This is a genomic window from Pseudescherichia sp., from assembly GCF_031998825.1.
Classification (GTDB): domain Bacteria; phylum Pseudomonadota; class Gammaproteobacteria; order Enterobacterales; family Enterobacteriaceae; genus Pseudescherichia.
The window spans coordinates 1-52,084 of sequence record NZ_DAMACX010000033.1 but is presented as its reverse complement, the minus strand read 5'-3'; the positions used below and the strand labels follow the sequence as shown (position 1 = coordinate 52,084).

The 52,084-nt window shown below is 58.4% G+C and carries 52 protein-coding genes; 37 read left to right on the top strand and 15 right to left on the bottom strand.

The genetic code is table 11. The annotated features are described in order from the left end of the window. Nucleotides 1-32 precede the first annotated feature (32 nt). A complete protein-coding gene (gene hemD, locus RTP97_RS15100; protein WP_312415081.1) occupies nt 33-773 on the bottom strand; it encodes a uroporphyrinogen-III synthase in 741 nt (246 codons plus the stop codon). Next, on the bottom strand, nt 770-1,711 hold the full coding sequence (gene hemC, locus RTP97_RS15095) for a hydroxymethylbilane synthase (protein ID WP_312415078.1): 942 nt from the start codon (nt 1,709-1,711) through the stop codon (nt 770-772). Before hemC ends, hemD begins: the two co-directional genes overlap by 4 nt. A 344-nt stretch (nt 1,712-2,055) precedes the next feature. Between hemC and cyaA the strand changes: the two genes are divergently transcribed. Then, on the top strand, nt 2,056-4,602 hold the full coding sequence (gene cyaA / locus RTP97_RS15090) for a class I adenylate cyclase (RefSeq protein WP_312415075.1): 2,547 nt from the start codon (nt 2,056-2,058) through the stop codon (nt 4,600-4,602). A gap of 69 nt (nt 4,603-4,671) precedes the next feature. Here the strand turns inward: cyaA and cyaY are convergent, their stop codons facing one another. Further along, a complete protein-coding gene (gene cyaY, locus RTP97_RS15085) occupies nt 4,672-4,992 on the bottom strand; it encodes an iron donor protein CyaY (RefSeq protein ID WP_312415074.1) in 321 nt (106 codons plus the stop codon). Between the two features lie 135 nt (nt 4,993-5,127). Between cyaY and lptM the strand changes: the two genes are divergently transcribed. The 8 genes from lptM (at nt 5,128) to corA (ending at nt 12,039) form a co-directional block, all read left to right on the top strand. After that, complete coding sequence (lptM, locus tag RTP97_RS15080) at nt 5,128-5,331, top strand: LPS translocon maturation chaperone LptM (RefSeq protein ID WP_312213837.1); 204 nt, start codon at nt 5,128-5,130, stop codon at nt 5,329-5,331. 35 nt (nt 5,332-5,366) lie between these two features. Beyond that, on the top strand, nt 5,367-6,191 hold the full coding sequence (gene dapF, locus RTP97_RS15075) for a diaminopimelate epimerase (protein ID WP_312415072.1): 825 nt from the start codon (nt 5,367-5,369) through the stop codon (nt 6,189-6,191). Continuing rightward, nucleotides 6,188-6,895, top strand: coding sequence for a DUF484 domain-containing protein (locus RTP97_RS15070; protein ID WP_312213833.1), 708 nt, complete (start codon nt 6,188-6,190; stop codon nt 6,893-6,895). The genes dapF and RTP97_RS15070 overlap by 4 nt, the downstream gene beginning before the upstream one ends. Further along, nucleotides 6,892-7,794: a tyrosine recombinase XerC gene (xerC, locus tag RTP97_RS15065; RefSeq protein ID WP_312415069.1), complete on the top strand. Its 903-nt coding sequence runs from the start codon at nt 6,892-6,894 to the stop codon at nt 7,792-7,794. The genes RTP97_RS15070 and xerC overlap by 4 nt, the downstream gene beginning before the upstream one ends. Then, entirely contained in the window at nt 7,794-8,510 is a 717-nt protein-coding gene (yigB, locus tag RTP97_RS15060) for a 5-amino-6-(5-phospho-D-ribitylamino)uracil phosphatase YigB (protein ID WP_312415067.1), read from the top strand. The genes xerC and yigB overlap by 1 nt, the downstream gene beginning before the upstream one ends. A 62-nt stretch (nt 8,511-8,572) precedes the next feature. After that, complete coding sequence (uvrD, locus tag RTP97_RS15055; protein WP_312415065.1) at nt 8,573-10,735, top strand: DNA helicase II; 2,163 nt, start codon at nt 8,573-8,575, stop codon at nt 10,733-10,735. Nucleotides 10,736-10,883: 148 nt separating this feature from the next. Next, nucleotides 10,884-10,940, top strand: a complete 57-nt coding sequence (ysgD, locus tag RTP97_RS21450) for a YsgD/CorL family protein (protein ID WP_353621329.1) — start codon at nt 10,884-10,886, stop codon at nt 10,938-10,940. A gap of 148 nt (nt 10,941-11,088) precedes the next feature. Beyond that, entirely contained in the window at nt 11,089-12,039 is a 951-nt protein-coding gene (gene corA, locus RTP97_RS15050) for a magnesium/cobalt transporter CorA (RefSeq protein ID WP_222889085.1), read from the top strand. Nucleotides 12,040-12,076: 37 nt separating this feature from the next. Here the strand turns inward: corA and RTP97_RS15045 are convergent, their stop codons facing one another. The 4 genes from RTP97_RS15045 to yigI are packed head-to-tail and all read right to left on the bottom strand — an operon-like array spanning nt 12,077 to nt 14,425. Beyond that, complete coding sequence (locus RTP97_RS15045) at nt 12,077-12,457, bottom strand: DUF2628 domain-containing protein (RefSeq protein WP_312415063.1); 381 nt, start codon at nt 12,455-12,457, stop codon at nt 12,077-12,079. A 4-nt stretch (nt 12,458-12,461) separates the two neighbouring features. Then, a complete protein-coding gene (locus tag RTP97_RS15040; protein ID WP_312415060.1) occupies nt 12,462-12,974 on the bottom strand; it encodes a hypothetical protein in 513 nt (170 codons plus the stop codon). 32 nt (nt 12,975-13,006) lie between these two features. Beyond that, nucleotides 13,007-13,900, bottom strand: a complete 894-nt coding sequence (rarD, locus tag RTP97_RS15035; RefSeq protein WP_312415058.1) for an EamA family transporter RarD — start codon at nt 13,898-13,900, stop codon at nt 13,007-13,009. A gap of 57 nt (nt 13,901-13,957) precedes the next feature. After that, nucleotides 13,958-14,425 carry an acyl-CoA thioesterase YigI gene (gene yigI / locus RTP97_RS15030; RefSeq protein WP_312229875.1) on the bottom strand — a complete coding sequence of 156 codons (468 nt, stop codon included), beginning with the start codon at nt 14,423-14,425 and terminating at the stop codon, nt 13,958-13,960. 160 nt (nt 14,426-14,585) lie between these two features. Between yigI and pldA the strand changes: the two genes are divergently transcribed. From pldA to rhtC, 3 genes are read left to right on the top strand one after another with little or no spacing between them, the layout of a single operon-like run. Then, complete coding sequence (pldA, locus tag RTP97_RS15025) at nt 14,586-15,455, top strand: phospholipase A (protein WP_312415056.1); 870 nt, start codon at nt 14,586-14,588, stop codon at nt 15,453-15,455. Between the two features lie 35 nt (nt 15,456-15,490). After that, a complete protein-coding gene (gene recQ, locus RTP97_RS15020) occupies nt 15,491-17,317 on the top strand; it encodes an ATP-dependent DNA helicase RecQ (RefSeq protein ID WP_312415085.1) in 1,827 nt (608 codons plus the stop codon). A gap of 60 nt (nt 17,318-17,377) precedes the next feature. Further along, the gene (gene rhtC, locus RTP97_RS15015) at nt 17,378-17,998 is read left to right on the top strand and encodes a threonine export protein RhtC (protein ID WP_312415053.1); all 621 of its coding nucleotides are present in this window, start codon (nt 17,378-17,380) and stop codon (nt 17,996-17,998) included. A gap of 38 nt (nt 17,999-18,036) precedes the next feature. Here rhtC and RTP97_RS15010 read toward each other — a convergent pair whose 3' ends face one another. Next, nucleotides 18,037-18,945 (bottom strand): Rpn family recombination-promoting nuclease/putative transposase, encoded by a 909-nt coding sequence (locus RTP97_RS15010; protein ID WP_312415050.1) that lies wholly within the window; start codon nt 18,943-18,945, stop codon nt 18,037-18,039. A 164-nt stretch (nt 18,946-19,109) separates the two neighbouring features. After that, on the bottom strand, nt 19,110-19,730 hold the full coding sequence (gene rhtB / locus RTP97_RS15005; RefSeq protein ID WP_312415048.1) for a homoserine/homoserine lactone efflux protein: 621 nt from the start codon (nt 19,728-19,730) through the stop codon (nt 19,110-19,112). 108 nt (nt 19,731-19,838) lie between these two features. Between rhtB and pldB the strand changes: the two genes are divergently transcribed. The 3 genes from pldB to RTP97_RS14990 all read left to right on the top strand — a co-directional run bounded on the left by pldB (nt 19,839) and on the right by RTP97_RS14990 (nt 22,642). Beyond that, a complete protein-coding gene (gene pldB / locus RTP97_RS15000) occupies nt 19,839-20,831 on the top strand; it encodes a lysophospholipase L2 (RefSeq protein WP_312415047.1) in 993 nt (330 codons plus the stop codon). A gap of 39 nt (nt 20,832-20,870) precedes the next feature. Continuing rightward, nucleotides 20,871-21,671 (top strand): sugar/pyridoxal phosphate phosphatase YigL, encoded by an 801-nt coding sequence (yigL, locus tag RTP97_RS14995; RefSeq protein ID WP_312415044.1) that lies wholly within the window; start codon nt 20,871-20,873, stop codon nt 21,669-21,671. A 71-nt stretch (nt 21,672-21,742) separates the two neighbouring features. Then, nucleotides 21,743-22,642 (top strand): carboxylate/amino acid/amine transporter, encoded by a 900-nt coding sequence (locus RTP97_RS14990; RefSeq protein ID WP_312415041.1) that lies wholly within the window; start codon nt 21,743-21,745, stop codon nt 22,640-22,642. On the opposite strand, the gene metR is transcribed toward RTP97_RS14990, so the two are convergent. Next, nucleotides 22,527-23,483 (bottom strand): HTH-type transcriptional regulator MetR, encoded by a 957-nt coding sequence (gene metR, locus RTP97_RS14985; protein ID WP_312415040.1) that lies wholly within the window; start codon nt 23,481-23,483, stop codon nt 22,527-22,529. The genes RTP97_RS14990 and metR overlap by 116 nt on opposite strands. A 116-nt stretch (nt 23,484-23,599) precedes the next feature. On the opposite strand from metR, the gene metE reads away from it, so the two are divergent. Further along, nucleotides 23,600-25,861 carry a 5-methyltetrahydropteroyltriglutamate--homocysteine S-methyltransferase gene (gene metE / locus RTP97_RS14980; protein ID WP_312415039.1) on the top strand — a complete coding sequence of 754 codons (2,262 nt, stop codon included), beginning with the start codon at nt 23,600-23,602 and terminating at the stop codon, nt 25,859-25,861. Nucleotides 25,862-25,907: 46 nt separating this feature from the next. Here the strand turns inward: metE and RTP97_RS14975 are convergent, their stop codons facing one another. Further along, a complete protein-coding gene (locus tag RTP97_RS14975) occupies nt 25,908-26,675 on the bottom strand; it encodes a DeoR/GlpR family DNA-binding transcription regulator (RefSeq protein ID WP_312415037.1) in 768 nt (255 codons plus the stop codon). Nucleotides 26,676-26,806: 131 nt separating this feature from the next. On the opposite strand from RTP97_RS14975, the gene RTP97_RS14970 reads away from it, so the two are divergent. From RTP97_RS14970 to RTP97_RS14945, 6 genes are read left to right on the top strand one after another with little or no spacing between them, the layout of a single operon-like run. Then, entirely contained in the window at nt 26,807-27,784 is a 978-nt protein-coding gene (locus tag RTP97_RS14970) for an ABC transporter substrate-binding protein (RefSeq protein ID WP_312415035.1), read from the top strand. Between the two features lie 12 nt (nt 27,785-27,796). Continuing rightward, on the top strand, nt 27,797-29,500 hold the full coding sequence (locus tag RTP97_RS14965) for an iron ABC transporter permease (RefSeq protein WP_312415032.1): 1,704 nt from the start codon (nt 27,797-27,799) through the stop codon (nt 29,498-29,500). Next, nucleotides 29,488-30,513, top strand: coding sequence for an ABC transporter ATP-binding protein (locus RTP97_RS14960; protein WP_312415030.1), 1,026 nt, complete (start codon nt 29,488-29,490; stop codon nt 30,511-30,513). Before RTP97_RS14965 ends, RTP97_RS14960 begins: the two co-directional genes overlap by 13 nt. Next, complete coding sequence (locus tag RTP97_RS14955) at nt 30,510-31,580, top strand: MBL fold metallo-hydrolase (RefSeq protein ID WP_312415028.1); 1,071 nt, start codon at nt 30,510-30,512, stop codon at nt 31,578-31,580. The genes RTP97_RS14960 and RTP97_RS14955 overlap by 4 nt, the downstream gene beginning before the upstream one ends. Next, entirely contained in the window at nt 31,564-32,121 is a 558-nt protein-coding gene (locus RTP97_RS14950) for a histidine phosphatase family protein (RefSeq protein ID WP_312415026.1), read from the top strand. The genes RTP97_RS14955 and RTP97_RS14950 overlap by 17 nt, the downstream gene beginning before the upstream one ends. Beyond that, nucleotides 32,111-32,566 carry a hypothetical protein gene (locus RTP97_RS14945; RefSeq protein WP_312213796.1) on the top strand — a complete coding sequence of 152 codons (456 nt, stop codon included), beginning with the start codon at nt 32,111-32,113 and terminating at the stop codon, nt 32,564-32,566. The genes RTP97_RS14950 and RTP97_RS14945 overlap by 11 nt, the downstream gene beginning before the upstream one ends. Nucleotides 32,567-32,584: 18 nt before the next feature. Here the strand turns inward: RTP97_RS14945 and RTP97_RS14940 are convergent, their stop codons facing one another. Next, a complete protein-coding gene (locus RTP97_RS14940) occupies nt 32,585-33,397 on the bottom strand; it encodes a dienelactone hydrolase family protein (protein ID WP_312415024.1) in 813 nt (270 codons plus the stop codon). 253 nt (nt 33,398-33,650) lie between these two features. On the opposite strand from RTP97_RS14940, the gene udp reads away from it, so the two are divergent. The 9 genes from udp (at nt 33,651) to tatD (ending at nt 41,462) form a co-directional block, all read left to right on the top strand. After that, nucleotides 33,651-34,412 carry a uridine phosphorylase gene (udp, locus tag RTP97_RS14935; RefSeq protein ID WP_042395937.1) on the top strand — a complete coding sequence of 254 codons (762 nt, stop codon included), beginning with the start codon at nt 33,651-33,653 and terminating at the stop codon, nt 34,410-34,412. A 134-nt stretch (nt 34,413-34,546) separates the two neighbouring features. Then, nucleotides 34,547-35,923, top strand: coding sequence for a DNA recombination protein RmuC (gene rmuC, locus RTP97_RS14930; protein WP_409455952.1), 1,377 nt, complete (start codon nt 34,547-34,549; stop codon nt 35,921-35,923). Nucleotides 35,924-35,989: 66 nt separating this feature from the next. Continuing rightward, nucleotides 35,990-36,745, top strand: coding sequence for a bifunctional demethylmenaquinone methyltransferase/2-methoxy-6-polyprenyl-1,4-benzoquinol methylase UbiE (gene ubiE / locus RTP97_RS14925; RefSeq protein WP_042395932.1), 756 nt, complete (start codon nt 35,990-35,992; stop codon nt 36,743-36,745). A gap of 13 nt (nt 36,746-36,758) precedes the next feature. Beyond that, nucleotides 36,759-37,364, top strand: a complete 606-nt coding sequence (gene ubiJ / locus RTP97_RS14920; RefSeq protein WP_312213792.1) for a ubiquinone biosynthesis protein UbiJ — start codon at nt 36,759-36,761, stop codon at nt 37,362-37,364. Continuing rightward, nucleotides 37,361-39,007 carry a ubiquinone biosynthesis regulatory protein kinase UbiB gene (ubiB, locus tag RTP97_RS14915; protein ID WP_312213790.1) on the top strand — a complete coding sequence of 549 codons (1,647 nt, stop codon included), beginning with the start codon at nt 37,361-37,363 and terminating at the stop codon, nt 39,005-39,007. The genes ubiJ and ubiB overlap by 4 nt, the downstream gene beginning before the upstream one ends. A gap of 71 nt (nt 39,008-39,078) precedes the next feature. Further along, nucleotides 39,079-39,333 (top strand): Sec-independent protein translocase subunit TatA, encoded by a 255-nt coding sequence (gene tatA, locus RTP97_RS14910; protein ID WP_312415021.1) that lies wholly within the window; start codon nt 39,079-39,081, stop codon nt 39,331-39,333. Nucleotides 39,334-39,336: 3 nt separating this feature from the next. Next, entirely contained in the window at nt 39,337-39,843 is a 507-nt protein-coding gene (gene tatB / locus RTP97_RS14905) for a Sec-independent protein translocase protein TatB (RefSeq protein ID WP_312415019.1), read from the top strand. Nucleotides 39,844-39,845: 2 nt separating this feature from the next. Continuing rightward, nucleotides 39,846-40,625, top strand: coding sequence for a Sec-independent protein translocase subunit TatC (tatC, locus tag RTP97_RS14900; RefSeq protein ID WP_312415017.1), 780 nt, complete (start codon nt 39,846-39,848; stop codon nt 40,623-40,625). 54 nt (nt 40,626-40,679) lie between these two features. Beyond that, entirely contained in the window at nt 40,680-41,462 is a 783-nt protein-coding gene (gene tatD, locus RTP97_RS14895) for a 3'-5' ssDNA/RNA exonuclease TatD (protein WP_312415015.1), read from the top strand. On the opposite strand, the gene rfaH is transcribed toward tatD, so the two are convergent. Then, a complete protein-coding gene (gene rfaH / locus RTP97_RS14890; RefSeq protein ID WP_312415013.1) occupies nt 41,459-41,947 on the bottom strand; it encodes a transcription/translation regulatory transformer protein RfaH in 489 nt (162 codons plus the stop codon). The genes tatD and rfaH overlap by 4 nt on opposite strands. A gap of 170 nt (nt 41,948-42,117) precedes the next feature. Here rfaH and ubiD point away from each other — a divergent pair, with 170 nt between their 5' ends. Both ubiD and fre read left to right on the top strand, forming a co-directional pair. Then, nucleotides 42,118-43,614 carry a 4-hydroxy-3-polyprenylbenzoate decarboxylase gene (gene ubiD, locus RTP97_RS14885; protein ID WP_312213780.1) on the top strand — a complete coding sequence of 499 codons (1,497 nt, stop codon included), beginning with the start codon at nt 42,118-42,120 and terminating at the stop codon, nt 43,612-43,614. Between the two features lie 55 nt (nt 43,615-43,669). Next, the gene (fre, locus tag RTP97_RS14880; protein ID WP_312415011.1) at nt 43,670-44,371 is read left to right on the top strand and encodes an NAD(P)H-flavin reductase; all 702 of its coding nucleotides are present in this window, start codon (nt 43,670-43,672) and stop codon (nt 44,369-44,371) included. Nucleotides 44,372-44,425: 54 nt separating this feature from the next. Here fre and fadA read toward each other — a convergent pair whose 3' ends face one another. Both fadA and fadB read right to left on the bottom strand, forming a co-directional pair. Then, nucleotides 44,426-45,589 (bottom strand): acetyl-CoA C-acyltransferase FadA, encoded by a 1,164-nt coding sequence (gene fadA / locus RTP97_RS14875; protein ID WP_312415008.1) that lies wholly within the window; start codon nt 45,587-45,589, stop codon nt 44,426-44,428. Nucleotides 45,590-45,598: 9 nt separating this feature from the next. Further along, complete coding sequence (gene fadB / locus RTP97_RS14870) at nt 45,599-47,788, bottom strand: fatty acid oxidation complex subunit alpha FadB (protein WP_312415005.1); 2,190 nt, start codon at nt 47,786-47,788, stop codon at nt 45,599-45,601. A 187-nt stretch (nt 47,789-47,975) separates the two neighbouring features. Here fadB and pepQ point away from each other — a divergent pair, with 187 nt between their 5' ends. From pepQ to hemG, 4 genes are read left to right on the top strand one after another with little or no spacing between them, the layout of a single operon-like run. Continuing rightward, nucleotides 47,976-49,307 (top strand): Xaa-Pro dipeptidase, encoded by a 1,332-nt coding sequence (gene pepQ, locus RTP97_RS14865; protein WP_312415083.1) that lies wholly within the window; start codon nt 47,976-47,978, stop codon nt 49,305-49,307. Then, nucleotides 49,307-49,921, top strand: coding sequence for an IMPACT family protein (locus RTP97_RS14860; protein WP_312415002.1), 615 nt, complete (start codon nt 49,307-49,309; stop codon nt 49,919-49,921). Before pepQ ends, RTP97_RS14860 begins: the two co-directional genes overlap by 1 nt. A gap of 41 nt (nt 49,922-49,962) precedes the next feature. Further along, nucleotides 49,963-51,414, top strand: a complete 1,452-nt coding sequence (gene trkH, locus RTP97_RS14855) for a Trk system potassium transporter TrkH (protein ID WP_042395889.1) — start codon at nt 49,963-49,965, stop codon at nt 51,412-51,414. Between the two features lie 11 nt (nt 51,415-51,425). After that, complete coding sequence (gene hemG / locus RTP97_RS14850) at nt 51,426-51,977, top strand: menaquinone-dependent protoporphyrinogen IX dehydrogenase (RefSeq protein ID WP_312414996.1); 552 nt, start codon at nt 51,426-51,428, stop codon at nt 51,975-51,977. The last annotated feature ends 107 nt before the right edge of the window (nt 51,978-52,084 follow it).

Sequence of the window (52,084 nt, the reverse complement as noted above, 5' to 3'; positions counted from 1 at the left end):
TGTTCCGTCATTATGGCTTCCCATTATGAGAGTTATTGTAATGCGCGCAGCAGCGCATCGTTGTCAGCGTTATCAGCGACCTGAATATCCTGCCAGCCCAAATCCCGGGCGAGGTGCGCCAGACGTTCACTTACCACCAGTAGACGGCAGCGAAGTAACCAGTTTTCACGATACCAGGCCGGAATCAGTGCGAAAAGCTGCTGGATCATCTCGCCGCTGGTCACCACGATCGTCGTGACCCCACGAGTCTGCCAGCGCATTGCCTCTTCCGCGCCGTCATAAAACTTCGCACTACGTTGATAACATTCACAAAATGTGACATCAGCACCGCGTGCTGCCAGCGTATCGCCTAGCAGCTCGCGCCCACCGTTGCCACGTAACAGCATTGCACGCTTACCTGCAATATTTTGTAATTCAGGTAATTGTAGCAACACTTCGCTAATTTCCCGATCCACCGGATAGCGTACATTGAGACCGCTTACGGTATGAAGCGCCAGCGCAGTCGTGCGTCCGATAGCAAAATAGCGGGGAGCAACCGGCCAGTGCAGGCCGTGATGCTGTAGGTGCGCCTGGGCAAATGCCACCGCATGCTGTGACAGCACAAAGATAAGGTCGTTAGCCGTCAGGGCGGCAAGTTGGTCAGGCAGCGTAGCCAGCTCCCGGCCAGGGGTAAATTCGATCAGCGGAAAGCTCCAGGCCACCTTTCCCAGTGCGCGCAGACGGCTCACTAATTCCTCCCCGGCGGGGGAGGGGCGGGTGACCAGGATACTCATGCAGGCGCTTCTCCGTTATAGACCTCGGCCAAAATCTCACGCGCGCCGTTAGCCAGCAGCTCCTCAGCAAGGGAGACGCCCAGTTGCTCGGCCTCTTCCGGTTTTCCGCGCCGTTCGCCGCGCACCATTACCGAGCCATCCGGTGCGCCCACCAGTGCCCGCAGCCAGATCTCTCCGGCGACCAGTTCAGCATAGCTACCAATAGGCACCTGACAGCCGCCCTCCAGCCGCGTGTTCATGGCCCGTTCGGCCTTGACGCGCAGAGCGGTATCATCATGGTTGAGCGGTGCCAGCAGCGCACGGGTGCGCTCATCGTCCAGACGGCACTCAATGCCGACTGCACCCTGACCCACGGCGGGCAGAGAGAGCTCTGGCGGCAGCGCCACGCGAATACGCGATTCGAGGTCGAGGCGCTTCAGCCCGGCAACGGCAAGGATAATGGCATCGTAGTCGCCGTTATCGAGCTTGCTCAGCCGCGTGCCGACGTTGCCGCGCAGGGAGCGGATCTGCAGATCCGGGCGGCGTTCGGCCAGCTGGCACTGGCGGCGTAAACTTGACGTGCCAACCACGCTGCCCTCCGGCAGATCGTCCAGGCTCGCATAGTGGTTAGAGACGAAGGCATCGCGGGGATCTTCCCGCTCGCAGATGGTCACCAGACCCAGCCCCTGCGGGAACTCAACCGGCACGTCTTTCATCGAGTGGACGGCCAGGTCGGCGCGGTTTTCAATCAGGGCCAGCTCCAGCTCTTTAACGAACAGCCCTTTGCCGCCGACTTTGGCGAGGGGGGTATCGAGGATCACATCGCCACGCGTAACCATCGGCACCAGCTCAACGTTAAGCCCCGGATGGCAGGCCATCAGGCGCTGCTGAACATAGTGTGCCTGCCAGAGCGCAAGGGGGCTTTGGCGTGTGGCGATTCTTAAAATAGTGTCTGGCATGCTTGTTACCGTCATTGTCGTCCATCGACCATCCTAACACTGTTGTCTTAGGGTGTCAGTTTTCACGGGTGATTGCGCAAAAGGGCGAAGAGGCCGTATTCTGGGATTTACACGTAACGAACGATGCTACACTTGTATGTAGCGCATCTTTCTTTACGGTCAATCGGCAAGGTGTTAAATTGATCACGTTTTAGACCATTTTTTCGTCTGTCCTCACATAATCATAAGGACGAAAAAGGGTGACGGGTATCTTTGTAATACTAAAAATCTGAACCGGGCCGCGATTGCCGACGTTACTGTCAGCATGGCGCTACGGAAAGGTTTAAAACATCAGGCGATACGTCTTGTACCTCTATATTGAGACTCTGAAACAGAGACTGGATGCCATAAACCAACTGCGTGTCGATCGCGCGCTGGCCGCTATGGGGCCTGCTTTCCAGCAGGTATACAGTCTGCTGCCTACATTATTGCATTATCATCATCCGCTGATGCCGGGTTACCTTGACGGTAGCGTTCCCTGCGGCATCTGTCTCTACACGCCCGATGAAAACCAGCTCCACTACCTTAACGAGCTGGAGCTGAGTCGTGGCCTGCCGGTGCAGGAGTCGCCTAAGGGCGAGCTGCCTATCACTGGCCTCTATACCATGGGCAGCACCTCATCGGTCGGGCAGAGCAGCTCTTCCGATCTCGACATCTGGGTGTGCCATCAGTCGTGGCTCGACAACGATGAGCGCCAGCTGTTACAGCGTAAATGCAGCCTGCTGGAGAGCTGGGCCGCTTCGCTCGGCGTAGAGGTGAGCTTCTTCCTGATCGACGAAAATCGCTTCCGCCATAACGAAAGCGGCAGCCTCGGCGGGGAAGACTGCGGCTCTACCCAGCACATTTTACTGCTCGATGAGTTCTACCGTACCGCCGTGCGACTGGCCGGGAAGCGTATCCTGTGGAACATGGTTCCAGGCGATGAAGAGGCTAACTACGACGACTACGTCATGTCGCTGTACGCCCAGGGCGTGCTGACGCCAAACGAGTGGCTGGATCTCGGCGGGCTCAGTTCGCTGTCGGCGGAGGAGTACTTCGGGGCTAGCCTGTGGCAGCTCTATAAAAGCATCGACTCCCCCTATAAAGCGGTGCTGAAAACGCTGCTGCTTGAAGCCTACTCGTGGGAGTACCCGAACACGCGCCTGCTGGCAAAAGATATTAAACAGCGGCTGCACGACGGGGAGATCGTCTCCTTTGGTCTCGATCACTACTGCATGATGCTGGAGCGGGTCACCCACTACCTGACGGCGATCGAGGATTTCACGCGCCTCGACCTGGTGCGTCGATGTTTCTACTTAAAAGTATGTGAAAAGCTGAGCCGCGAGCGCGCCTGTGTTGGCTGGCGACGTGAAGTTGTCAGCTCCCTGGTGAAGGAGTGGGGCTGGGACGAAGCGCGTCTCGCCATGCTCGATAACCGCGCCAACTGGAAAATCGGCCAGGTGCGCGAAGCGCATAACGAACTGCTCGATGCCATGATGCAGAGCTACCGTAACCTGATCCGCTTTGCGCGACGCAACAACCTTAGCGTCTCCGCCAGCCCGCAGGATATTGGCGTACTGACCCGTAAGCTGTATGCCGCCTTTGAAGCGCTGCCGGGGAAAGTGACGCTGGTCAATCCGCAGATTTCGCCGGATCTCTCTGAGCCGAATCTGACCTTTATTCATGTACCGCCGGGCCGTGCCAACCGCTCCGGCTGGTATCTCTACAACCGCGCCCCGAGCATGGATTCGATTATCAGCCAGCAGCCGCTGGAGTATAACCGCTATCTCAACAAGCTGGTGGCGTGGGCGTGGTTTAACGGCCTGCTGACGTCGCGTACGCATCTGTTTATTAAGGGCAACGGCATTGTCGATCTGGCGAAGCTGCAGGAGATGGTGGCCGACGTGTCGCACCACTTCCCGCTGCGCCTGCCCGCGCCGACGCCGAAGGCGCTCTACAGCCCGTGTGAAATTCGTCATCTGGCGATTATCGTTAATCTGGAGTACGACCCGACGGCGGCGTTCCGCAATCAGGTGGTCCATTTTGACTTCCGCAAGCTGGACGTGTTCAGCTTCGGCGAGCAGCAAAACTGCCTGGTGGGCAGCGTCGATCTGCTCTATCGCAACTCGTGGAACGAGGTGCGTACCCTGCACTTTAACGGCGAGCAGGCGATGATCGAGGCGCTGAAGACCATTCTCGGCAAGATGCACCAGGACGCCGCGCCGCCGGACAGCGTGGAGGTGTTCTGCTATAGCCAGCACCTGCGCGGTTTGATTCGTACCCGCGTGCAGCAGCTGGTGTCAGAGTGTATTGAACTGCGCCTCTCCAGCACCCGCCAGGAGACCGGACGCTTTAAAGCGCTGCGCGTTGCCGGGCAGACCTGGGGGCTCTTCTTTGAACGTCTCAACGTCTCGGTGCAGAAGCTGGAGAATGCCATTGAGTTCTACGGGGCGATCTCCCACAACAAGCTGCACGGCCTGTCGGTGCAGGTAGAGACCAACCAGGTCAAACTGCCGCCGGTGGTTGATGGGTTTGCCAGCGAAGGGATTATCCAGTTCTTCTTTGAAGAGGCGGGCGACGAGACGGGCTTTAACATCTACATTCTGGACGAGAGCAACCGGGCAGAGGTGTATCACCACTGCGAGGGCAGCAAAGAGGAGCTGGTGCGCGACGTAAGCCGCTTCTACTCCTCATCCCACGATCGCTTTACCTACGGCTCCAGTTTTATCAACTTCAATCTGCCGCAGTTCTACCAGATTGTGAAAGTGGATGGGCGTGCGCAGGTGATCCCGTTCCGTAACCAGGCGATTGGCGTGCCGCCGCCGGCCAGTCCAAACAACGACGCGCCGCTGCTGCAGCACTATTTTTCCTGAGGACGGTTTCCCTGAGGTAACGCCCGGTGGCGCTGCGCTTACCGGGCCTACAAGGGCGCAAAACCGTAATTAACGGAAGCGCACCGGCTCCCCGGCCTGCTGCGTTGCCGCCTGCTCCAGCAGATCCCAGAAATTGTCGCCGGTGCGATCGCAGATCCAGGCGTCGCCTTTCAGATCGAAGTGGTAGCCGCCCTGTTTGGTGGCCAGCCAGACCTGGTGCAGCGGCTCCTGACGGTTGATGATAATTTTGCTGCCGTTTTCAAAGGTCAGGGTCAGCACGCCGCCGTTAATTTCGCAGTCGATATCGCTGTCGCCGTCCCAGCTATCCAGGCGCTCTTCAATGTTCTGCCACAGGCCATCGGCAAGACGGTGAAACTCAGAGTCGTTCATTTTTTTTCCTTCTGATCGTGATGGCGGCAGTATAACGCGAAATAATTCCCATTGCAGGCGGCGTGCAAACTCTTGCTTTTGCGCCCTCTCCTGCGATGATAGAAAACATAAAGCATGAACTTACAGGCAACCATAATGAAAAACGTTTTTCGTTCGCTGGCGGTACTTCTAACCCTGTTTAGCCTGACGGGCTGCGGTTTGAAGGGACCTCTCTATTTTCCGCCCGCTGACAAATCTGCGCCACCGCCAACGAAGAAAGTGGATAACCCGGCCCAGACGAGCACGCCGACGCGTAACGATCGCGGTACCACTGACGGCCCGACCCAGGTGATTTACTAACGGTAACATTCTGTTTCTGTGCAATGGAGTCAATGATGCAGTTCTCTAAAATGCATGGCCTTGGCAACGACTTTATGGTCGTCGACGCGGTAACGCAGAATGTCTTTTTCTCACCAGAGCTGATCCGCCGGCTGGCAGATCGTCATCAGGGCGTCGGCTTCGATCAGCTGCTGATCGTCGAGCCGCCTTACGATCCCGATCTCGACTTTCACTACCGGATCTACAACGCTGACGGCAGCGAAGTGTCTCAGTGCGGCAACGGTGCACGCTGCTTCGCCCGCTTTGTGCGGCTGAAGGGGTTGACTAACAAGCGCGATATCCGCGTTAGCACCGCCAATGGGCGGATGGTGCTGAGCGTCACGGAAGATGAGCTGGTGCGGGTTAATATGGGTGAGCCGAACTTTGATCCGGCCGCCGTTCCGTTTCGGGCGAACAAAGCGGAAAAAACCTATATCATGCGCGCTGCTGAACAGACCATTCTGTGCGGCGTCGTTTCGATGGGGAATCCGCACTGCGTGATCCAGGTGGAGAGTGTCGACACCGCCCCGGTCGAAACGCTTGGCCCGGTGCTGGAGAGCCATGAACGCTTCCCGGAGCGCGCCAATATCGGCTTTATGCAGGTTGTTAAGCGCGAACATATTCGCCTGCGCGTCTTTGAACGCGGTGCGGGCGAGACCCAGGCCTGCGGCAGCGGCGCATGTGCGGCGGTGGCCGTGGGGATCCAGCAAGGTTTACTGGCAGAAGAGGTACGCGTGGAGCTTCCAGGCGGCCGTCTTGATATCGCCTGGAAGGGACCGGGCCAGCCGCTGTTTATGACCGGCCCGGCAACACACGTCTACGACGGATTTATTCATCTATGAAGCACATTGAGGAAGAGCAGCAGGCGGCCCTGGCCGAACTTACCGATCGCGAGGTCGTCGATTACCTGCTGCGTAATCCTGAGTTTTTTATCCGCAACGCCCAGGCGGTGCAGATGATTGAGGTCCCGCACCCGGTGCGTGGCGCGGTATCGCTGGTTGAGTGGCAGATGGTGCGCGCGCGCAACCATATCAACGTGCTGGAAGAGAACATGACCCTGCTGATGGAGCAGGCGAGCAGTAATGAAGATCTCTTCTCCTGCCTGCTGCGCCTGCAGGGACAGATGGCCGCGGCCAGCAGCCTGGAAGATCTGCTGGTGCGTTTCCAGCGCTGGGCAAAAGAGATGGGTCTGGCCGGTGCCAGCATCCGTCTGTTCTCCGACCGCTGGCGCATCGGCGCACCCTCTGACTTTACCCATTTGGCCCTGAGCCGCCAGGCCTTTGAGCCGCTGCGTATTCAGCGTCTGGGCCAGGAGAATCACTATCTGGGGCCGCTTAACGGACCTGAACTGCTGCTCCTGCTCCCTGAAGCCCGTGCGATCGGCTCCGTGGCACTCTCCATGATGGGCCACGATGGCGATCTGGGGGTGATTATTTTCAGCAGCCGGGATGTAACCCACTATCATCCAGATCAGGGCACCCAGCTGTTGCAGGAGGTCGCGGCAATGCTGCCTGAGCTGCTGGCGCGCTGGATTGAACGCATATGATCGACTCGCCGCTGCAGCCGCTGGTAACCCGTTTTCTGCGCTACCTGAGCGTCGAGCGGCAGCTGAGTCCAATCACCCTGCTGAACTACGAGCGCCAGCTCGCGGCCATCATCATGCTGGCGGACGAGAGCGGCGTGAAAAGCTGGCCGCAGTGCGATGCCGCCGTGGTACGCAGCTTTGCGGTCAAGAGCCGACGTCAGGGGCTGGGGCCAGCAAGCCTGGCGCTGCGGCTTTCGGCCCTGCGCAGCTTTTTTGACTGGCTGGTAAGCCAGGGCGAGCTGGTGGCCAATCCGGCGAAGGGGATATCTGCCCCGAAAGCGCCGCGCCACCTGCCGAAAAACATCGACGTCGACGACGTTAACCGCCTGCTGGATATCGATCTTAACGATCCGCTGGCCGTGCGCGACCGGGCAATGCTGGAGGTGATGTACGGCGCAGGCCTGCGTCTGTCTGAGCTGGTAAATCTGGACATCCGCCATCTCGATCTCGACACCGGTGAGGTGTGGGTGCTGGGCAAAGGCAGTAAAGAGCGGCGTCTGCCGATAGGCCGCAACGCGGTAATTTGGGTTGAACACTGGCTGGATCTACGCGGGCTGTTTGGTACGGATGAAGACGCGCTGTTCCTGTCGAAGCTCGGCAAGCGTATTTCGGCGCGTAACGTGCAGAAGCGGTTTGCCGAGTGGGGCATCAAGCAGGGGCTGAACAGCCACGTGCATCCGCATAAGCTGCGTCACTCCTTTGCCACCCATATGCTGGAGTCGAGCGGCGACCTGCGCGGCGTGCAGGAGCTACTGGGGCATGCGAACCTGTCCACCACCCAGATCTATACCCATCTCGATTTTCAACACCTTGCCTCGGTGTACGACGCGGCGCATCCACGCGCTAAACGGGGGAAATAATGCGTTTTTACCGCCCACTGGGTCAGATCTCGGCCCTGACCTTTGACCTTGATGACACCCTGTACGATAACCGTGAGGTGATCCTGCGGACCGAGCACGAGTCGCTGACCTTCGTGCAGAACTATCATCCTTCTCTTAGCCATCTGCAAAATACCGACTTTCACCGTTTGCGCCAGGCGCTGCGCGAAAGTGAGCCGGATATCTACCATGACGTCACGGAGTGGCGGCGGCGTGCGGTGGAGCGTGCCATGCTGGATGCCGGCCTGAGCGCGGAAGAGGCAGAGGAGGGGGCCACCGCGGCGATGGCAAACTTTGCTATCTGGCGCAGCCGGATCGACGTCCCGCAGGCAACGCACGACACGCTGGCGGCGCTGGCTAAAAAGTGGCCGCTGGTGGCGATCACCAACGGCAACGCGCAGCCGGAGCGGTTTGGCCTTGGCGACTACTTTGAATTTGTCCTGCGCGCTGGCCCCGACGGGCGCTCGAAGCCGCATCAGGATATGTACCATCTGGCGGCGGAGAAGCTCGACCTGCCGCTGGGGCAGATCCTGCACGTGGGCGATGACCTCACCACTGACGTGGCGGGGGCGATCCGCTGCGGGATGCAGGCCTGTTGGATCAAACCGAAAGGCGTTAGCCTGCTTACGGCCGCTGACAGCCGCTTATTACCCCACGTTGAAATTTCCCGGTTGGCATCTCTGACCTCGCTGATATAATCACCAGATAATCTGTATATATTAACAGGGGTCTGTACGGCCCCTTTTCCCCGGCGGTGCCAATGGACGTTTCTTACCTGCTCGACAGCCTTAATGACAAACAGCGTGACGCCGTTGCCGCGTCGCGCAGCAATATGCTGGTGCTGGCGGGCGCAGGCAGCGGTAAGACGCGCGTGCTGGTTCACCGTATCGCCTGGCTGCTGAGCGTAGAGAACTGCTCGCCATACTCGATTATGGCGGTAACCTTTACCAACAAGGCGGCGGCGGAGATGCGCCACCGTATTGGCCAACTGATGGGCACTACCCAGGGTGGCATGTGGGTCGGCACCTTCCACGGGCTGGCCCACCGCTTGCTGCGCGCCCACCACCTGGATGCCAACCTGCCGCAGGATTTCCAGATCCTCGACAGCGAGGATCAGCTGCGCCTGCTGCGCCGTCTGATCAAGGCCATGAATCTTGACGAGAAGCAGTGGCCGCCGCGCCAGGCAATGTGGTACATCAACGGTCAGAAAGACGAGGGCATTCGCCCGCACCATATTCAGAGCTTTGGTAACCCGGTTGAGCAGACCTGGCAGAAGGTTTATCAGGCCTATCAGGAGGCGTGCGATCGCGCCGGGCTGGTGGACTTCGCCGAGCTGCTGCTGCGCGCCCACGAGCTGTGGCTCAACAAGCCGCATATTCTCAACCACTACCGCGAGCGCTTTACCAACATCCTGGTGGATGAGTTCCAGGACACTAACAACATTCAGTATGCCTGGATCCGCCTGTTGGCAGGCGACACCGGTAAGGTGATGATCGTGGGTGACGACGACCAGTCCATCTACGGCTGGCGCGGCGCGCAGGTAGAGAACATCCAGCGCTTCCTCAACGACTTCCCTGGCGCAGAGACCATCCGCCTGGAGCAGAACTACCGCTCGACCAGCAACATCCTCAGCGCGGCTAACGCCCTGATTGAGAACAACAATGGTCGCCTTGGGAAAAAGCTCTGGACCGAGGGCCTCGATGGCGAGCTGATTTCGCTCTACTGCGCGTTCAACGAACTCGACGAAGCGCGCTTCGTGGTTAACCGCATCAAAACCTGGCAGGAGAGCGGCGGGGCGCTGGAGCAGTGCGCAATCCTCTACCGTAGCAACGCCCAGTCGCGCGTGCTGGAAGAGGCCCTGTTGCAGGTTAGCATGCCGTACCGCATCTATGGCGGCATGCGCTTCTTTGAACGCCAGGAGATCAAAGATTCGCTCTCCTATCTTCGCCTGATTGCTAACCGCAACGACGACGCGGCCTTTGAGCGCGTGGTCAATACGCCAACGCGTGGCATTGGCGATCGCACCCTGGACGTGGTGCGCCAGGCGTCGCGCGATCGTCAGCTGACGCTGTGGCAGGCCAGCCGGGAGCTGTTGCAGGAGCGGGCTCTGGCCGGACGCGCTGCCAATGCGCTCCAGCGTTTTCTTGAGCTTATCGACGCCCTGGCCCAGGAGACCGCCGATATGCCGCTGCACGTGCAGACCGATCGGGTGATTAAAGACTCCGGCCTGTGGATGATGTACGAGCAGGAGAAGGGCGAAAAGGGTCAGGCACGTATCGAAAACTTAGAGGAGCTGGTAACGGCAACGCGTCAGTTTAGCTACAACGACGAAGACGAAGATCTGATGCCGCTACAGGCGTTTCTCTCCCACGCGGCGCTGGAAGCGGGCGAGGGGCAGGCCGATACCTGGCAGGATGCGGTGCAGCTGATGACCCTGCACTCGGCAAAAGGGCTGGAGTTCCCACAGGTGTTTATCGTTGGCATGGAGGAGGGGATGTTCCCCAGCCAGATGTCCCTGGACGAGGGCGGCAGGCTGGAGGAGGAGCGCCGTCTGGCCTACGTAGGCGTGACCCGCGCCATGCAGAAGCTGACCCTGACCTATGCCGAAACCCGCCGTCTGTACGGCAAAGAGGTCTACCATCGTCCATCGCGCTTTATCGGCGAGCTGCCTGAGAACTGTGTGGAAGAGGTGCGCCTGCGCGCCAGTATCAGCCGTCCGGTGAACCATCAGCGCATGGGCACCCCGGTGGCGCAGAACGACTCCGGCTATAAGCTCGGCCAGCGGGTACGTCATCCAAAATTTGGCGAAGGCACTATCGTTAATCTCGAGGGCAGCGGTGAGCACAGCCGTCTGCAGGTGGCCTTCCAGGGCCAGGGGATCAAATGGCTGGTGGCCGCTTACGCACGGCTGGAAGAAGTGTAACTTTCAGAAAAATATCACTATTTTGTAACACTCTGCTACCCTTAAACGCTGAAGGCCAATTATTGTTCTTCAGCGTTCCGTTGCGTGTTGACGCCATATTTTAGCTGGCGTAACATGCGCGCACGATCACGCTAAGAGGACATTCGCCTTGGACACACCCAGTAGATGCTGGCTCAATTCCCTGTCATTCAGGAACAACTCCTAAGGCTATCTCCTCGCGCTGATGGCCTTAGTGGTTGTCAGCGACAATAATTCCCGTCGCGCTGAGTCAGGCTGTTTAATGGTCTGAAACCCAATTTGTTTCTGTGTGCCCACCGAACTGTCCGATAATTTTTGTATTGGGAGTCCCGGTCATGTTGAGCGCATTTCAACTGGAAAATAACCGTCTCACCCGTCTCGAGGTTGAAGAGGCACCTACCCTGATCGATGCGGTGTGGGTGGATCTGGTCGAGCCGGACGATGATGAACGTAACCGTGTGCAGACGGACCTCGGTCAGAGCCTGGCGACGCGTCCTGAACTGGAGGATATCGAAGCCTCCGCGCGTTTCTTTGAGGATGAGGACGGGCTGCATATCCACTCCTTCTTCTTTTTTGAAGATGCAGAGGATCACGCCGGTAACTCGACGGTGGCGTTCACCATTCGTGACGGCCGCCTGTTTACCCTGCGCGAGCGTGAGCTTCCAGCGTTTCGCCTCTACCGGATGCGCGCCCGCAGCCAGGCAATGGTTGACGGTAACGCCTACGAGCTGCTGCTCGATCTCTTTGAAACCAAAATCGAACAGCTGGCGGATGAGATTGAGAACATCTACAGCGACCTGGAGAAGCTTAGCCGCGTCATTATGGAAGGCCAGCAGGGCGATGAGTATGACGAGGCGCTTTCGGCGCTAGCAGAGCAGGAGGATATCGGCTGGAAGGTACGTCTGTGTCTGATGGATACCCAGCGTGCGCTGAACTTCCTGGTGCGTAAAGCGCGCTTGCCGGGCAGCCAGCTGGAACAGGCCCGCGAGATCCTGCGCGATATCGAATCCCTGCTGCCGCATAATGAGTCCCTGTTCCAGAAGGTCAACTTCCTGATGCAGGCGGCGATGGGCTTTATCAATATCGAGCAGAACCGCATCATCAAGATCTTCTCGGTGGTCTCGGTGGTGTTCCTGCCGCCGACGCTGGTGGCTTCCAGCTACGGGATGAACTTTGAGTTTATGCCGGAGCTGCACTGGAGCTTTGGCTACCCTGGCGCGATCGTCTTTATGATGCTTGCTGGCCTGGCACCCTATCTCTACTTTAAACGCAAAAACTGGCTCTGAATTTCACGGCGGTTCAACCGAACCGCCGATATTCGCTCTAAAGACTCCAGTCTTGCTGTTTAAGCACGACTTTCTGGTAATACCAAATATTGGCTCGGAAGGCGACCCATAGCGACACAATCGAACTCAGCCAACCAAAATCGGTTAAGAAGATGATAAAACCGACCAAAATTTGCAATAAGATAACAACTATCGCTTTTTTCCACAGGCCGAGGATCAGTAAATAGATAACTGAGAAAAAGAGGGCATAAAAGTTTATTGCCACTTTCAGACGCTGACCAAAGGTCAACTTCTTATAAGCCGCCTTCCATTCGGGTGTATTTCCCCAGAAGCCCGGCACCCCGGTCTTATCCAGAAAAGAAAAACGGAATTTCCATTTATCACTAATGGAAGGATCGTTTAGATAGTCGTGTTTCATATTGTTATTCCTTGCTATGAGTATCTCTATGCGGTGCAGGATCCTGTGCCTCCGTAGGGGCCAGAATCAGCGCGATAAAGCAGATGAAGTACCACGCCAGATAAATCCTGAAGCCACTGCCCGTCACGTCATACTCTTCATACATGACGGCCAGTACAGCGATGATGAAAACTACAATTGTCAGTAATATGTACCATGCTATCTTTCTGAAGCCGCTGTCGCGCAGTCGACAGCAATTAATGTTGATCACAAGGTACTGGAAAATAAAGGCCTCTACCGTAAGTATCCAACCGCTCTCTGTCTCGGCAAATAAAACTAACGCGAGGATATTAATTAGCAGAAAAGCCGCAATATAGAGGCCTCGAGAAATTCTACCACTATTAGTAGGAATGAATATTTTATAGAGCATATTATAACGCTGTTTCTGGAAGGTATTAAGGATAGTATTAAATTGCGAAGTGTTTGTTAATTGTAGACTATGAATTTTGGTAGGGCGTAAGCGCCGACGGGCGTGCATTTCCCCTCTCCCTGTGAAGAGGGGAAGATACGTTATATTTTGCGCATCCGGCGCTGGGTATAGATAGCGTCCATCACGAATACCGCCAATGCCACCCAGATAAAGGCAAAGGTCACCATCTTATCCATCCCCGGTACTTCACCATAGAAGGTGACCGCCAGCAGGAACATCAGCGTCGGGCCGATATACTGGAAAAATCCCAGCGTCGAGAGGCGTAGACGGGTAGCCGCACCGGTAAAGCAGAGCAGCGGAATGGTGGTTACCACGCCCGCCGCCATCAGCAGCACGTTGAGCGACCATGGGTTATTCATCATGTGGCTGGTCGGGCTGTCAGCGATGCCAAACAGCCAGACGGCGGCGACCGGCAGCAGCCACAGGGTCTCGATCAGCATGCCGGTTTGGGCATCGACGGCAATTTTCTTACGCACCAGACCGTAGAAGGCAAAGCTGAACGCCAGCGCCAGGGCGATGATGGGCAGCGAGCCAAAGGTCCAGAGCTGCACCAGCACGCCGCAGCCAGCAAGCATCACCGCCAGCCACTGCATGCGACGGAAGCGCTCGCCAAGAAAGAGCATGCCCAGCAAAATATTGACCAGCGGATTGATAAAGTAGCCGAGACTGGCTTCCAGCATGTGATGGTTATTGACCGCCCAAATAAACAGCAGCCAGTTACCGCCGATCAAGACCGCCGAGAGGGCCAGCAGCAGGATTTTCTTTGGCGTGCCTAGAAGGTTTTTGAGCCGTGACCACTGGCGGCTGATGCTGATCAGCACCACCATAAAAAAGAACGACCAGATGACCCGGTGGGTAAAGATCTCATTGGCGGGAACGTAGTCGATCAGCTTGAAGTACGCCGGGGCGATACCCCAAATAAAATAAGCGGCAAGAGCGAGTAATACACCCTGCCGCGTCTGCTTAGCATCCATCGGAACATCCAAATCCGTTAGCAAAAAAGTAACAGCATGTTACCCGATTTTGACACCTCAACCTACCATGTAGGTGGCGGTGGCGCTGGCAATATAGAGCTGCTCTTCGTTATGCAGTTCGACGCGGGCCACGGCAACCTTATTACCCGCACGCAGCAGGCTGCTGGTAGCGGTAAAGCGGTTGCCTCGGCCGGGACGCAGGTAGTCGACGCGCAGATCGATGGTGCCCATCTTTGCGAGGCGCGTGCGCAGCTCCTCTTCAGCGATAGTGTCATGGCGGGTCAGCGTACTGCCAACACACACCAGTCCCGCCGCGACGTCGAGCGCCGAGGCGATTACCCCGCCGTGAAGGATGCTTTGTGCCCAGTTACCGACCATCATCGGCTGGTTATTAAAGCTAAGCTGAGCGAACGCTTTTTCATAGCGCTCCAGCTCCAGGCCTAGCGCACGGTTAAACGGCATATGATAAACAAAAATTTCGCCCACCAGCTGTAAAGCTTCCTCGGCGGTAAGAACGGCTGACATTATTTTATGCGTCCGACAGTTAATGAGTTGTTGATTTTATGCTTCTTAATTGTTGTTTTCCACTTTCAGAAACGATAGCTGCGCAGCGTTTATAGAAATATGTAAAATAGGTGTCTGAATATTACCCATTTCAACAATTTTGGTCAGGAGAGCAAAACCGATGCGGACGTATCTGCCCTGGTTTTTGTCAGCCATCGCACTGCCTTTTACAGCATTAGCGCAGGAAGCCACGGTTAAAGCAGTACACGATGCGCCAGCGGTCCGCGGCAGCATCATCGCGAATTTGTTACAGGAGCACGATAACCCCTTTACGCTCTATCCCTATGAGTCAAACTATCTGCTCTATACGGTGACCAGCGATCTCAACAAAGAGGCGATCAGCACCTATAACTGGTCCGACAATGCTCGCAAAGATGAGGTAAAATTCCAGCTCAGCCTGGCATTCCCGTTCTGGCGCGGTATCATGGGGCCGAACTCGGTGCTGGGTGCGTCCTATACGCAGAAGTCCTGGTGGCAGCTCTCTAACAGCGGTGAGTCTTCGCCGTTTCGTGAAACCAACTACGAGCCGCAGCTGTTCCTTGGCTTCGCCACCGATTATGAGCTGGCAGGCTGGACGCTGCGTGACGTCGAGTTTGGATACAACCACGACTCTAACGGCCGCTCCGATCCCACCTCCCGCAGCTGGAACCGAATCTATAGCCGCCTGATGGCGCAGAACGATAACTGGTTGGTAGAGGTGAAACCCTGGTACGTGGTGGGCGACACCGACGATAACCCGGATATCACCAAGTATATGGGCTACTACCAGCTCAAGATTGGCTACGAGCTGGGCGAGGCTATTCTGAGTGCCAAAGGGCAGTACAACTGGAACACCGGCTACGGCGGCGCCGAGCTGGGTCTGAGCTATCCGGTCACGAAGCACGTACGCTTGTATACCCAGGTTTACAGCGGTTACGGTGAATCATTAATTGATTACAACTTTAACCAGACACGCGTAGGCGTGGGCGTTATGCTTAACGATCTTTTTTAAGGTAGAGTCATTTTTTGAAGGCAGATGGGGTTAACGTGGCGCAGGCGGAAGTAATGAATCTGGAGTCGGGGGCAGTGCAGGTTTTGCGGGAAACCTTCGGCTACCAGCAGTTCCGTCCGGGCCAGCAGACCATCATTGAGACCGTGCTTGACGGGCGCGACTGTCTGGTGGTGATGCCGACCGGCGGCGGGAAATCCCTCTGCTATCAAATTCCGGCCCTGGTGCAGGGTGGGTTAACGGTGGTGGTCTCGCCGCTGATCTCCCTGATGAAAGATCAGGTCGACCAATTGCTCGCGAACGGCGTGGCGGCTGCCTGCCTGAACTCTACCCAGAGCCGGGAAGAGCAGCAGGCCATTATGGCGGGCTGCCGCAGCGGCCAGACCCGCCTGCTCTATATTGCGCCGGAACGTCTGATGCTGGATAACTTCCTGGAGCATCTCGCCCATTGGGATCCGCGTATGGTGGCGGTTGACGAGGCGCACTGTATCTCGCAGTGGGGTCACGATTTCCGCCCTGAGTATGCCGCGCTCGGCCAGCTACGCGCCCGCTTCCCGTCCGTCCCCTTTATGGCGCTCACCGCAACGGCTGATGACACCACCCGCAGCGATATTGTGCATCTGCTTGGGCTGCGCGATCCGCTGATCCAGGTCAGCAGCTTCGATCGGCCTAACATCCGCTATACGCTGCTGGAGAAGTTTAAGCCGCTCGATCAGCTCCTGCGCTACGTCCAGGAGCAGCGTGGCAAATCTGGCATCATCTACTGCAACAGCCGCGCTAAGGTAGAGGACACCGCCGCGCGCCTACAGGCCCGTGGCTTTAGCGCCGGGGCCTACCATGCCGGTCTGGACAACAGCATTCGTGCCGACGTGCAGGAGAAGTTCCAGCGCGACGATCTGCAGATTGTGGTGGCCACCGTAGCGTTCGGGATGGGGATTAACAAACCCAACGTGCGCTTTGTGGTGCACTTTGATATTCCGCGCAATATTGAGTCCTACTACCAGGAGACCGGCCGCGCAGGGCGTGATGGCCTGCCCGCCGAAGCGATGCTGTTTTACGATCCGGCGGACATGGGCTGGCTGCGTAAATGCCTGGAGGAGAAGCCCCCAGGCCAGCTGCAGGATATTGAGCGTCACAAGCTCAACGCGATGGGGGCGTTTGCCGAAGCGCAGACCTGTCGCCGTCTGGTGCTGCTGAACTACTTTGGTGAAGGGCGTCAGGAGCCGTGCGGCAACTGCGATATCTGCCTCGATCCGCCGCGCCGCTACGATGGGCTGGTGGATGCGCAAAAAGCACTCTCCGCTATCTATCGCGTCGGCCAGCGCTTCGGCATGGGCTACGTGGTCGAGGTGCTACGCGGAGCGAACAACCAGCGTATTCGCGACATGGGCCATGACAAGCTCAAGATCTACGGCGAAGGTCGTGACCAGACTACGGAGCACTGGGTCAGCGTGATCCGTCAGCTTATTCACCTTGGCGTAGTGACGCAGAACATCGCCCAGCACTCGGCGTTACAGCTTACCGAGGCCGCACGTCCGTTCCTGCGTGGCGAGGTACCGCTCCAGCTGGCCGTGCCGCGCGTGGTGGTAGTGAAGGCGCGGGCAAACCCGAAAGTCTTCGGCGGCAACTACGATCGCAAGCTGTTTGCCAAACTGCGTAAGCTGCGTAAGGCGATTGCTGATGAAGAGAACATTCCGCCCTACGTGGTGTTTAACGATGCCACGCTGATCGAGATGGCCGAGCAGATGCCGATTACCGCCAGCGAAATGCTCAGCGTGAACGGCGTCGGGATGCGTAAGCTTGAGCGCTTCGGCAAGCCGTTTATGACCCTTATTCGTGAGCACGTCGACGGCGACGATGAGTAGTCAGCGGGGCGAAAAGGTGCCAGGATATTACCCTGATCAATCTTTCCCCACGAGTAATCTATGTTAACGCTATTTCTGACCGTGGCGCTGGTGCACCTGGTGGCGCTGATGAGCCCCGGCCCGGACTTCTTTTTTGTCTCGCAGACCGCCGTGAGCCGATCGCGCAAAGAGGCGATGATGGGCGTGCTGGGCATCACCCTCGGCGTCATGATCTGGGCTGCCGTCGCGCTGCTTGGCCTCAATCTGATCCTCGAAAAAATGGCCTGGCTGCACACCATTATTATGGTCGGCGGTGGGCTCTACCTCTGCTGGATGGGCTACCAGATGCTGCGCGGGGCGCTGAAGAAAGAGGTCCTGAATGCGCCTGCACCGCAGGTTGAGCTGGCAACCGGCGGACGTAGCTTTGTGAAGGGGCTGCTGACTAACCTGGCAAATCCAAAGGCGATTATCTATTTCGGTTCGGTCTTCTCGCTGTTTGTAGGTGACAGCGTCGGTGAAACGGCACGCTGGGGCATTTTCATGCTGATCGCGCTGGAGACCTTCGCCTGGTTTACTCTCGTGGCAAGCCTGTTTGCCCTGCCGGCGATGCGCCGCGGTTACCAGCGTATGGCGAAGTGGATCGACGGCGTGGCTGGCGCGCTCTTCACTGCCTTTGGCCTGCACCTGATTATTTCCCGCTAAGCATTCGCCCGTCCGGTTTTAACCGGGCGGGTCGCATTTCAGTGTCGTAGCTGCTGAAGTTCGTCTTTTGACAGACCGGTGATCTCCATGACCGCACCGCTATCAAACCCCCGCTGCAGCATCGCCCTGGCGATGTCCAGCATGGCGGCTCGTTTTCCTTCTTGCATACCTTGCTGTATACCTTCCGCCAGGCCAATCTGCTTCATATGCTCTGCAAAGGTCATCAGTGTTTCTCCATGCTGCGGCACCCGCTGTGCCAGTCCAAATAATAGGGTCTGAACATCCTGGGCTTCCCCCGCCTGTGCGATGTAGTTTATCAACGTGATGACTTGTTGTCCGCTCATCTGCTCCAGCAGCAACAAAACTGTGAGCTTGTCCAAAAGCTGAGCCATATCGCGCTGGCGAACGTGCTTCTGAATAAGCGTCAGGGCCGCCATGCTGCGATGCTGCATGATTTCATCGTCGGGAATAACGGTGATGTCCACCAGGGGAAAGGCAGTGCTATAGAGCTGATGGGCAATATCGGGATCGTTAAATGCCTCTAGCCAGTTTAGAGACCAGGGGTAGGGGCTACGCCGTCCTTGATAGAACAGGATTGGGATCACCAGCGGCAGAGTATTGTTGCCCGCCTCCAAGTGCTGATGCATTGCCGCTATCGCGTAGCGCATCAGCCGAAACGCCATGTGTTTGTCCGGTGAGCTCTGGTGCTCAATAAGGATATGCACGTAGCCACGCCCGCAGGTGGTCTCCAGCGAATAGAGAACGTCGCTATAATAGGGACGCAGGCTGTCTTCAAGAAAGCTGCCCGACTCCAGATGCAGCGTATCAAGCTTACAGATGTGGATTAACGCGGGCGGGAGATGAATTTCGATAAAGTCTCGTGCGGTTTCTACACGGGAAAGAAAGGTTTTAAATACTGCGTCATGCGGCGTCGCTGTCTCCGCCATCGTTCATCATCCTTGAATGAGAGTGTCTGGCGGCATTCTGGCATGGGTCGCGCTGGGCCAACAGCGTAGAAAAAAGGAAACTTCTCTGCCTGCGAGAAGCACCGAGAGAGCATGGTTGAGCGTGCAGCTTATTACCCTGACGCTGCGAGCATGCTCGAGTATTATCAGGCATGCCTAGCCGAGGCCAGCAGCGCCCCGACCAGCATAAACAGCGAGCCAAATACCCGGTTCAACGCCTTCATCTGGCGTGGTCCTTTGATCCATGCTGCAATACGCGTTGCCAGGGTGGCATAGCCAATCATCACGATGATATCCACCACGATGGTGGTGACACCAAGCACCATGTACTGCATCACCTGAGGCTGATCCGGATTGATAAACTGCGGGAACAGCGCGGCGAGAAACACGATACTTTTGGGGTTGGTCAGGTTTACGAAGACGGCGCGTTTGAACAGGCGTCCGCGAGACTGAGCCTGTGCGAGGGTGTTGAGATCCAGCGCGCCGGCGGCCCGCCACTGCTGAATCCCCAACCAGACCAGGTAGGCCGCGCCCGCCCACTTCAGCACCTCAAAGGCCAGCAGCGAACGGGAGAAGAGCGTCCCGAGGCCAACGCCAACCAGTACGATATGGATTGCCAGCCCGGTCTGCAAACCGCTAATGGACGCTGCTGCCCCTCGGTAACCGTGGCTGATAGCGGTAGTCATGGTATTAATCGCGCCGGAGCCTGGCGAGAGGCTGAGGATGATTGAGGTAAGCAGATAGGCAAACCACCACTCGAAGGTCATGCGAAACTCCCTGAACGATATATTTTATGCAACAATACGCTATTGTTAACGTGTTGTATCACGAGTCATAAAAAAACAATTTTACAGACGACCGGGGGCGGAAACCCAATGTTTCGGCAGAAAAAGGGGTGGGAAACAAGAGAAAATGCCTTTGCGGCTTTCACGCACGGACCCTTAAACGATTTCTGGCGACAGCGTGAGGAGGCAGAGTTTACCGGCGTGGATGACATTCCGGTGCGTTTTGTGCGCTTTCATGCCGCCGATCACGATCGGGTGATTGTCGTCTGTCCCGGACGCATTGAAAGCTACGTCAAGTACGCCGAGCTTGCCTACGATCTGTTCCATCTCGGTTTTGACGTGTTGATCATTGACCATCGTGGGCAGGGGCGTTCAGGACGGATCCTGCCCGATCGCCATCGTGGCCACGTTGACAGCTTTGATGATTACGTTGACGATCTGCAGGCCTTCTGGCAGCAGGAGGTCGCGCCGGGACCGTGGCGTAAACGCTATATTTTGGCCCACTCGATGGGCGGGGCGATTGCCACGCTGCTGCTCCAGCGCCAGCCGCAATTTTGCGATGCGATAGCGCTCTGCGCGCCAATGTTTGGTATTGTTATCCGCCTGCCCGAGTGGATGGTGCGCCATATCCTGAACTGGGCCGAGGGTTATCAGCCATTTCGGGAGAGCTACGCGCTGGGCACGGGAAGCTGGCATGCGCTGCCATTCAGCATTAACGTACTCACCCATAGCCGGGTACGCTACCGGCGCAACCTGCGCTGCTATGCTGACGATCCGCAGCTGCGCGTCGGTGGGCCAACTAATCACTGGGTGCGGGAGGGCATTCTCGCCGGTGAAAAGGTACTGGCAGGCGCAGCGCAGGATACTACGCCCATGCTTCTGTTGCAGGCGGGGGAAGAGCGCGTGGTAGATAACCGTATGCACGATCGTTTCTGTGAGATCCGCGCCGCAGCGGGCCATCCCTGTGAGGGTGGCAGGCCGCTGGTGATAGAAGGCGCGTACCATGAGATCCTTTTTGAAAAGGACGCCATGCGCTCAGTCGCGCTTAACGCCATCGTTGATTTTTTCGACAGGCATAACTAATCCGGCGGTTCACCGCCTGACCAGAGGTTAAATTCTATTATGTATCAGGTTGTTGCGTCTGACTTAGATGGCACGCTGCTCTCACCCGACCACTCACTCTCCCCCTACGCTAAAGAGACGTTAAAGCTGCTGACCGCCCGCGGCGTCAACTTCGTTTTTGCCACCGGCCGTCACCATGTCGACGTAGGACAGATCCGCGATAAGCTGGGAATCAAAGCCTATATGATCACCTCTAACGGTGCGCGTGTGCACGATACCGATGGCAACCTGGTCTTTACGCATAACCTGGATCGCGAAATCGCTGAGGATCTGTTTGGCATGATGCATCACGATCCGCACATCGATACTAACGTCTATCGTGACGACGAGTGGTTTATCAATCGCCACCGTCCGGATGAGATGCGCTTCTTCAAAGAGGCGGTCTTCCAGTATTCGCTCTATGAGCCGGGCCTGCTTGATCCGGAAGGGATCAGCAAGGTGTTTTTCACCTGCGATACCCATGAGCCGCTGCTGCCGCTGGAGCAGGCCATCAACGCCCGCTGGGGCGATCGCGTTAACGTCAGCTTCTCTACCCTGACCTGCCTTGAAGTGATGGCGGGCGGCGTCTCGAAAGGCCATGCCCTGGAGGCGGTCGCCACCGCGATGGGCCATAGCCTGAAAGAGTGTATCGCCTTTGGCGACGGGATGAACGACGCTGAGATGCTCTCCATGGCGGGTAAAGGCTGCATTATGGCCAACGCGCACCAGCGCCTGAAGGATCGCTATCCGCAGCTGGAAGTGATCGGCACCAACGGCGACAACGCGGTACCACACTATCTGCGTAAGCTGTTTCTTGATTGATTAAACATTAATCAGCTGTCAACCGGTAACTCCGCTACAATGAGCGCTCATTAACCAACGAGACACTCATTGTGGCGTTACTGATTATCACCACCGTTCTGTGGGCCTTCTCTTTTAGCCTGTATGGCGAATACCTCGCCGGACATATCGACAGCTACTTCTCCGTGCTGATGCGCGTCGGGCTGGCGGCGCTGGTCTTTTTACCTTTCCTGCGCACGCGGGGTCACGGCCTGAAAACTATCGGTCTCTATATGCTGGTGGGGGCGATGCAGCTGGGCATCATGTATATGCTTAGCTTCCGCGCCTATCTCTACCTGACGGTCTCCGAGCTACTGCTGTTTACCGTCCTGACCCCGCTCTATATCACCCTGATTTACGATTTGATGAGCCGACGCCGCCTGCGCTGGGGCTATGCGCTGAGCGCGCTGCTGGCGGTAATTGGGGCAGGGATCATTCGTTACGATCAGGTCACCAACCACTTCTGGACCGGACTGCTGCTGGTGCAGCTCTCTAACATCAGCTTTGCCATCGGCATGGTGGGCTACAAGCGCCTGATGGAGACCCGCCCGATGCCGCAGCATAACGCCTTTGCCTGGTTCTATCTGGGCGCGTTCCTGGTGGCAGTAGTGGCCTGGTTTTCACTGGGCAACGCGCAGAAGCTGCCGGAGACCACTTTACAGTGGGGCATCCTGGCGTTTCTTGGCGTGGTGGCGTCGGGGATTGGCTACTTCATGTGGAACTACGGCGCAACCCAGGTGGATGCCGGTACGCTCGGCATCATGAACAACATGCATGTCCCGGCCGGGCTGCTGGTTAACCTCGCCATCTGGCAGGAGCAGCCCCACTGGCCAAGCTTTATCCTTGGCGGGACAGTGATAGTGGCGTCGCTGTGGGTGCATCGCCGCTGGGTCGCTCCGCGCTCCGCACAAAAGGAAGGTGGTCACACGCATGGTTCCGCGCTGAGCGAATAAACGCCTCCGTCACCGGCTGGCGCTGCTCGCCATCGCGCACCGCTGCGTACAGCCGGCTCCACAGTCCCTCGCCCAGGGTTTTGGTCAAGATCAGACCCTGGCGCTCAAAGCTCTCCACTACCCAGTGCGGCAGTGCCGCGATACCCATTCGGGCCGCCACCATCTGGATCAGCAGCAGCGTATTATCCACGCTCTTCACCATCGGATTGATGCCCGCCGGCTGCAGGAAGTGACGCCAGATATCCAACCGGCTGCGCTGGACCGGATAGATCAGCAGCGTTTCAGCGGCGATATCCTCTGGCGTAATGCGCGCCCGGTTCGCGAGAGGGTGGTCCGGGGCCAGCACCAGCCGCACTTCAAAATCAAACATCGGTGAATAGTGCAGCCCGCTGCGCGGCAAAATGTCTGAGGTCAGCACCACGTCCAGCTCGCTCTGCTGCAACGCTGGCTGGGGATCGAAGGTCACGCCGGATTTGAAGTCCATCTCTACCTGCGGCCATTTTGCCCGGAAATTCTCAAGCGCGGGAGTGAGCCACTGAATACAGCTGTGACACTCGATGGCAATCCGCAATGTGGCCTGCTGCGGCTCGTTACAGTCCTGCAGCGCACGGCTAATCTGCGGCAGCACCTGGTTCGCCAGCTGCAACAAAATCTCGCCCTGCGGCGTAAAGCGCAGCGGCTGGCTTTTACGTACGAAGAGGCGAAAGCCAAGGCGCTGTTCGAGATCGCTGAACTGGTGGGAGAGGGCGGACTGCGTCTGATGCAGCGTGGCTGCTGCTGCCGCCAGCGATCCGCTGTTCCGTAACGCCTGGAGCGTTTTCAGGTGTTTAATTTCGATCATGAAAGTCCTTCACTTCGCCATGAACATTTTGCGCTTGAGGAATATACAGTACCTTTACATTATGGATGTGTAAACATCTGGACGTCTAAATACAAAAAATTCACAAGGGGTATACCATGACAGTACTGAATCACACCCTCGGTTTCCCTCGCGTTGGTCTGCGTCGCGAGCTGAAGAAGGCGCAAGAGAGCTACTGGGCAGGTAACATCACGCAGGAGGCGCTGCTGGCGGTAGGCCGCGAGCTACGCGCCCGCCACTGGGATCAGCAGAAGCAGGCGGGCATCGACCTGCTGCCGGTGGGCGATTTCGCCTGGTACGACCATGTTCTGACCACCAGCCTGCTGCTTGGCAACGTGCCGGCTCGTCATCAGAACAGCGATGGATCGGTCGATATTGACACCCTGTTCCGCATTGGCCGCGGTCGTGCGCCTACCGGTGAACCGGCGGCGGCGGCAGAGATGACCAAATGGTTTAACACCAACTATCACTACATGGTGCCGGAGTTCACTCAAGGGCAGCGGTTCACGCTGACCTGGACCCAGTTGCTGGACGAAGTGGACGAGGCGCTGGCGCTGGGCCACAGGGTCAAGCCCGTCCTGCTGGGGCCGGTAACCTACCTGTGGCTGGGCAAGGTAAAAGGCGAGCAGTTTGATCGCCTGAGCCTGCTAAACGATATTCTGCCGGTCTATCAGCAGGTGCTGGCCGAGCTGGCAAAACGCGGGGTTGAGTGGGTACAGATTGACGAGCCCGCGCTGGTGCTGGAGCTGCCTCAGGCGTGGCTGGAGGCGTTCCAACCCGCCTATGAGACGCTGGCAGGCCAGGTGAAGCTGCTGCTGACCACCTATTTCGAAGGCGTGACGCCGAACCTTGATACCATTGCCGCGCTGCCGGTGCAGGGTCTGCACGTTGACCTGGTGCACGGCGAGGATGACGTCGCCGAGCTGCATCGCCGCCTGCCAGCCGACTGGCTGCTCTCTGCTGGAGTGGTAAACGGGCGTAACGTTTGGCGGGCCGATCTCAGCGAAAAATATGCCCGGATTAAAGAGATCGTCGGCCAACGCGATCTGTGGGTCGCCTCCTCCTGCTCGCTGCTGCACAGCCCGATCGATCTGAGCGTTGAGACCCGCCTCGATGCCGAGGTGAAGAGCTGGTTCGCCTTCGCCCTGCAAAAATGTCATGAGCTGGCCCTGCTGCGCGATGCCCTGAACAGCGACGACACCGCGCCACTGGCTGAATGGAGTGCCCCGATCCAGGCGCGACGCCACTCAACCCGGGTGCACAACACAGCGGTGGCCCAGCGGCTGGCGGCGATTACCGCCAGAGATAGCCAGCGCGCGCATCCCTACGCGGAGCGTGCGACGGTTCAGCGGGCGCGTTTCAACCTGCCCGCCTGGCCGACAACGACCATCGGCTCGTTCCCGCAGACTACCGAGATCCGTGGCCTGCGCCTGGATTTCAAACAGGGGCGTTTAGACGCGGGCAACTACCGCACCGGCATCGCCGAACATATCAAACAGGCGATTGCCGAGCAGGAGCGGCTGGGCCTCGACGTGCTGGTGCACGGTGAAGCCGAGCGTAACGACATGGTGGAGTATTTTGGCGAGCACCTGGACGGCTTTGTCTTTACCCAGAACGGCTGGGTGCAGAGCTACGGCTCCCGCTGCGTGAAGCCACCGGTGGTGATCGGCGACATCAGCCGTCCGGAAGCGATCACCGTGGAGTGGGCGAAATATGCCCAGTCCCTCACCGATAAACCGGTAAAAGGGATGCTGACCGGGCCGGTGACCATTCTCTGCTGGTCCTTCCCGCGTGAGGATGTCAGCCGTGAAACCATCGCTAAGCAGATCGCCCTGGCGCTGCGCGACGAGGTGGCGGACCTGGAGGCGGCGGGGATCGGCATTATCCAGATTGACGAGCCAGCCTTGCGCGAAGGGCTGCCGCTGAAGCGTAGCGACTGGGACGCCTATCTGGCGTGGGGCGTGGAAGCCTTCCGTATCAATGCCGCGGTGGCGAAGGACGAGACGCAGATCCATACCCACATGTGCTACTGCGAGTTCAATGACATCATGGATTCCATCGCTGCCCTGGATGCCGACGTGATCACCATTGAAACCTCGCGCTCGGATATGGAGCTGCTGGAGTCGTTTGAGGCCTTTGAATACCCGAATGAGATTGGACCGGGTGTGTATGACATTCACTCGCCAAACGTGCCGGACGTGGAGTGGATCGAGAACTTGCTGAAGAAGGCGGCGGATCGTATTCCCGCCGAGCGCCTGTGGGTTAACCCGGACTGTGGCCTGAAAACCCGCGGCTGGCCGGAGACCCGCGCGGCGCTGGCGAACATGGTGAAAGCGGCGCAGAACCTGCGTCAGGCATGAGGCTCGTAGGCCCGGGAAGCGTCAGCGCCACCGGGCATTGCGATGGTTAAACGTACTCCCGGCTTAGCCATCTGGTCCCCCTCTGCTTAATGACCACATGCTGCTGCTGCGTCGGCGTCCGGTCGCTGATCACATAATCGAAATCCCCCACGCTGCCGTTCTGGCAGATCGCCGTCCGGCCAAACTTGGTGCTGTCCACCACCAGCACGCTCACCGCAGCGCTGGCGACCAGCGCCTGACGCGCCGCCACTTCATCATCGTTATAGTCATACAGCTCGCCCGCCTCGCCGATCCCGCCTACAGCGACCACCCCGACATCGACCCGATAGCGGCTGAAAAAGGTCTGGGCATCGCTGCCGATCACATCCAGATCGCGCTTGCGGACGCGCCCGCCCGCTACCGTCAGCTCGCAGGCGGCGAGACGGCTTAGCGCTTCGGCGGCGTGTAGGTTGTTGGTGAATAGTGCCAGCCGACTCGCTTCCGGCAGCGCCCGGGCCACCATCTCAACGGTGGTGCCGGTACCGAGAAAGCAGCTCTGGTAGTCGCCCAGCAGCGCCGCCGTGCGCTCGCCGATCCAGCGTTTGCCGGCAATGTTGACGATCTCCCGCTGCTGATAGCCGATATTTTCGCGGGCGAAAGGGGCAACCATGCCGTGACGCCGCAGCAGCAGTCCGCCTGAGGTGAGCATGCGCAGATCGCTACGCACGGTTTGCAGCGAGACGCCAAAGTGCTGCGCCAGCTGCTCAATGCTGCTTTCACCGTGTGCCGTCACCAGCTCGACAATTGCCGTGCGGCGGGATTCGGGGGTCATCATAGGCTCCTGTTAGCACTCTTTCTCACAATGCTAGCGCGCGAATGTGAAATTATTACTACGAAAAAATATGGTCATATTTTTGTCAGATTTGCCTGTTTTAATCATCACAACGAAAACAGAGGGAAGAGACCATGAGTAAGCACACCGCGCTGGCAGCCGTTATCGTAACCGCGTTAAGCACACCGGCTTTCGCCGCTTCCACGCTGACGCTCTATACCAGCCAGCCGAACGAAGATGCCCAGATGACCGTCACCGCCTTCGAAAAGGCGCACCCGGACATTGAGGTCAAATGGATCCGCGACGGTACCACCAAGCTGACGGCGCGCCTGCAGGCCGAGTTGGCGGCAGGCGGTGCCGCGCCGGACGTGCTGCTGATTGCCGACAGCGTTACCATGGAGTCTCTGAAAAAGCAGGATCTGCTGGCGGCCTATAAATCCCCCGAGGCCAGCCGCTACGATGCTCAACTCTACGATCCACAGGGCTACTACTACGGCACCAAGCTGATCACCACCGGGATTGCTTACAACACCCGCGCACCGGTGAAGCCTGGCTCCTGGCAGGATCTGCTCAAGCCTGAACTCAAGAACATGACCACGCTGCCCAGCCCGCTTTACTCTGGCGCGGCGCAGATCCATATGGCGACGCTGATGAACGATCCGCAGCTCGGCTTTGCCTGGTACGAAAAGATGAAGGCCAATGGCGCGATGCCGCAGAGCGGGAACGGCGCGGTGATGAATGCCATCACTTCCGGCAGCAAGGGCTACGGCGTGCTGGTGGACTACATGGCGATCCGCGAAAAAGCCAAGGGCGCACCGATTGAGTTCGTGTTCCCGAAAGAGGGGGTCAGCATCGTGACCGAACCGGTAGCCATGCTGAAGAATGCGAAAAACCCGGACGGGGCGAAAGCCTTTATCGACTTTGTGCTGTCGGATGCGGGTCAGCGCCTGGTGCTGAAGCAGGGCTATCTGCCCGCTGATGCGAGCCTCCCGGCGCCGGAAGGCTTCCCGGCACGGGACAGCATCAAGCTGATGCCGTATGACCCGGCGAAGGCGCTGGCGGATACCGACGCCAATAAAAAACGCTTCGCCGATCTGTTTGGAAACCGCTAACTGATGACCACCATGACCCTCCGTCAACCCGCCAGCAGCGGTCCGCCGAAGGGGCTGCTCTGGCTGCTGCTCGGCCTGGTGGCGCTGTTAAGCCTGCTGCCGAGCCTGCGGCTGCTGGTCTCGGCGCTGCTCGACTGGCAGCAGGGGAGCAGCAGCAGCCTGTGGCGGGTGCTCAGCAACCCAACCACCTGGACTGCGCTCTATCATAGCCTTTACACCAGCGGCCTGGGTACGCTGCTCTCGCTGCTGCTGGGTGGGCTGTTTGCCTTCTGCCTCGCCCTGACCAATATCCGCCTCAAGCAGGTCTGGGTTTTCCTGTTTATGCTGCCGATGATGATCCCGCCCCAGGTGACGGCCCTAAGCTGGCTCCAGCTCTTTGGGCCGAGCAGCATCCTGCTTAACAGCCTCGGCATTGCGCCGTCGTTCGGCAGCGCCAATCCGCTCTACTCTCCCGAGGGGATCGCTCTGCTGCTGGGGATCCAGCATGCGCCGCTGGTCTTCCTGGCCCTGCGCACCCAGCTTCAGTGCCTACCGAAAGAGCAGATCGAGGCGGCGCGGTTAAACGGCGCTTCGCTGTGGCGAGTGTTTATCGACATCGTGCTGCCGCTGTGCCGCACCGCGCTGTGGGCCGGAGCGGCGATAGCCTTCGTCTCCGCGCTGGGCAACTTTGGTATTCCGGCGATGCTGGGGATCCCTATCTCCTATTTTGTGCTGCCGATTCAGATCTACCAGTCGCTGTCGAGCTTCGGACCATCGATGCTCAGCGACGTGGCGGCGCTGTCGGTGCTAATGGGCGTGCTGGCGATCGGCATTGTCTCCCTGCAGGGCTATCTCCAACGCCGTCACGCGTTGCCGCTGATCGGTATGGCCGGGCGGGCGCTCGACTTCCAGCTTGGCAGGTGGCGTCTTGCCACCGAGCTGCTGCTGGGCGCGGTGCTGGCCGCTATTCTGCTGGCTCCGCTGCTGGCGCTGGTTGCCACCTCGCTGGTGCCGACCCTTGGCGTGCCGTTGACGGCCAGGACCCTGACCTTCAACGCTTACCACGCGATGCTGGAGAGCGGCAGCGCCACCTGGCGGGCGCTGAGCAACAGCCTGCTGCTTTCGGTCTCTGCCGCGCTGGTACTGATGCTGCTGAGCCTGCCGCTGGCGTGGCTGTTGGTGCGGTTTCCGGCACGTCCGCTGCGCTGGCTGCATAGTGCGATCGACATTCCCTATACCCTGCCGGGGGTGGTGCTGGCTATCGCCTGCATCCTGTTGTTCGCTCGCCCGCTGCCCATCATCGGCATCAGCCTGAGCGGTACGCTGCTGATCATCTTCTTCGCCTATCTGGCGCGCTTTCTCACCGTCTGCCTCAAGCCGCTGCACAACAGCATGCTGCAGCTCGATCCGGCGATGGAGGAGGCGGCCAGCCTGGCAGGAGCCAACTTCTCCCAGCGGCTGCGGCATATCGTGCTGCCCCTGCTGGCTCCGGCGGCCTTCGCTGGCGCGCTGCTGGTCTTCCTGACGGCGGTGAATGAGCTGACCGTCTCTGCCCTGCTGTGGAGCGCGGGTAAGGAGACCCTTGGCGTAGTGATTTTCAACCTTGATGAGAGCGGCGATAAGGTGCTGGCCTCCGCCATCTCCGTGATGGTCGTCGCGCTGGTAGCACTGGTGATGCTGATGCTGAGCGGCCTTGGCCGCTATCTACCCAAAGGAGTGATCCCATGGCAGAACTGAGCCTGGAGAGCCTAAGTAAAACGTTCGGCGACCAGACCGTGGTACGCGACCTGAACCTGACCATTCCGGAAGGCGCATTTACGGCGCTGCTCGGGCCAAGCGGCTGCGGAAAAACCACCACGCTGCGCATTCTGGCCGGGCTGGAGCGGCTCTCCAGCGGCCGCCTGACGCTGGGCAACCGGCTGCTGGCCGATGCCACCACGCATTTGCCGCCGGAAGCGCGCAACATGGGGATGGTGTTTCAATCCTACGCCCTCTGGCCGCATATGACGGTAGCGGAGAACGTTGGTTACCCGCTGAAGCTGAAAAAAGTGAACGGCGCGGCGCGGCATAAGCAGGTCATGGCTGCTCTCGAGGTGGTGGAGCTAGGGGCATATGCCGACCGCTCGCCGCAGGATCTGAGCGGCGGGCAGCGTCAACGCGTGGCGCTGGCGCGCTGTCTGGTCTCCGAGCCGCAGGTCGTGCTGCTTGACGAGCCGCTGGCGAATCTCGACCGTCATCTGCGGGCCACCATGGAGCAGACCTTCCGCGAGTTTCATCGCCGCACCGGGGCAACCTTTGTCTACGTGACCCACGATCAGGCAGAGGCAATGGCGCTGGCCAGCCATATCGCCGTGATGCATCGGGGCGAGCTGATGCAGTGGGGAACGCCGCAGGAACTCTATCAGCAGCCGCACAGCGCATGGGTTGCGGGCTTTATTGGCAAGGGCAGCGTGCTAAACCTGGCGAGCGCGACGCAGGATCGTCATCTGGATGGCGCGCAGCTCCATCATGGGCTGAGCGTGAATGATGGCGTGCGCCATCCGGTGCTGGTGCGTCCCGAACATGTTGAAATAGGTGAGGGCGGCCTTGCCGCTACCGTTGAAAATTGCATCTATCAGGGGGAGCGCTACCTGCTGGCGCTGCGCCTGGCCGATGGGCAGCGGCTCACAGCCTTCCATCACCTGCCGCTGCATGAGCAGCAGCTGACCGCCGTGCGCCTGCATCAGGGCTGGCGGCTGGAGGCGGCGTGACGGCGCAGATTGAGATTATTAGCGGGCTGCATGACAAAACGCCCGCCGCCATTCTGGTGACCACCCCCACGCAGCGCATTCTGCTGGACGCCGGGGGCTCGCTGGAGCCGGGAGCCGATGACTGGCCGATGCCGGATCGGCTGGATGCCGTGCTGCTCAGCCACGATCATATCGATCATATTGCCGGCCTGGCACGGCTGCCCGCCTCGGTGCCGATCTACTGTAGCGCCGTAACGGCCCGCGCGCTGCCGACGGGATCGAACGTTCACCCGATACCTGTGCGCGGTCAGTTCTCTCTTGGTGATGTAACGGTGACCACCGGCAGCAGCGGCCATGCCTGGGGCGGGATCTGGTTTCACCTCAACGTGCCGGGGGGCCTGTTCTACAGCGGCGACGTTAGCCTCGAGTCGGCGCTGTTTCATTTCGATCCGCCCCCGCCTGCGGCGGTCGCGCTGATGGACGCCTCGTATGGCCTGTACGATACGCCGCAACACCAGCAGCTTGAGGCTCTGTGGCTGCACCTGCAGCGGCCTGTGCTATGCCCGGTTCCGCCCTCCGGACGGGCGGTGGAGATGGCTCTGCTGCTGGCGCGGCGCGGCATGAATGACGTGGTGATGGATGACGCCTGCCGCGAGATGCTGATGCTGATGGCAGAACACAACGACGGTAGCCTGATCCCCGGCGTGGAGCGTGAGCTGCGGCAGCGGGTACGTAACCTGCCGCCGTTTACCGCTGATGCGCCGGTTATGTTGGCCGCCGACCCGGATGGGCAGCATGGCATAGCGGGCGAACTGCGGCGGCGCGCTGATTTCCATCACCGCACCCTGTTTACCGGTCATATGAATCACCGCGCCCGCGAGCAGCATCAACGAGGCGAGGTCGATTTCTGCCGCTGGAACGTTCATCCCACGCGTCGCTGTTTGCAAAAGCTGGTGACGATGCTGGGCTGTCGCCAGATGGTGCCGCTGTTTACCCCTATCGATGACGCCGCGCACTGGCAGCAGACGCTGGGCTGCGACATCCTTACCCAGCCTCGTTTCAGGATAAAACATGATGCTCTTGCCTAAGCCTTTTGTCTTTGTTCGCCACGGTGAGACGCCGCTTAACCGCGATCGTCTGATTGGCGGACGTACTGAAGTACCGCTTACGGCGACCGGCGAGCAGCAGGCCCGCGACGCCGTACCGCTGCTGGCCAACCACCCGTGGAGCATCGTCGCCGTAAGCCCGCAGCAACGTGCCCGGCGCACCGCAGAGCTGGCACTGCCTGGGGCATCGCTGACGCAGGTTCCCGACCTGCGCGAGCGGGACTGGGGCGACCTTGAGTGCCGTCCCCTTAGCGAGCAGACATCCTACGAGGAGACGCCGCCGAACGGTGAAGCCTGGCTGCCTTTCTGTAGGCGCGTGACCGATGCCCTGAACGCCCTGCTGGCGGAGTACGACACGCCATTGGTGGTGGCTCACTCCGGGGTATTCCGCGTGATCCGCATGCTGGCGACTGGCTCTCCCCGTGGTGAGCGGGTCGGCAACGTTGCCCCGCTCTGGATCCTGCCCGGCGTTACCCCTGACGACTGGAAAATTATTCCGCTGGAGAAGATGAATGCTGACTGAACAGTGTGTGATTGTAGATATTGACGGTACCCTCGCCGAGTTTGATGCCGAGGCGGTACGCGAGTGGGTATTAGGCCCGGAAAAGCAGTGGCAGCCTTTTTTTGCTCATATGGCGGAGGCGCTGCCGAGCGTGGCCATCAGCCGTCTGGTGGGGCTGCTCAGCGCCCAGCAGCAGAAGATTGTGATTTGCAGCGGGCGGCCCGCCAGCTTTCAGCGCCACACCCAGGAGTGGCTGGAGCGGCACTGCATCCCTTTTGATGCGCTCTATCTTCGGCCGGAGGGAGAGGATACGCTCCCGGATGAGGTAGTGAAAAAAACGCTGCTGGAACAGATAAAAGCGGATGGCTACGCCCCCTGGCTGGTGATCGACGATCGTCAGGCGGTGGTAGATTTCTGGCGTGCGGAGGGATTGACCTGTCTGCAGTGTGCGCCGGGCGATTTTTAAGCCGCCCGGCACGGGACGTTAGCCTCGTTTTTCGCCATACTGGGCAAACCATGCCAGCATGCGCTGCCAGCCATCTTTGGCTGATTCCTCGTGATAGCTTGGGCGATAGTCGGCGTTAAAGGCGTGTCCGGCATCGGGATAGACCACGATCTCTGCCTCGGCGTTGGCAGCCCGCAGGGCATGGCGCATGGTCTCTACGGTATCAAGGGGAATGCTACCGTCCTGAGCGCCATAGAGACCGAGAACCGATGCATTGAGGTCGGTAGCGATATCCACCGGATGCTTCGGCGAGTTCAGGGTTTTGTCACCCACCAGCTTGCCGTACCACGCCACCGCCGCCTTCAGCTGCGGATTATGCGCGGCGTAGAGCCAGGCAATACGCCCGCCCCAGCAAAAGCCGGTAAGCAGGAGCCTGTGCGCGTCACCGCCGTTACGCGCCGCCCAGTTGGCGACGTGGTCAAGATCGGCCAGCACCTGAGCATCCGGCACCTTTGACACCAGCTCCTTAAACAGCGTGGGAACATCGCTATAGTCGTTGGGATCGCCCTGGCGGAAGTAGAGTTCAGGCGCGATGGCCAGATAGCCCTCCTGCGCCAGCCGACGGCAGATATCACGGATATGCTCGTGCACGCCGAAAATTTCCTGGACTACAATCACTACCGGTAGCGGGCCGTCGGCCTTTTGCGGCCGGGCGTGCCAGGCGGGCATGTTATCTCCTTGAGTAGGAATTGACGTCTCACCGGTCAAAATCGACTCTTCAGAGGTGCGGACGGCGGTGGAAGCGTGAGGTGAAGCTGCAGGTGCAAAGCCGGGCTGTTTTTCTGTTGTCATGGCAATCTCCGTACCCTTGTTTAGCGCATCAGGTAACTATAGCCAGTACGCCAAAATCATCCTGTGCAGAAGAGACTATCTTTACGACGAATGGGGGAAAGAGAGCGTTACAATGTGATATAAATCACCTTTTGATGAAAAATTGATGTAAACAGTTTTCTTCAGAGTGATTGGTGTCACGAAAAAAAGCGATGGCCTTCTGTAGAGTACCGTTTTACTTCTGCTGATGAATCGACCCACAAAGGAGTCACCTATGTCCAAGTCTGATGTTTTTCACCTCGGCCTGACCAAAAACGATCTGCAGGGGGCCACGCTGGCTATCGTCCCTGGCGATCCGGAGCGAGTGGAAAAGATCGCCGCGCTGATGGATAAGCCGGTTAAGCTGGCATCGCATCGTGAATTTACCTCATGGCGCGCCGAAGTGGATGGCAAAGCAATCATTGTCTGCTCCACCGGTATCGGCGGCCCATCAACCTCCATCGCCGTTGAAGAGCTGGCGCAGCTGGGCATCCGGACTTTCCTGCGCGTGGGTACCACCGGCGCGATCCAGCCGCACATCAACGTTGGCGACGTGCTGGTGACGACCGCCTCCGTACGTCTCGACGGAGCCAGCCTGCACTTTGCGCCGATGGAATATCCGGCGGTAGCTGATTTCACCTGTACCACGGCGCTGGTAGAGGCCGCTAAAGAGGTGGGCGCAACGACCCACATCGGCGTCACCGCCTCGTCTGACACCTTCTACCCAGGTCAGGAGCGTTACGACACCTTCTCGGGCCGCGTCGTCAGCCGCTACAAAGGCTCTATGGAGGAGTGGCAGTCGATGGGCGTGATGAACTACGAGATGGAGTCCGCCACGCTGCTGACCATGTGCTCCAGCCAGGGCCTGCGCGCTGGCATGGTCGCGGGCGTGATCGTCAACCGCACCCAGCAAGAGATCCCGAACGCAGAGACCATGAAGCAAACCGAAAGCCACGCGATTAAAATCGTGGTGGAAGCGGCGCGCCGTCTGGCTTAACGCTCCTCTCCGGCAGGCCGCTCCCCTCGGCCTGCCCGTTTTGCGTAGTACCTCGCAGGAAAATCCTTCCCAACTGGACACCTATCCAGCACACTCTTATTTTGCATCGGTAAGTGGTTTATGCAGGAGGCAGGGTGGATATCTCAATTTTACTCAGTGCGGCGGCGGCGATAGCCGGCTTGCTGGTAGGCTGGCTGGCGACAAAATCCCATGCCGATCGCCTGCGGGCCGATCTTACCGAAGAGCGGCGCGAGCTGGATATCGAACTGAGCGCGGCGCGGCAGCGTCTGGTGCAAAATCAACACTGGCGCGACGAGTGCGAGCTGCTGAATAACGAGCTGCGCAGCCTGCGGGAGATCAACACCTCGCTGGAGGCCGATCTGCGCGAGGTCACTACCCGGCTGGAGTCCACCCAGCTGCATGCGGAAGATAAAATCCGCCAGATGATCAACAGCGAGCAGCGCCTGAGCGAGCAGTTTGAAAACCTCGCTAACCGCATCTTCGAGCAGAGCAATCGCCGGGTCGAAGAGCAGAACCGGCAGAGCCTCCACGGGCTTCTCTCCCCTCTGCGGGAACAGCTGGACGGTTTCCGTCGCCAGGTGCAGGACAGCTTTGGCAAAGAGGCCCAGGAGCGCCACACCCTCGCCCACGAGATCCGTAACCTACAGCAGCTTAATGCCCAGATGGCGCAGGAAGCGATCAACCTGACTCGCGCCCTGAAGGGCGATAATAAGGCGCAGGGCAACTGGGGTGAGGTGGTGCTGGCTCGCGTGCTGGAGGCGTCCGGCCTGCGGGCGGGCTACGAGTATGAAACCCAGGTCAGCATTGAAACCGAAGCTCGCGCCAGAATGCAGCCCGACGTCATCGTCCGTTTGCCGCAGGGCAAAGACGTGGTCATTGACGCCAAAATGACGCTTGTAGCCTATGAGCGCTACTTCAACGCCGACGATGAGTACACCCGCGAAAGCGCGCTACAGGAGCACATTGCCTCGGTGCGCAGCCATATTCGCCTGCTGGGCCGGAAAGACTACCAGCAGCTGCCGGGACTGCGATCCCTTGACTACGTGCTGATGTTTATTCCCGTCGAGCCAGCCTTTTTAGTGGCTCTCGACCGGCAGCCGGAGCTGATCACCGAGGCGTTAAAAAACAATATCATGCTGGTCAGCCCGACCACGCTGCTGGTGGCCCTGCGTACCATCGCTAACCTTTGGCGCTACGAGCACCAGAGCCGCAACGCGCAGCAGATCGCCGAGCGCGCCAGCCGCCTTTACGACAAGATGCGACTGTTTGTTGACGATATGTCATCGGTGGGGCAGAGCCTGGAGAAAGCGCAGGATAACTACCGCCAGGCGATGAAAAAACTTACCTCCGGGCGGGGGAATCTGCTCGCCCAGGCCGAGGCGTTTCGCGGGTTGGGGGTTGAGATCAAGCGCGAGATCAATCCGGATTTAGCCGACCAGGCCGTGGCGCAGGATGAGGAGTTCCGTCTGCGCGCCGGACAGGAGGGTTGAAACGTAGGGCAATTGCGCCCAATCTGTTACACTTCACGAACAATTTCTTGAATAGCAGGCACTGAGATGGCGGAAGATTCACAGGAAACGACGCATTTTGGTTATCAGACTGTCGCCAAAACGCAAAAGGCCGACATGGTGGCTCACGTATTTCACTCCGTGGCCGCAAAATATGACGTGATGAACGATCTGATGTCGATGGGCATCCATCGTTTGTGGAAACGTTTCACAATTGACTGCAGCGGCGTGCGCCGTGGGCAGAAGGTTCTTGACCTTGCTGGCGGTACCGGCGATCTGACGGCGAAATTCTCTCGTCTGGTGGGTGAAACCGGACAGGTGGTGTTGGCCGACATCAACGACTCAATGCTAAAAGTCGGGCGTGAAAAGCTGCGCAACCTTGGCGTAGTGGGTAACGTTGAATACGTGCAGGCCAACGCCGAAGCGCTGCCGTTCCCGGACAATACCTTTGACTGCATCACCATCGCCTTCGGCCTGCGAAACGTCACCGATAAAGAGAAAGCGCTGCGCTCCATGTTCCGCGTGCTCAAGCCGGGCGGCCGCCTCTTAGTTCTTGAGTTCTCTAAACCGATTATCGAGCCGCTGAGCAAGGCCTATGACGCCTACTCCTTCCACGTTCTGCCGCGCATCGGTGAGCTGGTGGCGAAGGATGGCGAAAGCTACCGCTACCTGGCGGAGTCCATCCGTATGCATCCCGATCAGGAGACGCTGAAGGCGATGATGCAGGATGCCGGTTTTGAAAATGCCGAATATTTCAACCTGACGGCGGGTATCGTCGCGCTGCACCGTGGATATAAGTTCTGACAGGAGTGAGTGAATGCCCTTTACGCCTTTAGTGAGCGCTGGAATCGAAGGTGTTCTCAATACATTTTTATACCGCGAAAGGGCATTAAAACCCGCCCGCCAGCGCCTGCAGGGTAAGGTACTGCGTATTGTTCTCAACGAGTTCTCTACGCCGCTGATTCTGGCCTTTAGCGAGCGCCAGGTCGACGTACTGAGCGCCTGGGAGGGCGAGGCAGACTGCACCGTTATTACTCAGGCACGCCTGTTACCGAAGCTGCGCGATCGCCAGCAGCTGACTACGCTTATACGCAGCGGCGAGCTGGAAGTGCAGGGCGATATTCAGGTTGTTCAAAACCTTAGCGCGCTTTTCGATCTCGCAGAGTTCGATTTTGCTGAGCTACTTGCCCCTTACACCGGCGATATCGCCGCCGAAGGCATCGCTAAAGTGCTGCGCGGTGGCGCAAAGCGCTTTCGACATGGCCTGCAGCGTCAGCAGCAGTACGTGGCCGAAGCCTTAACGGAGGAGTGGCGTCTGGCACCCGGCGGACTGGAAGTCGCCTGGTTTGCTGAAGAGGCCGCCGCCGTCGCGCGATCGGTTGATGCGTTAACTAAACGGCTGGAAAAACTGGAGGGCAAATGACGCCAGGTGAAATTCGCCGCCTGTATTTCATCATCCAAACTTTTTTGAGTTACGGACTTGATGAGCTTATCCCACGAATGCGTCTTACCCTGCCGATTCGGCTCTGGCGTCGCACGCTGTTCTGGATGCCAAACCGTCACAAAGATAAAGAGTTAGGTCATCGTCTGCGGCTGGCACTGCAGGAGCTGGGGCCGGTGTGGATCAAGTTCGGGCAGATGCTCTCTACCCGTCGCGATCTCTTTCCGCCCGTGATTGCCGATCAACTGGCAATGCTGCAGGATCGCGTAGCGCCCTTTGACGGCGTGCTGGCTAAGCGCCAGATCGAAAAAGCGATGGGGGATATTCCCGTCGAGACGTGGTTTGATGATTTTGATATCACGCCGCTGGCTTCGGCCTCTATCGCTCAGGTCCACACTGCCCGCCTGAAAGAGACCGGCAAAGAGGTGGTTATCAAAGTGATCCGGCCAGATATTTTGCCGGTGATCAAAGCCGATATGCGCCTTATCTATCGTCTTGCGCGCTGGGTTCCACGCCTGCTGCCGGACGGGCGTCGTCTACGCCCGCTTGAGGTCGTGAAGGAGTACGAAAAGACGCTGATCGACGAGCTGGATCTGCTGCGCGAAGCGGCCAACGCGATCCAGCTGCGGCGTAACTTTGACAACAGCAAGATGCTCTACGTGCCGGAAGTTTACTCCGACTACTGCAGCCAAAATATGCTTGTCATGGAACGCATCTATGGTATTCCAGTGAACGATGTTGCAGCGCTGGAGAGGAATAATACCGATTTGAAGCTTTTGGCCGAGCGTGGCGTGCAGGTGTTCTTTACCCAGGTGTTCCGTGACAGCTTTTTCCACGGGGATATGCACCCTGGTAATATTTTTGTCAGCTATGAACACCCCGAGGATCCGCAGTATATCGGTATCGACTGCGGTATTGTCGGCTCGCTGAACAAAGAGGATAAGCGCTATCTGGCAGAAAACTTCATTGCGTTCTTCAACCGCGACTACCGTCGGGTTGCTGAACTGCACGTCGATTCTGGCTGGGTGCCGCCGGATACCAACGTTGAGGAGTTTGAGTTCGCCATCCGTACCGTCTGCGAACCGATTTTTGAGAAGCCGCTGGCAGAGATCTCCTTTGGCCACGTGCTGCTGAATCTGTTTAACACGGCGCGGCGCTTCAATATGGAAGTGCAGCCGCAGCTGGTGCTGCTGCAAAAAACGTTGCTTTATATAGAAGGCGTAGGGCGTCAGCTCTATCCGCAGCTCGATTTGTGGAAAACGGCGAAACCTTTCCTCGAAACGTGGATCAAAGATCAGGTAGGCTTCCCGGCGCTGGTCCGTTCCCTGAAAGAGAAAGGACCGCTGTGGATTGAAAAAATGCCCGAGCTTCCCGAGCTGATCTATAACAACCTGCGCCAGCATAAGCAGCTGCAGCATAACGTGGATCTGATCACCCGTGAGATACGTGTTAACCACGTACGCCAGGGGCAGTCCCGCTATCTGTTCGGCATTGGGGCAACGTTGATCCTGAGTGGGACGCTTTTTTTGATCAATCGTCCGGAGTGGCAAACGGCGTCCGCATGGCTGATTGCCGGCGGACTGGTCGCCTGGCTCATTGGCTGGCGAAAAACACGCGTGCTATAGCCGCACGCTTTATGGGCCGGGTACCCGGTACGCGGCCCGTTAATTTCAGCATCTGTCCTTGAGGATTATGTATGGGTGGTATCAGTATTTGGCAGTTAGTTATTATTGCCGTCATCGTTGTGCTGCTGTTTGGAACAAAAAAGCTAGGATCTATCGGTTCCGATCTGGGTGCGTCGATCAAAGGCTTTAAAAAAGCCATGGGCGATGACGATAAACATGAGAAGAAACCGGCGGAGGACGCTGATTTCTCAACTAAAACGCTTGCTGAGAAGCAAGATGATGTGAAAAAAGACGAAGAAAAGCGTCGCGATAAAGAGCAGGTGTAATTCGTGTTCGATATTGGTTTTGGCGAGCTGGTACTGGTATTCGTTATCGGCCTCATTGTGCTGGGGCCGCAGCGTCTGCCGGTAGCGGTCAAAACGGTGGCCGGGTGGGTGCGTGCGCTGCGCTCGCTGGCAAGCACCGTACAGAATGAGCTGGCACAGGAGCTGAAGATCCAGGAGCTTCAGGACAGTCTGAAGAAGGTCGAAAAAGCGAGTATGGATCACCTGACGCCAGAGCTGAAAGAGTCCATGGATGAGCTGCGCCATGCGGCGGAGTCAATGAAACGCTCCTACAGCGCGAACGATCCTGAGCGCGCGAGCGACGTGGCGCACACCATTCATAATCCGATTGTGAAAGGGAACGAGGAGCAGCATCAGGGGGTAACGCCTGCCGCTGCGGAGCATCAGGCCAGCGCGCCGACGCAGGCACCGGAGGCGCCCGCTGACGGTAAACCTACGCAGCCCGCTGCCTCTGCCGCACCTTCACCTTCATCGACAAGTGATAAACAGTAAACATGGCTGTACAAGATACCCAACCGCTGATTACGCACCTAATCGAGCTACGAAAACGCCTGATGAACTGCATCATTGCGGTGTTCGCCATTTTCGTGGTGCTGGTCTATTTCGCTAACGATATCTACCAGCTGGTCTCTGCCCCACTGATCAAGCAGATGCCTTTAGGGGCAACAATGATCGCCACCGACGTGGCGTCGCCCTTCTTTACCCCAGTGAAGCTGACCTTCATGGTGTCGCTGATCCTCTCCGCGCCCGTGATCCTTTACCAGGTCTGGGCCTTTGTTGCCCCTGCGCTCTATAAGCACGAGCGACGTCTGGTTATGCCGCTGCTGGTCTCCAGCTCATTGCTATTCTATATCGGCATGGCCTTCGCCTACTTTGTGGTCTTCCCGCTGGCGTTTGGCTTTTTGACCCATACCGCGCCGGTGGGCGTGCAGGTGTCGACGGACATCGCCAGCTACCTCGACTTCGTCATGGCGCTGTTTATGGCCTTTGGCGTGTCGTTTGAAGTCCCGGTAGCGATTGTCCTGCTCTGCTGGATGGGCGTAACGACGCCGGACGATCTACGCCGCAAGCGGCCCTACGTACTGGTGGGGGCGTTTGTGGTCGGTATGCTGCTGACGCCGCCGGACGTCTTCTCCCAGACGCTGCTGGCGATCCCGATGTACTGCCTGTTTGAGGTAGGCGTCTTCTTCTCGCGCTTCTATATCGGCAAACGCCGCTTCCGCCAGGACGAGGACGACGAAACCGAAGACGAAGCCGAACGTCACAAAGAGTAATTACCAGCCGCCCGTCAGGGCGGTTGTTTTATGTAGATAGCGTACGGGGAAACGATGTTTGATATTGGCGTAAACCTGACCAGCTCACAGTTTGCTGGCGATCGCGAGCAGGTTGTCGCGCGTGCCGCCGCCGCAGGCGTTAACGGCATGCTGCTCACCGGGACCAACCTGCATGAGAGCCAGCAGGCGCAGGTGCTGGCGGCACAGTACGCCAGCTGCTGGTCGACGGCGGGCGTCCACCCGCATGATAGCAGCCAGTGGCAGCCGGAGACGGCAGACGCCATTCACCAGCTCGCCAACCTGCCGCAGGTGGTAGCCATAGGTGAGTGCGGGCTGGATTTTAACCGTAACTTCTCTACCCCGCAGGCGCAGGAGGCGGCGTTTAGCGCCCAGCTGGCTATTGCCGCTGAGCTATCGCTACCGGTGTTTTTGCACTGCCGCGACGCCCACGAACGCTTTTTAGCTCTGCTCGACCCATGGTTGGACAAAATTCCCGGCGCGGTTCTGCACTGCTTTACCGGTTCAGAGCGCGAAGCACGTGATTGCCTGGCGCGCGGGCTCTATCTGGGGATTACCGGCTGGGTCTGCGACGAGCGGCGCGGGCAGGAACTTTGCGAAATCGTCCCGCTGATCCCGGCCGATCGCCTGCTGATTGAAACCGATGCGCCTTATCTGCTGCCTCGCGATATCAAGCCTAAGCCAGCCTCACGGCGTAATGAACCCGCCTTGCTAGGGCATATTCTGCAACGCGTGGCGCAGCTGCGCGGGGAGGAGGTGGAGCGGCTTTCAGAAGTGACGGATCAAAACGTCAGGCGGCTGTTTAACATTACTTTTTAAGCCTTGCGGAAGTCGGTATTTCTGACGCTCTGCATCACCTGCTGATTGAGCAGGTTCAGCAGCAGCATTGAGCGCGCCTCACCGTCCGGCTCGGTAAAAATCGCTTTTAACCCTTCAAACGCCCCTTCGGTGATCACCACGCTATCGCCGGGGTAGGGCGTCTGGGGGTCGGTCACCCCTTCGGGCTGATAGTGCGCCAGCTGGGCTATAACCGGTTCAGGCACGGTTGCCGGGCTGGCACCAAAGCGAACAAAGTGGCTGACGCCGCGAGTGGCGTTAATTGTGGTAGTGTGGATGACTTCCGGATCAAATTCGATAAACAGATAGTTAGGGAACAGCGGTTCGCTGACTGCAATGCGTTTGCCGCGTACTATTTTTTCAAGCGTGATCATAGGCGTCAGGCAGTTTACCGCCTGGCGTTCAAGATGTTGCTGGGCGCGCTCGAGCTGGCCCCGCTTGCAGTAAAGTAAATACCAGGCTTGCATAATCACTCTGTTTTAGCTGTTCGTGCGCAAGCATATCAAAACCCGATAATGATGGCTAAGTTGATTATAGAGGTCCTCGCCACGCCAGGACGTAACGATTTACCCTAATTTAACAAAATTACAGCATCACGCTGATGTTCACCGTATAATGGAAGGCTGACTCCGAGGCCATGATTAACTGCATGAAATACCACGACCTACGTGATTTTATGGCGCTGCTGGAACAGCAGGGCGAACTCAAACGCATTACGCTGCCTGTTGATCCTCATCTGGAAATAACAGAGATTGCCGACCGCACCCTGCGCGCCGGTGGCCCCGCTCTGTTATTTGAAAACCCAACGGGCTACTCCATGCCGGTGCTCTGTAATCTCTTTGGTACGCCGAAGCGCGTGGCGCTGGGAATGGGGCAGGAGGATGTATCAGCCCTGCGTGAGGTGGGTAAGCTGCTGGCCTTTCTGAAAGAGCCGGAGCCGCCAAAAGGCTTCCGCGATCTCTTTGATAAGCTACCGCAGTTCAAACAGGTGCTCAACATGCCGTCCAAACGCCTGCGCACCGCGCCGTGCCAGCAAAAGGTGGTGCAGGGCGAGGCAGTGGATTTAACCACCATCCCTATCATGCAGTGCTGGCCGGAAGACGCCGCTCCGCTGATCACCTGGGGGCTCACCGTCACCCGCGGTCCGCATAAAGAGCGGCAGAACCTCGGCATCTATCGCCAGCAGCTTATCGGCAAGAACAAACTGATCATGCGCTGGCTGTCGCATCGTGGCGGCGCGCTGGATTACCAGGAGTGGTGCGCGGCGCATCCCGGTGAACGCTTTCCGGTTGCCGTGGCGCTGGGTGCCGATCCCGCCACGATTTTAGGCGCGGTGACGCCGGTGCCGGATACGCTTTCCGAATATGCCTTTGCCGGTCTGCTGCGCGGGACCAAAACCGAGGTGGTTAAGTGCATCTCAAACGATCTGGAAGTGCCCGCCAGCGCAGAGATTGTGCTGGAGGGCTACATTGAGCCGGGCGAGATGGCCCCGGAAGGCCCGTATGGCGACCACACGGGCTACTATAATGAGATTGATAGCTTCCCGGTCTTTACGGTCACGCATATTACCCAACGTGAAGATGCTATCTACCACTCAACCTACACCGGCCGCCCGCCGGATGAGCCGGCCGTGCTGGGTGTGGCGCTGAACGAAGTCTTTGTGCCGATCCTGCAAAAGCAGTTTCCGGAGATCGTCGATTTCTATCTTCCTCCGGAAGGGTGCTCGTACCGCCTGGCGGTAGTGACCATCAAAAAGCAGTATGCAGGTCATGCCAAGCGCGTGATGATGGGCGTCTGGTCATTCCTGCGGCAGTTTATGTACACCAAATTTGTTATTGTCTGTGATGATGACGTGAACGCACGCGACTGGAACGACGTTATCTGGGCGATCACTACCCGTATGGATCCGGCAAGGGATACCGTGCTGGTAGAGAACACGCCGATAGATTACCTGGATTTTGCCTCGCCGGTTTCCGGTCTTGGCTCAAAAATGGGGCTGGATGCTACCAACAAATGGCCCGGTGAAACCCAGCGTGAATGGGGGCGTCCGATTAAAAAGGATCCTGCCGTTACCGCGCGAATCGACGCTATCTGGGATGAGCTGGCCATAATGAGTGACGGTAAAGGCAGCTAATGCGCCGCCGTTTTGCCTTTTGATTCGTAATAAAACGACCCGACAGAGGGAGCGCATGACAACCTTAAGCTGTAAAGTGACCTCGGTAGAAGCTATCACCGATACCGTATACCGTGTTCGTCTTGTACCAGACGCGGCGTTTTCATTTCGCGCCGGGCAATATTTGATGGTGGTGATGGACGAGCGCGATAAGCGTCCGTTCTCTATGGCGTCCACGCCGGATGAGCAGGCGTTCATCGAGCTGCACATCGGTGCTTCTGAGCTGAACCTCTATGCCATGGCGGTCATGGACCGGATCCTGAAAGAGCGCGAAATCGTGATCGATATTCCGCACGGCGATGCCTGGCTGCGCGATGACGAAGAGCGTCCGCTGATCCTGATTGCAGGCGGAACGGGCTTCTCCTACGTGCGCTCCATTCTGCTCACCGCGCTGGCGCGTAACCCGGCACGGGATATCACCATTTACTGGGGTGGGCGTGAAGAGAAGCACCTGTACGATCTCTCTGAGCTGCAAGCCTTAGCGGTTAACCACCCCAATCTGAAGGTGGTGCCGGTGGTTGAACAGCCGGAAGAGGCGTGGCAGGGCCGCAGCGGTACGGTATTGACGGCGGTGCTTCAGGATTTCGGCACGCTGGCCGAGCATGATATCTACATTGCCGGACGTTTCGAAATGGCAAAAATCGCCCGGGATCTCTTCTGCAATGAACGCGGTGCGCGGGAAGATCGCCTCTTCGGCGATGCTTTCGCCTTTATCTAAGCGCCAGCGTGACTGGCCCGACGGTGTCTCTCCCGCCGGGCCTGCATAACCGCTTTAAACCCGCTCAAATACCGTCGCAATCCCCTGACCCAGACCAATACACATGGTCGCCAGGCCAAACTGGGCGTCTTTACGCTCCATCAGGTTCAGCAGCGTGGTGCTAATCCGCGCCCCGGAACAGCCGAGCGGATGACCCAAGGCGATCGCGCCGCCGTTGAGGTTGATCTTCTCGTCAATCTGCTCCATCAGACCCAAATTCTTAATGCACGGCAGGATCTGCGCGGCAAAGGCTTCGTTCATCTCAAACAGATCGATGTCGCTCACCGTCAGACCGGCTTTTTTCAACGCCAGCTGCGAGGCCGGAACCGGGCCGTAGCCCATGATAGAGGGATCGCAGCCTACGACCGCCATTGAACGCACACGGGCGCGTGGCGTCAGGCCCAGCTCGCGGGCGCGGCTTTCGCTCATCACCAGCATCGCCGCCGCGCCGTCAGAGAGTGCAGAGGAGGTGCCCGCCGTCACCGTGCCGTTAGCCGGATCGAACGCGGGTCTCAGGGCTGCTAGCCCCTCAACGCTGGTCTCCGGGCGGATCACTTCATCGTAGTTAAACATTTTCGGCACGCCGTCAGCGTCGTGACCGCCAGTAGGGACAAGCTCATTCTTGAACGCGCCAGCCTGGGTCGCTGCCCATGCGCGGGCGTGGGAGCGGGCGGCAAACTGGTCCTGCATCTCACGGCTGATGCCATGCATGCGCGCCAGCATCTCAGCGGTTAAGCCCATCATGCCCGCCGCTTTAGCCACGTTACGGCTGAGGCCTGGATGAAAATCAACGCCGTGGCTCATCGGCACATGGCCCATGTGCTCTACGCCGCCCACCAGACACGCCTGCGCATCGCCGGTCATGATCATGCGTGCCGCATCGTGCAAGGCCTGCATCGACGAGCCGCACAGGCGGTTAACGGTCACCGCCGGAACGGAGTGGGGGATCTCCGCCAGCAGCGCGGCGTTACGGGCGATGTTAAATCCCTGCTCCAGGGTCTGCTGCACGCAGCCCCAGTAGATATCGTCCAGCGCCGCAGCGTCCAGCGCTGGGTTGCGCGCCAGCAGGCTACGCATCAGGTGCGCGGAGAGATCTTCCGCACGCACGTTTCGGAACGCGCCGCCCTTAGAACGGCCCATCGGGGTACGAATTGCATCGACAATGACTACCTGTTCCATTGTGACTCCTTAAGCCGATTTCAGAACGCCTGCCGGGCGGGCTGGCGCAACGGGAGGATAATAGGGTTCGTTGTGGCGCGCTTTCTCACGCAGGCCGTCCGGCACGGCGTAGAGCGGGCCAAGGGCGGCAAACTGCTGCGCCCGATCGAGATAGCTGGCGCTGCCCTGGGTGTCGAGCCAGCGGAACGCGCCGCCGTGGAACGGGGGGAAGCCGAGGCCGTACACCAGGGCCATATCGGCTTCCGCCGGGCTGGCGATAATGCCCTCCTCCAGACAGCGCACTACTTCGTTGACCATCGGGATCATCATGCGGGCAATAATCTCCTCGTCAGAGAAGTCGCGCGTCGGCTGGCTAACTTCTGCCAGCAGGCCGTCAACGGCAGCATCTTCCTCTTTCTTCGGCTTGCCTTTGCTGTCCTCTTTATAACGCCAGAAGCCCTGGCCGTTTTTCTGCCCAAAGCGGCCCGCGTCAAACAGGACGTCGATGACGTCGCGGTAATCCTTCTGCATCCGCTCCGGGAAACCAGCGGCCATCACCGCCTGAGCATGATGCGCCGTATCGATACCTACCACATCCAACAGATAGGCCGGGCCCATCGGCCAGCCGAACTGCTTCTCCATCACCTTATCGACGCGGCGGAAGTCCGCACCGTCGCGCAGCAGCTGGCCGAAGGCGGCAAAGTAAGGGAACAGGACGCGATTGACGAAGAAGCCGGGGCAGTCGTTAACGACGATAGGCGTTTTACCCATTTTGCTCGCCCAGGCGACCACTTTGGCAAGGGTCTCTTCCGAGGTTTTCTCGCCGCGGATCACCTCTACCAGCGGCATACGGTGTACCGGGTTAAAGAAATGCATGCCGCAGAAGTTCTCCGGGCGCTGCAGCACGCTGGCCAGCTCGCTGATAGGAATGGTGGAGGTGTTCGAGGCCAGCACCGTATCCGGGCGCACCTTTTGTTCGGTCTCTGCCAGCACCGCTTTTTTCACCTTTGGATTCTCGACTACCGCTTCCACCACCACGTCAACGCGATCAAAGCCAGTGTAGTCGAGGGTTGGATGGATAGTGGCAATCACGCCCGCCAGCTTCAAACCATCGATCTTGCCGCGCTCAAGCTGCTTGTTAAGTAGCTTGCTGGCCTCGCTGATGCCCAGCGTCAGGGATTTGTCATTGATATCTTTCATCAGCACCGGCACGCCTTTCCATGCGGACTGGTACGCGATACCGCCGCCCATAATACCCGCGCCCAGCACGGCAGCCTGCTTCGGGGTCTCGACGTTTTGGGTCAGCTTTTTCGCCTGGCCTTTGACATACTGATCGTTGAGGAAGATACCCACCAGCGCGCGGGCCTCGTTGGTGTGGGCTAGCGGCACAAAGCTCTGGTTCTCAAGCGCCAGTGCCTCATCACGGCCAAACCGGGCCGCCGCCTCAATGGTTTTCACCGCCGTCAGCGGGGCGGGGTAGTGCTTGCCTGCGGTCTGCATCACCATGCCTTTGGCGATGGTAAAGCTCATGGCGGCTTCAATCTTGCTGAGCTTCAGCGGCTCCAGCTTCGGCTGACGTTTGGCACGCCAGTCCAGATCGCCATCGATCGCCTGACGCAAAACGGCCAGCGCACCATCGCGCAGTTTTTCCGCCGTCACGATGCCATCGACCAGGCCAATTTTCAGCGCCTGCTCGGCACCCACATCTTTCCCGGCGGCGATGATCTCCAGCGCGCTGTCAGCGCCGAGCAGACGCGGCAGGCGTACCGAGCCGCCAAAGCCCGGCATAATTCCCAGCTTGGTTTCCGGCAGGCCAATGCGCAGGTCCGGCGTCGCCAGGCGATAGTCGGTGGCCAGTACGCACTCGCAGCCGCCCCCTAGCGCATAGCCGTTAACGGCGGAAATGGTTGGCACAGGCAGATCTTCCAGGCGGTTAAAGACGCTGTTAGCGAAGTGCAGCCACTGGCTAAGCTGTTCCTCGGGAACCTGGAATAGCGAGAGAAATTCAGTAATGTCCGCGCCGACAATAAAGGCGGCTTTGTCGGAGCGCAGCAGCAGCCCGGTGAGATTAGGGCTTTTTTCCAGCACGTCCAGCGCCTGGCCAAGACTGGCCACCGTCGCCGTATCGAGCTTGTTGACCGAGCCGGGGGCCGCGAACACCAGTTCAGCAATGCCATTTTCCAGCCAGTCGAGGTACAAGGTATCGCCTTTGTAAAGCATGTCAGTCTCCTGAATCCAACAGAGTTACTGGTCTTACCAGATGAGACGGAGTGTGGTTATTATGTTAATAAAATGCAAATGAGTGTTTAAAAACTTGCTGGGAGGATCACGCTAAACGGAAAACACGCAGGGGTGAGCGGGTATGCTAAGATGCGGAGAATTGATGTCTAAACAAGAAGGGAAAATCATGGACTCACTGGCTGCGCTTTATAAAGATCATATCGTTACCCTACAGGAACGTGCCCGGGACGTGCTGGCCCGCTTTAAGCTCGACGCACTGCTGATTCACTCCGGCGAGCTGTTCAACATCTTCCTTGATGACCATCCGTACCCCTTTAAGGTCAACCCGCAGTTTAAAGCCTGGGTGCCCGTCACGCAGGTTCCCAACTGCTGGTTGCTGGTGGACGGTGTTAACAAGCCAAAACTCTGGTTCTACCTGCCGGTGGATTACTGGCACAACGTCGAGCCGCTGCCGACATCGTTCTGGACCGAAGAGGTCGAGATTATTGCCCTGCCCAAAGCAGAGGGCATCACCAGCCAGCTGCCTGCGGCGCGAGGCAATATCGCCTACATCGGCCCGGTAGCAGAGCGCGCATTGCAGCTGGAGATCAAAGCCGAGAACATCAACCCGAAAGGGGTGATTGACTATCTGCACTACTACCGTGCCTATAAGACCGACTATGAGCTGGCCTGTATGCGGGAAGCGCAGAAGACGGCGGTGATGGGACACCGCGCGGCGCACGAGGCGTTTCTCTCCGGGATGAGCGAGTTCGATATCAATATCGCCTACCTGACCGCCACCGGCCACCGCGATACCGACGTGCCCTACAGTAATATCGTGGCGCTTAACGAGCACGCTTCCGTGCTGCACTACACCAGGCTGGATCATCGTGCGCCCGCGGAAATGCGTAGCTTCCTGCTGGATGCCGGGGCCGAATACAACGGCTACGCCGCCGACCTGACCCGTACCTGGGCGGCCAACGGCGAGAGCGATTTTGCACAGTTAATTAAAGACGTTAACGAAGAGCAGCTGGCGCTGATCGGCACCATGAAGGCGGGGGTGAGCTATATCGACTACCACCTGCAGTTCCATCAGCGCATTGCGAAACTGCTCCGTCGTCATCAGATTATCACCGACATCAGCGAAGAGGCGATGGTAGAGAACAACCTCACCGGGCCATTTATGCCGCACGGTATCGGTCACCCGCTGGGCCTGCAGGTACATGACGTCGCTGGCTTTATGCAAGATGATACCGGTACGCACCTGGCCGCGCCGGCGAAGTACCCCTACCTGCGCTGCACCCGCGTGATACAGCCGCGGATGGTGCTGACCATTGAGCCTGGTATCTACTTCATCGACTCGCTGCTGGCCTCATGGCGGGAAGGGGAGTTTAGCAAGCACTTCAACTGGCAGAAAATTGAGGCGCTGAAGCCGTTCGGCGGGATCCGCATCGAAGATAACGTGGTGATCCATGAGCACGGCGTGGAGAACATGACCCGGGATCTGAAGCTGGCCTGATGGAGAGCTGGCTGATACCGGCCGCGCCGGTGACCTTCGTCGAGGAGATCAAAAAGAGCCGCTTCATTACGCTGTTAGCCCACACCGACGGCGTAGAGGCGGCGAAAGCCTTTGTCAGCGCCGTGCGGGCAGAGCACCCGGAGGCGCGGCATCACTGCGTCGCGTGGGTGGCCGGGCCGCCGGACGACTCGCAGCAGCTGGGCTTCTCCGACGATGGTGAACCGGCTGGCACGGCGGGCAAGCCGATGCTGGCCCAGCTAATGGGCAGCGGCGTCGGGGAGATCACCGCCGTGGTGGTGCGCTACTATGGCGGCATTCTGTTAGGTACTGGTGGTCTGGTCAAAGCCTACGGCGGTGGCGTACAGCGCGCACTGAATCAGCTCACCACCTCCCGCAAATTACCGCTGACCGAATATACTTTGTGTTGTGATTATGCGCAGTTGGCTGGCGTAGAAGCGCTGCTTGGGCAGTTCGAGGGGAAAATCGTTACCAGCGACTACCAGGCTGTCGTGCAGCTACGGGTAGCGCTTCCCCGCGCCAGGCTGACCGAGTTTGCCGCTAAGCTGGCAGATTTTAGCCGTGGTTCATTGCAATTATCAGCCATTAAAGAATAATCCCCACCTCAATTATCTGGATACCTAAGGAAGCGGCAGAGATGCATTTTCGCGCCATTACCCGAATCGTTGGACTGCTGGTGATACTGTTTTCCGGAACGATGATCCTGCCTGGACTGGTTGCGCTGATTTATCGGGACGGCGCGGGGCGTGCATTCACCCAGACCTTCTTTGTGGCACTGGCGATCGGTTCCCTGCTGTGGTGGCCTAACCGCCGGGAGAAGAGCGAACTGAAGTCGCGGGAAGGCTTCCTGATCGTCGTGCTGTTCTGGACGGTGCTGGGCAGCGTAGGGGCCTTGCCGTTTATCTTCTCCGAGCGTCCCAACCTGACGGTGACCGACGCCTTCTTTGAATCCTTTTCTGGCCTGACGACCACAGGGGCGACCACGCTGGTGGGACTGGACACCTTGCCGCACGGCATTCTTTTCTATCGCCAGATGCTCCAGTGGTTCGGCGGGATGGGGATCATCGTCCTGGCGGTGGCTATTCTGCCCATCCTTGGCGTCGGGGGGATGCAGCTCTACCGGGCGGAGATGCCCGGTCCGCTGAAGGATAATAAGATGCGTCCGCGTATTGCCGAGACGGCAAAGACGCTGTGGATTATCTATGTGCTGCTGACGGTGGCCTGCGCGCTGGCGCTCTGGTTTGCGGGTATGCCCGCGTTTGACGCCATTGGGCACAGCTTTGCTACCATCGCCATTGGTGGGTTCTCGACGCATGATGCCAGCGTGGGCTACTTCGATAGCCCAACGATTAACACCATTATTGCTATCTTTCTGCTGATCTCCGGCTGTAACTATGGCCTGCACTTTTCTCTGCTAAGCGGGCGCAACCTGAAGGTCTACTGGCGCGATCCTGAGTTCAGGATGTTCATCGGCGTGCAGCTGACGCTGGTGGTGATCTGTACCCTGGTACTCTGGTTCCACGACGTCTACAACTCGGCGGTCACGACGCTAAACCAGGCCTTCTTCCAGGTGGTGTCGATGGCAACGACCGCCGGCTTCACGACCGATAGCATTGCACGCTGGCCACTGTTCCTGCCGGTACTCCTGCTCTGCTCGGCGTTTATCGGCGGCATGGCGGGGTCAACCGGCGGGGGGCTGAAGGTCATTCGTATCCTGCTGCTGTTTAAGCAGGGCAACCGCGAGCTGAAACGGCTGGTGCACCCTAATGCGGTGTACAGCATTAAGCTGGGGAACCGCGCGCTGCCGGAGCGCATCCTTGAGGCGGTGTGGGGCTTCTTCTCTGCCTATGCGCTGGTCTTTATCGTAAGCATGCTGGCGATTATCGCCACGGGCGTAGATGACTTCTCCGCCTTTGCCTCCGTGGTCGCGACGCTGAACAACCTCGGGCCGGGGCTGGGGGTGGTGGCGGATAACTTTGCCAGCATGAATCCGGTGGCGAAGTGGATCCTCATCGCCAATATGCTTTTCGGTCGTCTTGAAGTCTTTACGTTGCTGGTGCTCTTTACCCCAACGTTCTGGCGCGAATAAAGGAGCACGCTATGAAAACGTTGATTCTCTTCTCTACCCGTGATGGGCAAACCCGAGAGATCGCCTCCAGTATCGCCTCCGAGCTGAGCGAGCTGGGCGTCTATTCCGATGTGGTTAACCTTAACCGTACGGAATCTATTGCCTGGCAGGATTACGATCGGGTGGTGATTGGCGCGTCGATTCGCTACGGTCACTTTCATCCGGCCGTGGATCGGTTTGTGAAAAAGCATCTGCAGCACCTTAATGCACTGCCCAGTGCCTTTTACGCCGTCAATCTTGTGGCACGTAAACCAGAGAAGAGCTCGCCGCAAACCAATAGCTATACGCGTAAGTTTTTATTGAACTCGCCCTGGCAACCGGATCGCTGTGCGGTATTTGCCGGCGCCCTGCGCTATCCACGTTACTCCTGGTACGACCGCATTATGATCCGCCTGATTATGAAGATGACCGGGGGAGAGACGGATACGCGGAAAGAGGTGGTCTATACCGACTGGTCACGCGTAAGCGAATTTGCGCGCGAAATCGCACAGTTAACCAGCAAATCGGTGGTAAAGCAGGCATAAAGTCTGCAAAATGAGCGCTTGAAAAGTTTTTTGCATTTAAGTCTTGTCAGCCCCGAATAACTCCCTATAATGCGCCTCCACTGACACGGAACAACGGCAAACAAGCC

What these genes read in the sequence shown, in the direction of transcription:
- hemC (WP_312415078.1), bottom strand. Translation starts at nt 1,711, where the DNA reads ATGCCAGACACTATTTTAAGAATCGCCACACGCCAAAGCCCCCTTGCG.
- RTP97_RS14945 (WP_312213796.1), top strand. Translation starts at nt 32,111, where the DNA reads ATGCTGACTGAACAGTGTGTGATTGTAGATATTGACGGTACCCTCGCC.
- ubiD (WP_312213780.1), top strand. Translation starts at nt 42,118, where the DNA reads ATGATTAACTGCATGAAATACCACGACCTACGTGATTTTATGGCGCTG.
- metE (WP_312415039.1), top strand. Translation starts at nt 23,600, where the DNA reads ATGACAGTACTGAATCACACCCTCGGTTTCCCTCGCGTTGGTCTGCGT.
- RTP97_RS15070 (WP_312213833.1), top strand. Translation starts at nt 6,188, where the DNA reads ATGAAGCACATTGAGGAAGAGCAGCAGGCGGCCCTGGCCGAACTTACC.
- lptM (WP_312213837.1), top strand. Translation starts at nt 5,128, where the DNA reads ATGAAAAACGTTTTTCGTTCGCTGGCGGTACTTCTAACCCTGTTTAGC.
- RTP97_RS14975 (WP_312415037.1), bottom strand. Translation starts at nt 26,675, where the DNA reads ATGATGACCCCCGAATCCCGCCGCACGGCAATTGTCGAGCTGGTGACG.
- ubiB (WP_312213790.1), top strand. Translation starts at nt 37,361, where the DNA reads ATGACGCCAGGTGAAATTCGCCGCCTGTATTTCATCATCCAAACTTTT.
- xerC (WP_312415069.1), top strand. Translation starts at nt 6,892, where the DNA reads ATGATCGACTCGCCGCTGCAGCCGCTGGTAACCCGTTTTCTGCGCTAC.
- rarD (WP_312415058.1), bottom strand. Translation starts at nt 13,900, where the DNA reads ATGGATGCTAAGCAGACGCGGCAGGGTGTATTACTCGCTCTTGCCGCT.
- RTP97_RS15045 (WP_312415063.1), bottom strand. Translation starts at nt 12,457, where the DNA reads ATGAAACACGACTATCTAAACGATCCTTCCATTAGTGATAAATGGAAA.
- pldA (WP_312415056.1), top strand. Translation starts at nt 14,586, where the DNA reads ATGCGGACGTATCTGCCCTGGTTTTTGTCAGCCATCGCACTGCCTTTT.
- RTP97_RS14940 (WP_312415024.1), bottom strand. Translation starts at nt 33,397, where the DNA reads ATGACAACAGAAAAACAGCCCGGCTTTGCACCTGCAGCTTCACCTCAC.
- ubiJ (WP_312213792.1), top strand. Translation starts at nt 36,759, where the DNA reads ATGCCCTTTACGCCTTTAGTGAGCGCTGGAATCGAAGGTGTTCTCAAT.
- RTP97_RS14965 (WP_312415032.1), top strand. Translation starts at nt 27,797, where the DNA reads ATGACCCTCCGTCAACCCGCCAGCAGCGGTCCGCCGAAGGGGCTGCTC.
- cyaY (WP_312415074.1), bottom strand. Translation starts at nt 4,992, where the DNA reads ATGAACGACTCTGAGTTTCACCGTCTTGCCGATGGCCTGTGGCAGAAC.
- fre (WP_312415011.1), top strand. Translation starts at nt 43,670, where the DNA reads ATGACAACCTTAAGCTGTAAAGTGACCTCGGTAGAAGCTATCACCGAT.
- pldB (WP_312415047.1), top strand. Translation starts at nt 19,839, where the DNA reads ATGTTTCGGCAGAAAAAGGGGTGGGAAACAAGAGAAAATGCCTTTGCG.
- fadB (WP_312415005.1), bottom strand. Translation starts at nt 47,788, where the DNA reads ATGCTTTACAAAGGCGATACCTTGTACCTCGACTGGCTGGAAAATGGC.
- RTP97_RS14950 (WP_312415026.1), top strand. Translation starts at nt 31,564, where the DNA reads ATGATGCTCTTGCCTAAGCCTTTTGTCTTTGTTCGCCACGGTGAGACG.
- rhtB (WP_312415048.1), bottom strand. Translation starts at nt 19,730, where the DNA reads ATGACCTTCGAGTGGTGGTTTGCCTATCTGCTTACCTCAATCATCCTC.
- tatA (WP_312415021.1), top strand. Translation starts at nt 39,079, where the DNA reads ATGGGTGGTATCAGTATTTGGCAGTTAGTTATTATTGCCGTCATCGTT.
- RTP97_RS14860 (WP_312415002.1), top strand. Translation starts at nt 49,307, where the DNA reads ATGGAGAGCTGGCTGATACCGGCCGCGCCGGTGACCTTCGTCGAGGAG.
- metR (WP_312415040.1), bottom strand. Translation starts at nt 23,483, where the DNA reads ATGATCGAAATTAAACACCTGAAAACGCTCCAGGCGTTACGGAACAGC.
- yigI (WP_312229875.1), bottom strand. Translation starts at nt 14,425, where the DNA reads ATGTCAGCCGTTCTTACCGCCGAGGAAGCTTTACAGCTGGTGGGCGAA.
- rfaH (WP_312415013.1), bottom strand. Translation starts at nt 41,947, where the DNA reads ATGCAAGCCTGGTATTTACTTTACTGCAAGCGGGGCCAGCTCGAGCGC.
- pepQ (WP_312415083.1), top strand. Translation starts at nt 47,976, where the DNA reads ATGGACTCACTGGCTGCGCTTTATAAAGATCATATCGTTACCCTACAG.
- RTP97_RS14970 (WP_312415035.1), top strand. Translation starts at nt 26,807, where the DNA reads ATGAGTAAGCACACCGCGCTGGCAGCCGTTATCGTAACCGCGTTAAGC.
- dapF (WP_312415072.1), top strand. Translation starts at nt 5,367, where the DNA reads ATGCAGTTCTCTAAAATGCATGGCCTTGGCAACGACTTTATGGTCGTC.
- RTP97_RS15010 (WP_312415050.1), bottom strand. Translation starts at nt 18,945, where the DNA reads ATGGCGGAGACAGCGACGCCGCATGACGCAGTATTTAAAACCTTTCTT.
- tatD (WP_312415015.1), top strand. Translation starts at nt 40,680, where the DNA reads ATGTTTGATATTGGCGTAAACCTGACCAGCTCACAGTTTGCTGGCGAT.
- rhtC (WP_312415053.1), top strand. Translation starts at nt 17,378, where the DNA reads ATGTTAACGCTATTTCTGACCGTGGCGCTGGTGCACCTGGTGGCGCTG.
- RTP97_RS15040 (WP_312415060.1), bottom strand. Translation starts at nt 12,974, where the DNA reads ATGCACGCCCGTCGGCGCTTACGCCCTACCAAAATTCATAGTCTACAA.
- trkH (WP_042395889.1), top strand. Translation starts at nt 49,963, where the DNA reads ATGCATTTTCGCGCCATTACCCGAATCGTTGGACTGCTGGTGATACTG.
- uvrD (WP_312415065.1), top strand. Translation starts at nt 8,573, where the DNA reads ATGGACGTTTCTTACCTGCTCGACAGCCTTAATGACAAACAGCGTGAC.
- hemG (WP_312414996.1), top strand. Translation starts at nt 51,426, where the DNA reads ATGAAAACGTTGATTCTCTTCTCTACCCGTGATGGGCAAACCCGAGAG.
- tatC (WP_312415017.1), top strand. Translation starts at nt 39,846, where the DNA reads ATGGCTGTACAAGATACCCAACCGCTGATTACGCACCTAATCGAGCTA.
- hemD (WP_312415081.1), bottom strand. Translation starts at nt 773, where the DNA reads ATGAGTATCCTGGTCACCCGCCCCTCCCCCGCCGGGGAGGAATTAGTG.
- fadA (WP_312415008.1), bottom strand. Translation starts at nt 45,589, where the DNA reads ATGGAACAGGTAGTCATTGTCGATGCAATTCGTACCCCGATGGGCCGT.
- yigB (WP_312415067.1), top strand. Translation starts at nt 7,794, where the DNA reads ATGCGTTTTTACCGCCCACTGGGTCAGATCTCGGCCCTGACCTTTGAC.
- udp (WP_042395937.1), top strand. Translation starts at nt 33,651, where the DNA reads ATGTCCAAGTCTGATGTTTTTCACCTCGGCCTGACCAAAAACGATCTG.
- ubiE (WP_042395932.1), top strand. Translation starts at nt 35,990, where the DNA reads ATGGCGGAAGATTCACAGGAAACGACGCATTTTGGTTATCAGACTGTC.
- corA (WP_222889085.1), top strand. Translation starts at nt 11,089, where the DNA reads ATGTTGAGCGCATTTCAACTGGAAAATAACCGTCTCACCCGTCTCGAG.
- RTP97_RS14960 (WP_312415030.1), top strand. Translation starts at nt 29,488, where the DNA reads ATGGCAGAACTGAGCCTGGAGAGCCTAAGTAAAACGTTCGGCGACCAG.
- yigL (WP_312415044.1), top strand. Translation starts at nt 20,871, where the DNA reads ATGTATCAGGTTGTTGCGTCTGACTTAGATGGCACGCTGCTCTCACCC.